We start from the raw sequence: 56,861 nt of genomic DNA, 5'->3' as shown, positions 1-56,861 counted from the left end.
CCCTGCACCGGCGGGGGAGGGGGCGCTCTTTTGTTTGGGGAAAAAGGGGCCGGGCGACGGGGTCACACCAGCTTTTCAAAGGGGACCTGGGCCACCTGAAAGCGCCGGCCGCTCAGGTACTGCAGCACCCCTTCGCCGGGGGGGAAGATGAAGGTCACCTCCCGGGAGTAGAGGGCCTGGTAGGATTGGTGGTAGCGGCGGTTGACCGGCTCCCGGCCGTATTTGCCGTCCCCCAGCAGGGGGTGGCCGGCGGCGGCGAACTGGGCGCGGATCTGGTGGGTGCGCCCGGTCACCAGCCGGGCCTCCACCAGGCTCAGCTCCCGGTTCGTCCGCAAGACCCGGTAGTGGGTCACCGCCTCCTTGGCCCCGGGGCGGGGGCTGTCGCCGACGTAGACCCGGCTCTTTTTGCTGTCCTTGAAGAGGTAGCCCGTGAGGGTCCCCTCCCGGCGGGGGAGGCGGCCCAGCACCACGCACCAGTAGGTCTTTTGCACCTGCCGCAGGCGGATGCGCTCCAGCATCTCCTCCAGGGCGGGCTGGTTTTTGGCGGCGATGACGATGCCCCCGGTCCAGCGGTCGATGCGGTTGCAGAGGGCGGGGGGAAAGGTCTCGCCGGGGCGGTACTCCCCCCGGTCGTAGAGGTAGCGCTGGATCTGGGCCTCCAGGGTGTTGACCCCCTCCTCCCGGTCGGGGAGGACCAGCAGCCCCGGGTATTTGTCGGCCAGGAGGATGTTTTCGTCCTCGTACACCACCTGGAACCGGGGCTTGACCCGCAGGTAGGCGTTTTCGGGGGAGGGGCGCTGAAAGAACTCGTCGTTGAGATAGCACTCCAGCCGGTCCCCCGCCTGCAACCGGTGTCCGGGCTGGGAGACCCGCTTCCCGTTGACCCGGACGCGGCCCTTGCGCAGAAACTTGTAGAGAAGGGGCTGGGGCAGGCCGTGGGTCAGCTCCCCCAGCAGGGCGTCCAACCGCCGCCCGTCCGCCGCCCTGTCCACTGTGAATTCCCTCAAAAAAACAACCTCCCCTCTGCCGCTTGGCGGGCAGGTTTGGCCCGCTGCGGCTGCGCTCCAATCATATCACAAAAACCCCTTTGGGAAAAGCCCGCTTCCCGGGGATTTGCCGTGCGCGCGGGGGCAAAATATGGTATAATAACCATCGAGTGGCGAGTGTGCCGGGGACGGCCGGGCAGCTGCACAAACGCGGTTTGCTTTCTGCCTTCTGGCCGCCCCCCTGTGCACCCGACGCTTGTGGGAGGGGGGCGGCGAATGCAGCCGTCGCCCGGTCGGCGGGCGGCTGTCCCCCAAGGTTGGGGCGCGCCGGACCCTGTCAGACGGTTCGCGCCCTGCTGGCGGGGCGCCCCGCCTTTTATCAGGGGGGTCGGCAGCGCTTTTCAGGGCCGGGGCAGCCCTCCGGGGAGGCGGTTTGTCGTCTGCCCCGTGTGGGAGGGCGTCGGTCATTCCCCGCAAATTCCGCCGGGGGAAAAGATCCGCCGCCGGGCGGTGGGCCGTCGGGCGAGTGGTTTGAGGGGGGCGGTTTTAGCCTATCCTCAAACGGCCCCCTTTTGGGGCGGCTCAGATCGCTTTTTTCGCCGCTGTGCACCCCGGCGGGAGAAAAACGATTTTTGGGATATGGCTTCCCCGCTCGCGGGGAGAGCTGTGGGAATATGTGAAGAGAGGGCGTTGGTTTTGGAAATTTTAGAACCCAGCAGATACGGAGAGTACGAGGCGTTTGTCAGCGCCCACAAAAACGGCGGCTTTACCCAGTCCATCCACTGGCCGCAGGTCAAGGCCGGTTGGGGCCACCGGGTGGTGGTCTCCCGCAATGCGGCGGGGGAGATCGTGGGGGGGATGCTCATCCTCACCAAAAAGGTGCCGGGGCTGAACCGCCACTTTCTCTATGCCCCCCGGGGCCCGGTGTTTGACTACGGCGACGAGGCCGTCTTTGCCGACTTGGTCGAAGGGGTCAAAGCGGTGGCCAAGTTGGAGCACGGCTTTGCCTTTAAGATGGACCCCATGGTGATGACCGGGGACACCGCCTTTGTGGAGATGGCCCGCAAATACGGCTTCACCTACACCGAGGACCAGACCGACGACGACACCATCCAGCGCCGCAGCAACTACATGCTGCCCCTGGCCGGGCGCACCAAGGAGGAGCTGCTGGCCAGCTTCCACCAGAAGTGGCGCTACAACATCCGCCTGGCCGGGCGCAAAGGGGTGGTCTGCAAGGTGGGCACCAAGGCAGACCTGCCCGACTTTATGAAGGTCTACCAGGTCACCGGCCAGCGCGACGGCTTCAACACCCGCCCCATGAGCTATTTCGAGCGGATGCTCGACGCCCTGGGCGAACAGGTGCGCCTCTACCTCTGCTACTACGAGGGGCAGCCCATCTCCGGCGCCATTACCACCAACTACGCGGGCAAGACCTGCTATGTCTACGGCGCGTCGGACAACGCCTTCCGCAATGTCATGCCCAACCACCTGATGCAATGGGAGATGATCCAGTGGGCGGTGGACACCGGCTGTGTGGTCTACGACTTTCAGGGCATCCCCCTGGACCTGTCGGGGAACGACCACATGCACGGGGTCTACCTCTTCAAAAAGGGCTTTAACGGCCAGGTGGTCACCTTTGCCGGGGAGTTCGATCTGGTCTTTACCCCCTGGGTGGAGAAATTCGTCGATTTTTCTGAAAAGGTGCAGGCCAGGATGCGCAAGCGCCGGGCCCGCAAAAAGGCAAAACAGGCCAAGGCCAACTAAAGGCCGAGAGGGGAGAGAGGACAGATGGGTTGGATCATTTTGTGGGCGGTGCTGGGGCTTTTGCTGCTGCTAATTGCCGCCATCCTGGTCAACACCCTGCGGGTGGGGATCAAGTCGGTGTCGCCCCAGGGGGCGCCCCTGCCGCCGGAGGAGCGGGTCGCGCACTACGCCGAGACCCTCTCTCGGATGCTGGCACAGGAGACGGTCACTGTGGCCCCCGGCGGGGACCTGTCAAAGATCTACGCCTTTCACCGGTTGCTGGAGGAGCTCTACCCCAACATCCACCGCCAGTTGGAGCGGGTGGAGCTGGACGGCGCCCTCCTCTTTCACTGGAGGGGGAGCGGCCGCTCCGACCGGCTGCCCCTGCTGCTCATGTCCCACATGGACGTGGTCCCCGCCGAAGGGGCGTGGAGCCACCCGCCCTTTGCCGGCGAGGTTGAGGAGGGGATCATCTGGGGCCGGGGCGCGGTGGACACCAAGGGCTCCCTCTGCGGCTTTATGAACGCGGTGGAGGAGCTGTTGGCCGAGGGGTACGTCCCCCCGCAGGACGTCTATCTGGCCTCCTCCTGCAACGAGGAGATCAACGGCCCCGGCGCCCCCGCCACGGTGGACTACCTGGCCGCCCAGGGGGTCAAGCTGGGCCTGGTGCTGGACGAGGGGGGCGCGGTGGCCGACAGCCCCCTGCCCGGCCTCGACTGCAAGTTCGCCATGATCGGTTTGATGGAGAAGGGGAACGCCCAGGTCAAGTTTGTGGCCAAGTCAAAGGGCGGCCACGCCTCCACGCCCCCCAGGGGCACCCCCCTGGCCCGGCTGGCGGGGATGGTGAACTACATAGAGAAGAAAAACCCCTTCTCGGTGCAGTTCACCCCGCCGGTGGAGGGGATGTTCCGGGAGATGGCCCCCTATATGAGCATGCCCCTGCGGCTGGTGCTGGCAAATCTCTGGCTCTTTAAGCCCCTGCTCAAGTCGGTCCTCCCCAAATTCAGCGCCCAGGCCGGGGCCATGCTCCAGACCACCTGCGCCTTTACCATGGCCGCGGGGAGCGAGGCGGCCAACGTCATCCCCCAGGAGGCGTCCATCACCGCCAACCTGCGCTTCATGTCCCACGAGCGCAAGGAGGCCACCATGCAGAAGCTGCGCGCCATCGGCGAGCGCTTTGACGTGGAGGTGCAGCTGGTCTCGGGGTGGGACTGCTCGGGCGTCTCCTCCGCCGACAGCTATGGCTACCAGGCGGTAAAGGCCTGCGTGCAGAAAACCTTCCCCGAGGCGGGGGTGGCCCCCTACATCATGTTGCAGGGGAGCGATTCCCGCCACTACGAGAGGATTTGCGACTGCGTGCTCCGCTTTGCCCCCCTCTCCATCGACAAACAGCAGCTGGGCAGCATCCACGGGGTGGACGAAAACCTCAGCGTGGAGGCGCTGGCCAAGGCGGTCCTCTTTTACAAGGAGCTGGTGCAGGGCTATTTCTCCGCCGCACCGGCAAAATCAGAGCACAGACAAGGATAACGTATGAAAAAAATAGCCAAGGTCCTGCTCAGCAGGATCGTCATCGTGGGGGTCTTGATCCTCCTGCAAGCGGCCTTTCTGGTGGTCGCCATCTGGCGCCTCAGCGAGGAGTTCGTCTACTTACAGCCCATTCTCATCGTCCTCAGCGGCCTCTGCGCCGTCTGGGTCATCTCCAAGGACGACAACCCGGCCTACAAGATCCCTTGGATCCTCATCGTCATGGCCCTGCCCATCTTCGGCGGGCTCTTCTACGTCTTTTTCGGCAACAACAAGGTGCCCCGAGCCCTGCGCGGCCGGGTCAGCGAGGTCTACGACAAGACCAAGGATGAGTTGATCGCCAACCGGGTGGTCACCGAGGAGATCGAGTCCATGAGCCGGCACACCGCCAAACAGTCCCTCTACATCAGCAACAACTCCTTCTACCCGGTCTACAAGAACACCGAGACCTGCTACCTCTCCCCGGGGGAGCGGATGTTTGAGAAGCTGGTGGAGGAGCTGGAAAAGGCCCAGCACTTCATCTTTATGGAGTACTTTATCGTTCAGGCCGGGGTGATGTGGGATACGGTGCTGGAGATCTTGGAGCGCAAGGCCGCCCAGGGGGTGGATGTGCGGATGCTCTACGACGACGTGGGCAGCCTGGTCACCCTTCCCAGCGGCTACTACAAGGAGCTGCGCCAGAAGGGGATCAAGTGTTACGCCTTCAACAAGTTCCGCCCTCGGCTGCAGATGCAGATGAACAACCGCGACCACCGCAAGATCACCGTCATCGACGGGTATGTGGGCTTCACCGGCGGCATCAATCTGGCCGACGAGTACATCAACGGCTACGAGAAGCACGGCCACTGGAAGGACGCCTCCATCATGCTCAAGGGGGAGGCGGTCTGGAACCTGACGGTGATGTTCCTGCAATTCTGGCAGTACGAGACCAAGAAGGGGGAGGAGTTCAGCCAGTTTCGCCCCGAGCGGTACATGCCCGCCCCCTGCGAGAGCGACGGCTACGTGCAGCCCTACGCCGACAGCCCCATGGACGACGAGATCGTGGGGGAGCAGGTCTACCTGAACATCATCAACAACGCCACCGAATACGTCTATATCAACACCCCCTACCTGATTGTCGACAACGAGGTGGTGACCGCCCTCAACCTGGCAGCCAAAAGCGGCATCGACGTGCGGATCGTCACCCCCCATGTGCCCGACAAGTGGTATGTGCACATGGTGACCCGCTCCTACTACAAACAACTGCTGGAGGCGGGGGTCAAAATCTACGAGTACACCCCCGGCTTCATCCACTCCAAGACCTTTGTCGCCGACGACAAGGTGGCGGTGGTGGGCACCACCAACCTGGACTTTCGCAGCCTCTACCTGCACTTTGAGTGTGGCGTCTGGATGTACCGCTCCAAGGCGGTGCTCCAGCTGAAAAAGGACTTTTTGCAGACCCTGGAGTGCTGCGAGCAGATGACCATGAAAAAGTACAATGCCATCCCCCTCTACAAGCGGATGTTCGCGGCGGTGCTGCGGGTGTTCTCCCCCCTGATGTAGGGGGATTTGAGGCGGGGCGGAGAAGAGAGGAGGGCGCGAGATGGAACTTCATCAGATAACCGGTCTGGGCCGGGTGGCGGAGGAAAAGCTGCGCCGCGCGGGGATCGAGACCCCGGAGCAGCTGCGGGCGGTCGGGGCCAAGGAGGCCCTGCTGCGGGTGCGGCTGCACGCCGACCCGGGGGCCTGCCTGCACCTGCTCTACGCCCTGGAAGGGGCCATCCGCGGCCTGCCGAAGAAGGAGCTGTCCCCCGACGTGAAGGCCGATTTAAAGGCCTTTTACAGCGGTTTGGAGAGCGGGCAAACAGCCGCGGCCGGCCGGGCCGCAGAGAGGGGAGAGGGAAAATGAACATCATCTCACTGACCGACATTCTCGACTGCAACCACCTGTTGGAGGAGCGGGGCCTGGCCTTTCGCGTCCACCTGCGGGACGCCTGCGGCAAACAGTCCTGCTGGATCGAACCGTTGGGGGAGTGCGCCTGTTCCGGCCGCTTTGAGGAGATGCGCCGGACGGTGGAGGCATTTTTCGCCGCCCGCCGCTTTCGCATCACCTACGGCGACGAGGAGAAGCTCACGTTCTGGGTCGATTGAATTTGAAAAACAAAAAGGGGAGAGGGACCGCCGGTGTCAGGCGGTCCCTCTCCTCTTTTTTTTTATACGATGAACCGGTAGTGCCCGGTGATGGTGCGGTGGGTGAGGGCGTCCTCCTCCTTTTGGGGCTGGCCGTCCTGGTGGATGATATAGGGCACCCCGTCCCGGTTGCGCTTGTCCGAGACGATGGCGATGTGGCTGGGGCTGAAGGTGACAATATCCCCCGGCTGCCAGTCGGCCACCTGGTAGGGGTCCAGGGTGAGGACGGCGCAGTGGCGGGAAAAGAAGACCGCCAGGTTTTTGACCCGCCGAAAGTCGATGTTCGCATCCTCCGCGCCGGGGTAGGCGTCCGGCTCCAGGGCAATGTCCGCATCCACCATCCCCTTTAGGTCGTACCCGGCGTGGGCCAGCGCCCGCCAGACCACGTCGGTGCAGGCGCCCCTGCCCGCCTCCGGATAGCCGCCCGCCGCATAGGAGTTGTCGTAGATGGGGTTTTCCTCCACCGCCTTTCGGGCCCCCTCGAGGATGTCGCTGAAATCGTCCACCCCGTTGCCGTTGCGGTCGGTTTCACTGTGCAGGGTCTCAATGCCAAAATCCGCCGCTGTGTAGCTGCGCTTGGGGAGGAGGGAGTAGTAATCCAGCGCCCCGAAAATCACCGCGAGGACCACCAGCACAGAGAGGGAGAACAGCACGGTCTGCTGCTTTCCCCACCGCCGGCGGGGGACCTGTGCGCCCCCTTCGGCCCCCGACTGCAGCTGTTTTTTCATCGTCCAGTCCCCCTTTCCCACCCATCGTCCGCCGCCCCCGCAGAAGGGGCCGGCCCAGTCGATGTTTTTTCTATTATAGCCCATCTCCCCGACAAAGAAAAGAGGGCCGCTCCCCCTTTCGGTGGGGGAGCGGCCCTCTCGGCAGGTCGTCAGTCGGCGGCCTGGCGCTCCTTGTAGTGGTGCGCCTGTTCGAGCATCATGTCCTTGACCTTCATCAGCCGGATCTGGGTGCTGCGCTCGTTCTCGTCCAGCTTCATGGTAATGTAGCGGATGTTCTCCTGGGTCTCGGGGATCATCACGTGCTCCAGGGCGTTGACCCGGCGGCGGGTCTTTTCGATTTCGGCCGCCATCAGCTGGCAGGCCTTTTCGCACTCGGCCAGTTGCAGCAGGTCGGGCAGCACGTCCGCCAAGCTCTTCACCGCCCCGTCCAGCTCGCTGGAGGTAAAGGCAAAGCCGTAGGAGTAGATGTCCCCCGGGTCGGAGGTCCGGGTCCGGTAGGAGAACTGGGGGACCTCCACGCTCATCACGTTGCGGGCCCCCGCGTCCAGGGTGACCTCCTGTTTGGGGGTCATCAGGGCGGCGGCCAGATACTCGTCCTCCATGGCGGCGCGGGCCATCACAAAGTTTTGGTTGGCGGCGCCGATGCCCCGCTCCACCTTTTCCCGCAGGGCCTTGTTCACCCGCACCAGCTCCAAAAACTGCCGCATCAGCTCGTCTCGCTTGTCCTTGAGCAGCTTGTGTCCCCGCACGGCGGTGGCCAACTTTTTCTTCTGCTTGGTCAGCTCCATCCGGGTGGGATTTACATGGGTAGATGCCAACGGTATTCCCCCTTTCTATGGGTTTTGGCGGGCTCAGTCGGCCGAGTAGTACTCGTCCAGGTATTCGTCCTTGATCCGCTTGAGCTCGCTCCGGGGGAGGATGCGCAGCAGCTTCCAGCCGATGTCCAGGGTCTCCTCAATGCTGCGGTCGGCGTGGTAGCCCTGGGAGACGTACTCCCGCTCAAACTCGTCGGCGAACTTGGCGTAGAGCTTGTCGATGTCGGTGAGGGCCGCCTCGCCCAGCACCACCATCAACTCCTTGGCCTCCTTGCCGCGGGCGTAGGCGGAGAAGAGCTGGTTCATGGTGTTGGCGTGGTCCGCCCGGGTCTTGCCCTCGCCAATGCCCTTGTCCTTGAGCCGGGAGAGGGAGGGGAGGACGTCGATGGGCGGGGTGACGTTTTTGCGGTAGAGTTCCCGGCTGAGGATGATCTGCCCCTCGGTGATGTAGCCGGTCAGGTCGGGGATGGGGTGGGTCTTGTCGTCCTCGGGCATGGTGAGGATGGGGATCATGGTGATGCTCCCGTTTTTCCCCTTCTGCCGCCCAGCGCGCTCGTAGAGGCTGGCCAGGTCGGTGTACATGTAGCCCGGGTAGCCGCGGCGGCCGGGGACCTCTTTGCGGGCCGCCGAGATCTCGCGCAGGGCGTCGGCGTAGTTGGTGATGTCGGTGAGGATGACCAGCACGTGCATCCCCTTGTCAAAGGCCAGGTACTCGGCGGCCGTGAGGGCCATGCGGGGGGTGGCGATCCGCTCGACGGCGGGGTCGTTGGCCAGGTTGACAAAGAGGACGGTCCGGTCGATGGCGCCGGTCTCCTTGAAGCTCTCGATAAAGAAGTTGGCCTCTTCAAAGGTGATGCCCATGGCGGCAAAGACCACGGCGAAGGGCTCGTCAGTGCCCCGGACCTTTGCCTGGCGGGCGATCTGGGCGGCCAGCTCGGCGTGGGGGAGGCCGGAGGCGGAGAAGATGGGCAGCTTCTGCCCGCGCACCAGGGTGTTGAGCCCGTCGATGGCGGAGATGCCGGTCTGAATGAACTCCTGCGGGTAGTTGCGGGCGGCGGGGTTCATGGGCAGGCCGTTGACGTCCAGCCGCTTTTCGGGCAGGATGTCGGGCCCCCCGTCCATGGGGCGGCCCAGGCCGTCAAAGACCCGGCTGAGCATGTCTTCCGACACCCCCAGCTCCATGGTGCGGCCCAAAAAGCGGACCTTCGAGCTGTCCAGATTGATGCCGGCGGAGTTTTCAAAGAGCTGGACCAGGGCGTTGCCGCCGTCGATCTCCAGCACCTTACAGCGCCGGGTCTCGCCGTTTTGCAGCTCGATCTCGCCCAGTTCGTTGTAGGTGACGTTCTCCACCCCGCGAACCAGCATCAGAGGACCGGCCACTTCCTGTATGGTGCGGTATTCCTTTGGCATATTACTCCTCCTCCTTCCGGTTCAGCAGGTCGGCGACCTCGCTCTGCAACTGGTGCAGGACGTTGTTGTACTCCCGCTCCATCTCCTCGTCGGGGGTGTACTTGAAGCGGCCGATCTGCTCGCGCACCGGCAGCTTGACCAGCGACTCCACCGAGGCGCCCTGGTTCAGAGCCTTGGTGGCCTCGTCGAAGTAGGCCAGCACCAGCCGCATCATGGCGCCCTGTTTCTGGGGCGGGGTGTAGGTGTCCACCTCGTGGAAGGCGTCCTGGTGGAGGAAGTCCTCGCGGATCGAGCGGGCCGCCTCCAGCTTCAGCCGGTCGGGGGCGGAGAGGGCGTCCATCCCCACCAGTTTGACGATCTCGTCGAGCTCGGCCTCCTCCTGCAGCAGCCGCATCAGCCGGTTGCGCAGGTCGGTCCAGTCCTCCTCCACATTGGCGGAAAACCACCTGCCGATGGTGTCGGCGTAGAGGGAGTAGGAGGTCAGCCAGTTGATGGCGGGGAAGTGGCGGGAGTAGGCCAGGTTGGAGTCCAGGCTCCAGAACACCTTGACGATGCGCAGGGTGGCCTGGCTCACCGGCTCGGAGATGTCGCCGCCCGGAGGGGAGACGGCCCCGATGACCGAGAGGGCGCCCTCGCGGCCGTCCTGGCCCAGGGAGATGACCCGCCCGGCGCGCTCGTAGAACTGGGCCAGACGGCTGCCCAGGTAGGCGGGGTAGCCCTCCTCGCCGGGCATCTCCTCCAGCCGGCCGGACATCTCGCGCAGGGCCTCGGCCCAGCGGGAGGTGGAGTCGGCCATCAGCGCCACCGAGTAGCCCATGTCGCGGAAGTACTCGGCAATGGTGATGCCGGTGTAGATGGACGCCTCGCGGGCGGCCACCGGCATGTCGGAGGTGTTGGCGATGAGGACGGTGCGCTCCATCAGGGAGTAGCCGGTCTTGGGGTCCTTCAGCTCGGGGAACTCGTTGAGCACGTCGGTCATCTCGTTGCCGCGCTCGCCGCAGCCGATGTAGACCACGATGTCCGCCTCCGACCACTTGGCCAGCTGGTGCTGCACCACCGTCTTGCCGCTGCCGAAGGGGCCGGGCACGGCGGCCACGCCGCCCTTGGCGATGGGGAAGAGGGTGTCGATGACCCGCTGCCCGGTGACCAGGGGCACGTCGGGGGAGAGTTTCTCCCGGTAGGGCCGCCCCACCCGGACCGGCCACTTCTGCATCAGGGTCAATTCGCGCTCGCCACCCTCGTCCAGGGCGACGGTGGCCACCGTATCTTCAATGGTGTACTCGCCCCCCTCGATTTTGGCGAGGGTGCCGGACACCCCCTGGGGGACCATGATCTTGTGCAGGACCACCGGGGTCTCCTGCACGGTGCCGATGATGTCGCCGGGGACGACCCTGTCCCCGACCTTGGCGCTGGGGACAAAATTCCACCTGTCGGCCCGCTTGAGGGAGGGGATGGACACCCCGCGCTGCAAGTTGTTGCCGGTGGCCTTCATGATGTCGTCCAGCGGGCGCTGGATGCCGTCGAAGATGCTGCCGATGAGGCCGGGCCCCAGCTCGACGCTCATGGGGGACCCGGTGGACTCCACCGGCTCGCCCGGCCCCAGGCCGGAGGTCTCCTCGTAGACCTGTATGGAAGCCAGGTCGCCGTGCATCTCGATGATCTCGCCGATGAGGTGTTGCTCGCTCACCCGCACCACGTCAAACATGTTGGCGTCGCGCATCCCCTCGGCAATGACCAGCGGGCCGGCCACCTTTTTGATGGTACCTGTGCTCATTTCTCTTCACCTGCTTTGCTCTCATTGGAATCGCCGCCAAACAGAATATCGCTGCCGACGGCCTGCTCGACCGATTTTTTGACCAGTGCCTCGCCGATCCCGGTGTTCCCGATCACGCCGGGAATGGGGATGATGGCGGGCAGCGGTGCCTCCCGATAGCGGTCCACCACCTCGGAAAGCGCCTCGAACAGGGCCTCGGTCATGTAGATGATGGCGTAGTTGCCACCGGCCAGCTCCTTGAGCTTTTTGCCGGCGGCGACGGGGTCGTCTATGGAATAGGTGTCCAGGCCCAGGGCGGCGAAGCCGTACACGCTGTCCCGGTCGCCCATGACCGCGATCTTATACATACATCTCACGCGCCCTTTCCCGGAGGAACTCCTCCGACAGGCCGTTTCGCTTGCCTGCCAGAATGATCCGCACCGTCTTGATCTCGTTTTCCCGCGCCAGGATGTAGGCGCAGAGGGGGCCGATGGTAAAGGGGTTGTGCAGTTGGGGGCGGATCTCCCGGATGATCAGGTTGTCGCACCACCGCTCAAAGGCGGAGGGGCTCTCCCGCAACTGCTCGATGGCGTCGGCATAGGGGGTGTACTGCAGGTACTCGCAGATGGCGTCGAGACCCTTGACGGCGGCGTCGGCCAGGGCCGAGACGTCCAGGCTGTCGCAGGGGGCCAGGGCGTCCTGCACAAAGCTCTTTTTCTTCTTCATCCCCGCGCAGCGCACGGCGGTCTTGATGTCGGCGGCCGCCACGGTGCGCTCGGCGTACCCGGCGATCAGCTCGTTGCCCGAGGCCTTGCCCGCCTTCAGGATGGCGCTCAGCGCCGCCCGATCCAGCAGGATGTCGCAGAGCTGGCCGTCGTGGGTGTGCAGCAGCACCCGAAAGGCCTTTTCCGCCGCCTGGCGCATCTCCTCGGGCAGGGGGGCGTAGTCGTGCTCCTCCACCGCCTTGACGATGACCTCCCGGGGGATGGAGCCGTTTTCCACGAACACCCCCTCGGCGCTGGCGCCGGTGCAGACCATCTTGATGGCCGTCTTCAGGTTGTGGTAGTCCGCCGGGTACAAAAACACGTCGAACACAGAGAGGTCGTCCACCAGTTCGCCCATCAGCTCCCAGGTCTTCTGCCGCTGGGCGCGCAGCACCTCTTCGTCGCTCTCCTCCGGCTTGCCCCAGCCCTTTTCCCCCAGCAGGCGGCGGCAGTCCTCGTGGGTCTTGCAGCCAATGAGCTGGTCGATAAACGGGCCGTTCAGGAGTTCAAGCTCCTTGGAGCGCAGCCGGGTCACGGCAAAGGTGTACAGGTTTTCAGACATGGTGACCCCTCCTTTTCGGTGCCCGACGGCACCGGTTACTCAAACAGCACCCCGCAGACGGCGTCCTGCAGCCGGTCCCTGGCGGCGGAGAAGAGCGCCGAGAAGGAGCAGTTCTCCTCGATGCCGCCGTAGACCAGCACAAAGCCGCCGTCGATGGGGCGGGTGCCGTCGGCCAGGGCGAGGGCGGCGCCGCTGCCCTCCAGCCGGGTCTTGAGGTCTTTGAGGAAGGCGGGGGGGACCCGCTCCCTGTCCCGGGTGTTGAGATAGAGCACCCCGCTCTCGCCGGGTTGGGCGTTTTTCTCGATCAATTCGGCCAGGAGGGAGAAGTACTCCTCCTCCGGGGCGTTGACCAGGGAGAGGCGGGCCTCTTCCAAAATTTCGGTGACCAGCTGCTGTTTGGCCTGCAAGAGGCGGGCCTTTTGGCGCAGCGCCGCGGCCGAGACCGCCCGCTCGTGCAGCTGGGCGACCTCTCTGCGGGAGTCCTCGGCGATCTTGGCGGCCCGCTTTTCGCCCTCGGCGCGGCCCTGCAATTCGATCTGGGCCGCCTCCTGCCGGGCGTCCTGCAACAGCTCTTCCACCCGGGCGCTGGACTCGCTCTGTATCTGCTGGATGATTTTTTCAAGTCCTGTCATAGACAAGCAACTCCTAACTCTTTGGAATCGGTCAGATGTTCAGGCCGCCGATGCCGAAGATCGAGAGGATGGAGATCAGCAGGGCCAGAATGGCGTAGGTCTCGACCATGGCGGGGAGGATGATGGCCTTGCCGAAGGTCTCGGGGCGCTTGCAGAACATGCCGATGCTGGCCACCGAGGCGCGGGCCTGGCGGATGGCGGAATACAGCCCCACAAAGCCCATGGGCAGGCAGGCGCAAAAGTAGAGCAGACCCTTGGCCAGGCTCATCTCGGCGCTGCCGCCCATGATGCCGATCTGGGTCAGGGTGATGAAGGCGATCAGCAGGCCGTAGATGCCCTGGGTGCCGGGGAGAAGCTGCAGGATCAGCACCTTGCCAAAGCGGCCCGGCTCCTCGGTGATAGCGCCCGCAGCGGCCTCACCGGCCATGCCGACGCCGATGGCCGAACCGATGCCGGCCAGCAGTGCGGCCAGCGCCGCGCCCAACAGTGCAAAAGCAATACCAAGAGAACTCATTTCATTTTTCCTCCTTGAATTTGAAGTATTTGGTGTGGGCCCCAAACGGGGAGAACCCGCGTCCGCCGCCCTCGTAAAACTTGCCGAAGAACTCGACAAACTGCAGGCGGTTGGTGTGCACGTAGGCGCCCAGCAGGTTGATGCCGATGTTCAGGGTGTGGCCGATCAAAAAGACCACGGTGAAGAGGATCGCGCCCCCCACGCCGCCGCCCAGCATGGTGCCCATCTTGTTGAACACCGTGGCGATGACGCCGGTGGCCAGTCCCAGGGCCAGCAGCCGGGAGTAGGAGAGGATGTCGCTGAGGTAGCTGGTGACCCCGTAGACCCCGTAGAGGCCCTTGAGCAGCCGCTTGAAGGGGTTGCGGGAATCCCGCCCAGAAAAGGCGATGATCCCCAGGGCGCCCAGCCCCGCCACAACGGCGGCCACCGTCCCCACGGTGGGGGAGAGGGTGAAGGAGAGGCCCATCATATTGGTGATCATCTCCATGGTCAGCAGGTAGACGACCGCGCCGCCCACCAACATATACCAAAAGACCACGTCGTAGACGGCGTCTTTGACCTTGCCCTCCCGGCAGAGCTGGTAAAACTTCATCCCCAGCCCAACGAAGAGGTGGATGATGCCCAGCAGGAAGGAGAAGACCAGCAGCCGCATGGGCTCGCTCACCGGCTCGAACCAGAGGGCCTTGAAGGTCAGGTCGCTGTGGAAGAAGGTGCTGGCGATGACCCCCACCGCGTCGCCGAAGAAGCCGCCGAAGAGCACCCCCCAGACGGTGGTGGAGATGCCGCAGTAGAGGAACATCTGCATCGACTTCTTCAGCCCCGACTCGATGTTTTTGCACTTGAGGAGCACAAAGGAGCAGGCGGCCACCATGATCAGCCCGTACCCCGCGTCCGACAGCATCATCCCGAAGAGGACGTAGTAGAAGATGGCCATCACCGAAGTGGGGTCCACCTCGCCCCGGCCGGGCAGGCTGTAGGAGGCGACGACCCCCTCCACCGGGGCGGCCAGGGGCCCGTTTTTCAGGGCGACGGGCACGTCCTCGTCCGGCGCGGGGTCAAAGAAGTCGAGGGCCACGTCGAAGTGGGCGGTGAGCTCCGACTCCAGGGCGGGGACGTCCCGGGCGGCGATGTAGCCGGTGAGCACAAAGGTGCGCTTGGACTGCATCAGCTTGCCGATGACCCCGTATTTCTCCTCCCGCATGACGTAGAAGTCCGACAGCAGTTTCAAATCCTGCCGGTGCTCGGCCAGGGAGTGGATCTCCGCCACGTCGGCGTCGATTTTAGCCTGCAACTTGTCGATCCGCTCTTCCAACAGCCGCTTTTTGTCCGCCGGGACCCGGTGGGTGACGTGGGCGGGCCGGGCAAAGCCCATCTCCCGCAGCGCGTCCTCGGCCTGCTGGGCCTCGCTCTTGGTGGCGGTCACAAAGAGGCAGGTCTGTTCCCGCGAGGCGCTGACGATCTCGATGTCCACTGCCGAGACGCTCTCGGCGCGGGACTTGAGCTCGGTGTAGATGCCCTCCAATGTCCACTCCCCGGGCAGGGCCCCCACAAAGGAGTCGGTGGCGTGGGTGCCGGGGTGGCGCATGGGCACATCCAGCCCCAGCCAGGGGGTCAGCTCCTCCACCTGGGCCTGCATGCGGGGGATCTCCGCCCGCTGTTCGGCCACCCGTTTGTCCAGCGCCTGCAGCCGGTAGGCGACTTTTAGGGTCTCGTCCTGCCGGTCCTGAAAGGCGGTGTACTCCTCCAAGGTCATTTCCTGGCGGCCCTCCAGCATCGACAGAAGCGGCTTTTGCTCGGGGGCGAACCGGGCCAGCACGTCCAGCGCCTGATTGGCGAGGGCGGCATTCTTTTGAAAAATGCTCCTGGCTTGGCTCATGTCGGCGTGGGTGAAGACCTCGTCCTCGCCGGTGTCCTGCACCTCCACCGCGCCCCGGCGCTGCAGCAGCTCCAAGATCGCCTTGCGGTTTTTCTTGAGGGCGCACAGCTGCAGCCGCTTCATAGGCAGTACGGCCATAGGCAAATGCCTCCTTTCTCGTGTTTCTTTTGAAAACGCCCTACAAAAGGGCCTGCTTCACCGCTTGTATCGCGGCAGGCCGCTTTTCCAGGGCGTCTTCGCGCAGTTTTTGCGCCTGCGCGTCGGCTTCTCTCTCCGCTCTCTGCAAAAGGTCGTCTTGATCGCGCTTGGCCTGGGCCAGCGCCTTGGCCGCCTCCAACTGGGCGCTCTGCGCCAACTCCACCGCGGCGCGGTCTGCGTTTTGGCGGGCGGTCTCCACCAGTTCTTTTGCGGCGCGGACCGCTTCCTTTTCCGCCCGCTCCGCCGCCAGTTCCGCCTGGCGGATCGCCTCCACTGTCTCTTGTGCCATTCTCTCACCACCTGACTGTATACTCTGCAAAAGGTATAAGCATTATTATAGCGCGTTTTGCCCACCTAATCAAATACATTATCACCATATTTCCCCTTTTTTACCCTCCCGGCCTCTCTTTTTTTAGGAAAAGGGGAGAGAAGGGGAATGACTGATGGTCAGTTGCGCAGTTGTCAGTATAAACGAAAAATGACCAAAAGTCAATGCTTGACTTCGGCCATTTTCGCGCCCCCCTGAAAAAGGGCTAAAAATCGGGTTTTGAGGGAGGGGAGTCCCCCTCCGGTCCGTCCCGGTAGTACTGGGCCTGGGCCTCCCAGAGGCGGGCGTACTGGCCGCCTTTTGCCAGCAGCTCCCGGTGAGGACCCCGCTCCACCAACTGCCCTCGGTCAAAGACGGCGATGTCCTGGCAGAAGCGGCAGCTGGAGAGCCGGTGGGAGATGTAGACGGCCGTCTTTTCGCTGGTCAGGGCGTCGAAGCGGCGGTAGATCTCCGCCTCCGAGAGGGGGTCGAGGGCGGCGGTGGGTTCGTCTAAAACAATGAAGGGGGCGTCTTTGTAGAGGGCTCTGGCGATGGCGATTTTCTGGGCCTCGCCCCCGGCGATCTCCACCCCGCTGTCGTCGAAGTTTTTGTAGAGGGGGGTCTCGATCCCCAGGGGGACCCGGTCGAGCCAGTCCCCCATCCCCGCATCCTCCAGACAGCGGCGCACCGCCTTTTTATCCCAGCGAACAGAGGCCGCCACGTTCTGCGCACAGGGGAAGGAGAAGAGCTTGAAGTCCTGAAAGACCACCGAGAAGAGGGAGAGGTACTCCCGGTAGTCGTATTTCTGAATGTCGATCCCGTTTAGGAGGATCCGCCCCTCGGTGGGGTCGTAGAGCCGGCAGAGCAGTTTGATAAAGGTGGTTTTGCCCGAGCCGTTGCGCCCCACCACCGCCAGCTTCTTGCCCACCTTGAGCCGGAGGGAGAGGTCTTTGATCGCCCACTGGTCGCTGCCGGGGTAGCGAAAGGAGACGTGTTCAAAGGCGATTTCGTACTCCCCGTCGTCCCGCTTTTCAACGGGGATGGTCCCCTTGTACATGCTCTGGGGGAAGTCGATGAAGTCGAAGTAGGGGCGCAGGTACTGGGTGTTCAGCCGCATATAGACCAAGGTGCCAAAGCCCAGGGAGACCGCGAAACAAAACTGGCCGATGCCGGCAGCGGTCTGCACCAGAGCGTCCACCGGCAGGAGCCCCGCCAGGGCCCGTGCCCCGGCCAGCAGGTAGACCGCGCCGGTGAGCAGCGCCGTGAGGGTGTCGATGGAGCCGAAGCACCACCCCTGCAGAGAGGAGAGGTTGGTCATGGCCCGGCCGAGGGTCTGGGCCATCTGGTCGATGGCCGACTGGATGAGGGGCTGTTCCCCGAACAGGCGGATGTCCTTTCCCACCTGGTAGTCCCCCGCCAGCTGGTTTAGATAGTAGTTGCCGAAGCGGTTGCTCCACATGCAGGTGGAGAACTGGCTGTACTGCCCCCGGTTGTAGCGCAGGTCGGCAAAGACGGTGTAGGCGCTCACCCCGACGAGCGCCAGCAGAAAGAGCGCCGGGAGGAGGGGGGAGGCGATGAGGGGGTGGGCGGCCGCCGCCCCTGCCGGCGAGGCCTGAAAGATGGGCAGCAGAAAGAAGACCGAGTAGAGCAGCAAAAAGAGGCAGCGCAGGGCGACCCCCACCTGGTAGGCCAGCTGGAAGAGGCCGCCGCCGTTGAAGCTGTAGCTGTCGTCGAGGAGCTGCTTTTTCAGGTGCAGCTGCGGGTTTTCCAACTGTTCGTAGTCGGCGGTGAGGACCGCCTGGTCAACTTCCCGGCGCTGGGCAAAGTTCAGGGCCTGAAAATGCAGATCGGCGGCCTCCCAGAGCGCGTCTTTGAGGATGCTGACGAGAAAGGTGAGCGATACCAGCAGACAGCCGAAGAGGAGCAGCCGCTCTCGATTTTGGTTTCCCAGCAGTTCTCCCAGCAGCCGGGCGGAAAAGTAGACCGGCACAAAGGGGGCCGCCGCAGTGACGGCAGAGAAGGCCGCTACCCAGAGCCAGAGCCAGCGGTCGAGCTTGACGATGTGCTTGACCCCCCGCCAGTTGACCGCCAGGTCCTGGCGCAGGGTGGTGCGGGTCTCGCTATCGGCAGTCTTCATCGGAAAACCCTCCTTCTCGGTTTTGGTAGTAGCGGCTCTGCACCCGGTACATCCGGGCGTAGGAGCCGCCCAGGGCCATCAGCTCCTCGTGGGTGCCGCTCTCGGCGATCCGCCCGCCCTCAAAGAAGAGGATGCGGTCGCAAAAGCGGGTGGAGGAGAGCCGGTGGGAGATGAAGAAAGAGGTCTTTCCCCGGGTCAGCTCCCCGTACTGCAGGTAGACCTGGCTCTCGGCGATGGGGTCGAGGGCGGCGGTGGGTTCATCCAAAACCAGGATAGGGGCGTCTTTGTAGAGGGCTTTGGCCAGCAGCAGTTTTTGCAGTTGGCCGCCCGAGAGCTCCACCCCGCCGTCGTTGACCGACTTGACCAGCTTGGTCTCCACCCCCTGGGGCAGGGCGGCCACCTCCTCCCAGAGACCGGCCCGTTCCAGGCAGCGGCGCGCCCGTGCGAGGTCCAGCTCCTCTCGCTTGCAGGCCGCCACATTTTCGGCGATGGTCAGGGGGAGGACCCGCACGTCTTGAAACACGGCGGTGAAGAGGGAAAAGCGCTCTTCCAGCGACCACCGGGCGGCGTCGGTCCCGCCGATCGTCACCCGCCCGGCGTCGGGGGGATAGAGGCCGCAGAGCAGCTTGGCAAAGGTGGTCTTGCCCGCGCCGTTGGCCCCGACGATGGCGATCTTCTCCCCGGCGCGCACGGTGAGATCGACGGTCTCCAAGGCCCTCTCCCCGCTGCCGGGGTAGGAGAAGGAGACCCCTTCAAAGGCGATGGGGCAGGGGAAGGCGGAGGGGAGGGGGGCCTGGCTCTCCTTGGGGGAGTGCTCCGGCATCTCCAGAAAGGCCCGCACGTCGCAGAGGTCCAAGGAGGCCAGCCGCAGCAGGGAGAAGCCGTCGACCAGTCCGCTCATCCAGGTGGAAAAGCCGCCGAAGACCCCGACAAAAAAGAGAAAGTCGCCGCCGCCGAGCGCGCCGCGCAGCACCAGGTGGATGAGGTAGCCGTAGGCGAAGGCGTCCTTGCCCAGCAGGAGCAGGGCGCTGCCGAAGGCGGCCCTAAAATCGCGCTTGTGGGTGCGCAGGTGCCAGGCCATCCGCAGGGCGGCCAGGTCCCGGTAGAGCTCGCCGAGCCAGATTTCCATCCCGTACAGCCGCACGTCCTTGCCGGCGGTGAAGTCGGTGGAGCGGTTGTCCAGGTACTGCAGCTTTTTGTCCAGCTCCACCCAGTCGTCCTTGTGGCGCTGCCGATAATTCTGGGCCCCCCGTGCCAGCAGGATGCTCCCCCCCGATGTCAGCAGCAGCGCCAACAGGAGCAGGGGGTGGAGGGCGGCGGTGAGACAGCCGTAGAGCAGCGCCCCCACGGCGCTGGAGAGAAAGAGGGCGATGGCTTCGGGCAGTCGTTGGATGGGGCCGCGGCTGTACCCGGTGGCATTGAAGGCCTTTTGCCAGATGCTCTGCCCGGCGGGGCTCTCCATGTTGGGATAGTCGGTCTGCAGCGCCTTTCTTGCCGCCAGGGTGTGAAAGTGCACCCGGTAGTTGTTGCTGCGCCAGGTGAGCTTGCAGGCAAAGATCCGCTCCCCCAGGGTGCACAGAGCCAGGGCCAGCGCCACCGGCAGACAGGCGAGCACCAGCGAGGAGACCGCCGCCCCACGGGACACCTGGTCCACCACCACCTTGGGCAGGGCGATGGTGAGGAGGGGGACGGCCACCAAAAAGAGGCTGTCCGCCAGGGCGCAGGCGAGCATGTTGCGGTCGCATTCCCGCAGTCTGGCGAGGGCATAGCGGAGGTTTTGCGGCAGGGAATAGGCGGGTTTGGGCGATTTCATGGGGCGCCCCTCCTTTATAGACAAAAAATGTGGGAGGGCCCAAAGAGGGCCTTTGCGAGAAAAGGATACCACGGGCGGCACAGGGGGGAACAAAAAAGCGCGCGAACGGCTCGTTTTCGCGCGCAGACGGTTTTTTAGTTCAGAGGGGGAGGAAGATCTCGGTGGCAAAGACCCCCGGCTCGTCCTGCCGGTTGACAAGGCCGCCGTACTGGGCCACCAGGGCGTCCACCCGGCGCAGGCCAAAGCCGTGCCCCTCGCCCTTGGCGCTGCGGTAGCGGCCGCCCTTCCGGCCAGCCCGCCCGGCCACCGCGTTTTGCACCAAGATGTAGAGCTGCTCCTTCACCCGCCCGACATAGATGCGCAGGAACCGCTCCTCCTTGTCGGGGAGCTGGCGGCAGCTCTCCAGGGCGTTGTCCAACAGGTTGCCGATGATGACGCAGAGGTCCACGTCCGCCACGGTGAGGGAGGGAGGCACCGACGCCTTGGCCCGGATGGCCACCTCCCCCTTCTCGGCCAGCGAGAGCTTGGAGTTGAGGATGGCGTCGAGCATCAGGTTGCCGGTCTTTAAGATGGTGTCCACCGACTGAAGATCGCTCTCCAATTGGTCCAGATAGCCCTCGGCCTCCCCGCAGCGGCCCAGGGCCAATAGCCCCTTGAGGGTTTGCAGGTGGTTGTGGTAGTCGTGCCGCCACTCCCGCATCTGGGTGTAGATGTTCTGCACCTCGGCGCAGTGGGTCTCCAGCAGTTCATTTTGGTACCCGGCCAGCCGCCGCTCGGAGCGGCGGGCAGCCAGGCGGTAGAGCAGCCGGCCGCCGGCTGCCAGCAGCAGGGCGCACAGGGCGATCAGGCCGGCGAGAAGAAAGGGGTTCACAGCAGCATCCCTCCGTTGCAGCGAGCAAAGGCCCGCCCCAGTTGGGGCCCCATCCGCCGGCTGACGGGCAGGCGGGTGCCGTCGTCCAAAACCAGTTCCTCCCGCCCCAGGCGGGCGATGGCGCGCAGCGACACCAGACAGGAGCGGTGGCAGCGAAAAAAGAGGTCGGGGGACAGGGTCTTCTCCACCTTTTCCAGCGGGAGGGGGAGGGCGAAGTCCCCCCGCAGGGTGTGCAGCAGGGTCTGGCGGTCGCCGGCCTGGGCGCAGAATATCTCCCGCTGCAGCAGGCGGCGCTCCTCCCCCTCGACCCGGATCACCAAAGTCGGCTCCGGCAGCCGCCGGGCCGCCCGGTCCAGCAGGGCGAAAAACCGCTCCTCCGACACCGGCTTGACCAGGTAGTGCAGGGCCTCCAACTCGTAGCCCTCCCCCAGGTGTTCGTCGAGCCCGGTGACAAAGGCGATGGGCAGGGTCTCCCCTTCGCCCCGCAGCCGCCGGGCCAGATCGAGCCCGCTCTCCCCCGGCAGCTGGATGTCCAGCAGGAGGAGATCGGCGCCTGCATCCCCCTGCCGGGCAAACCAAAAGCTCTCGGCGGTGGGGTAGCAGTCGACCTGCAGCGCCTGCCCCCGCCCGGTGGCCCAGCGCCGCGCCAGGGCCGTCAGGTACTGGGCCTGGGCCTCTTCGTCCTCACAGATGGCAATGCGCACGGCGACGCCCTCCCTTCGCAAATACAGGTTATTATCAAGTATACCACAGGGGGGCGGTGAGGGGAAAGGGGCCCTCTCTCGACCGAGTTTTGACAGGGGGATGGAAAACGCCGCGCAAATTCGCTATAATGGTACCAATAGCCCCACGGGGCGACACGAGAAAAAGCAGCAGGAGGAAGAGCATGCAACAGGACAAGACCACCATCATCGGCATTGCGGGGGGCACCGGTTCGGGCAAGACCACCCTGGCCTACAAGCTGAAAGAGGCCTTTTGCGATGAAGATGTGATCATCATGTGCCACGACCACTACTACAAGGCCCACGACGACATGACCTACGAGGAGCGCACCAAGCTCAACTATGACCACCCCAACGCCTTTGAGACCGAGCTGCTCGTCGCGCACTTGAAGCAGCTCAAGGAGGGCAAGCCCGTGATGCGGCCGGTCTACTCCTTTGTGGAGCACAACCGCACCGGCGAACAGGTGCAGGTCAACCCGGCCAAGGTCATCATCCTCGAGGGGATCATGATCTTTGAGGACAAGACCCTGCGGGACATGATGGACATGAAGGTCTTTGTCGACACCGACGCCGACGTGCGCATCCTCCGCCGGCTGGTGCGCGACGTCAAGGAGCGGGGCCGCGACCTGGACTCGGTGGTCAACCAGTACCTGACCACCGTCAAGCCGATGCACGACCAGTTTGTCGAGCCCAACAAGAAGTACGCCGACGTCATCGTCCCCGAAGGGGGCACAACCAGGTGGCCCTGCACATGCTCATCGACAGGATGCGGGCCATCATCGCCCAGAAGGGGTGAATCAGACCGACCGTACACCCGTTTGCCGTAAAAAGGAGTGTGTTTTGCAATGCGCCATCCCCTGTTGGAACGCGCCTGGGAACTCCAGGACCAGATGGTGGCCGACCGCCGCTATCTGCACCAAAACCCCGAGCTGGGCTTTGAACTGCCCCTCACTACTGCCTACGTGAAAAAGCGCCTCGCCGAGATGGGGTACGAGGTGGAGGACATCTGCCCCAGCGGCTTTGTGGCCATGGCCGGCAAAAAGACCGATGGCAAGGTGCTGCTGGTGCGCGCCGACATGGACGCCCTGCCCATGGCCGAGGAGACCGACGAGCCCTTCAAGTCCCAAAATGGGGCCATGCACTCCTGCGGGCACGACATCCACACCGCCACCCTGCTGGGGGCCGCCCAGCTGCTCAAAGAGCACGAGGACGAGCTGGAGGGCCGAGTCAAACTCTGCTTCCAGCCCGCCGAAGAGCCCATCAAGGGCGCGGTGGAGATGATCGAGAAGGGGGTGCTGGAAAACCCCCACGTGGACGCGGTCTTCGGCACCCACACCTCCATCCCCATGAAGGCCGGGGCCGTCCGGCTGCTGGAGGGGCCGATCCTCGCCTCCAGCGACATCTTCAAGGTCACCATCCACGGCGAGGGCAGCCACGGCTCGATGCCCGAGACCGGGGTGGACCCGGTGAATGTGGCGGCCCACGTCGTCATCGCCCTGCAGTCCATCATCGCCCGCGAGGTCTCGGCCCTGCAGCCGGTGGTGTTGACCTTCGGCAGCATCCAGGCGGGGCAGGCGCCCAACATCGTCCCCTCCGACTGCGTGCTGCAGGGGACCCTGCGCGCCTTTGACCCCGAGGTGCGGAAATTTGCCAAGGGGCGGATGGAGGAGATCATCCACAGCACCGCCGCCACCTTCCGCGCCACCGCCGAGATCAGCTACGAATCCGAGACGCCCCCCACTGTAAACGACCCTGCCTTTACAAGGGAGATGCAGGGGTACATGAGAGAGGTGGTAGGGGAGGACTGCATCACCGAGGGGCCCCGCATCATGGGCTCGGACGACTTCGCCTACTTCACCGAGCAGCGCCCGGGGGCCATGTTCCACTGTGGCATGGGCACCCGGGAAGAGGGCCATCTCTTCGGGCTGCACAACCCCAAAGCCCTCTTTGACGAGCGCTCCCTGCCGGCGGTGGCGGCGGTCTACGCCAACTGCTGCATCCAGTGGCTCAAACACAACAAGTAGCGGGGGGGAGATCGCCCATGGAACAGGAAGTGGACTACAAGGCCGAGTTTATCTCGCTCTTCACCCAGCACGTCTCCCGCCCTGGCAGCGAAAAGCTGCTGGCCTGGCTGGAGAACACCGACTTTTTCACTGCCCCGGCCAGCACCCGCTACCACTGCGCCTGTGAGGGCGGGCTGGTGCGCCACTCCATCAGCGTCTTTCACACCATGGTGGAGCAGCACTTTCAGGAGGGGGAGGACAACCTGGAGAGCTTTGCCATCTGCGGGCTCCTCCACGACCTCTGCAAGGCCCAGTTTTACAAGGTGGGCAGCCGCAACGTCAAAAATGAGGAGACCGGCCAGTGGGAGAAGGTCCCCTTCTACCAGGTGGAGGACTCCTTTCCCTACGGCCACGGCGAGAAGTCGGTCTTTCTCATCGAGCGGTTCATGCGCCTCAAGACCAGCGAGGCCATGGCCATCCGCTGGCACATGGGGGGCTTTGACGACTCGGTGCGGGGCGGCAGCTTTGCCATGAGCAACGCCTTTCGGATGTACCCGCTGGCGGTGAAGCTCCACCTGGCCGATCTGGAGTCCACCTACCTGCGGGAGAGGGGCACCTCCGACGTGCCCAACCGCTGATTTCCCGGGAAAACCGCCCGGCCCTTGACAGGAGGAGAGACGATGCTGCCCTTTCGCGCCGCCATCTTTGACATGGACGGCACCCTCACCCAGTCCACCCACATCTGGGACGGGGTGACCGACCGCTATATCGAGCAGCTGGGCCACCCCCTGCCCGAGCACTACTACCAGCGCATCCAGGGGCGCACCTATGAACAGGCCATGGCCTGGCTCATCGCCCTTTACGGCCTCAACAAGACGCCGGGGCAGATGGTCTTTGAGCAGTACCAGATGATCAGAAACCGCTACTGCGCCGTCCCCCTCAAGCCGGGGGTCCTGCCCTTTCTCCAGTACCTGAAGGGGGAGGGGATCCCCTGTGCGGTGGCCACCCTGGCCGACCCGCGGGTGGCAAAGGAGGTGCTGGGCGCCCACGGGCTGCTGCCCTACTTTGCGGCGGTGGTCAGCGCGGTGGAGCTGGACGACAAGCCCAAGAGCGACCCCGCCGTCTTTTTGGAGGCGGCAACCCGGCTGCAGACCCCGGCGGGGGACTGCGCGGTCTTTGAGGACAGCCTGCTGGCCGTTGAGACGGCGAAGGGAGCCGGGTTTCGGACGGCGGCCATCGCCGACGGCAAAAACGCAGCCCAGTGGGACCGCCTGTGCGCCCTGGCCGACTGGGCCCTGCACGACTACCGGGAGCTGATCCCCGCCGCCGAGTAGGCGGGCCAAAGGAAGAGACATTTGTTGCGCCCTCTTTTTCCAAAAGGGGAGAGGGCGGTGGAAAAAAGGGCCGAGGGGCCGCCGGAAGGGCGGCACTTCGGCCCCTTTTTGGCACGATGTTGCAAAATGGAGCGGAGTTGTGCAGCTCTGAGCAGAAAAACGTCAAAAATCGGCAGCTTTCCCGCTTCCCCCTTTACCCCTGCGGGAATGGGTGTATAATGAAAATGTGAACAAAAGCGAAATGTTGTAAAGTGGGTGTGAACGTGCAGCTATTTCGATGTGAGAAGTTGATGCGGGGCGTGGAGCAGGAGGGGGAGGTCCCCGACGAACGGACCGTCTTAAAGACGACGCTGAATATTGCCTGGCCCTCCATTTTGGAGTCTTTCCTCATCAGTCTGGTGGGGATGGTGGACACGGTGATGGTCAGCTCGCTGGGCTCCTACGCCATTGCGGCGGTGGGGCTCACCACCCAACCGAAATTCATCGCCCTGGCGGTCTTTATGTCGCTGAACGTGGCCATTTCGGCCATTGTGGCCCGCCGCCGGGGGGAGGGGGACCGGGACAGCGCCAACCGGGTGCTGGTGCAGGCCCTGATCATCTCGGTGGCGCTGACGGTCGTCATCTCGGTGGTGACGGTGATTTGGGCCGACCCCATCATCCGCCTGTGCGGCTCGGCCCCCGACACCCACGACGCGGCGGTGGGCTACCTGCGCATCATCCAGGGAGGAATGATCTTCAACGTCCTCTCCATGGTCATCAATGCCGCCCAGCGGGGCTGCGGCAACACCAAGATCGCCATGCGCACCAACCTGGTCTCCAACGGGGTGAACATCGTCCTCAACTACCTCCTCATCGGGGGGAACCTGGGCTTCCCCAAGCTGGGGGTACAGGGGGCGGCCATCGCCACGGTGGCCGGCACCATCTGTGCCTGCGTCATGAGTTTTATCTCGGTGATGCACCCCGGCCAGTTCCTCAGCATTCAGGACTTCTTCAGCCTCAAGTTTGACCGGCGCAACCTCTCGGCCATCGTCAACATCGGCTCCAGCACCCTAGCCGAGCAGGTGTTTCTGCGCATCGGCTTTCTGGTCTACGCGGTGCTGGTGGCCAAATTGGGCACCACCGCCTTTGCCGCCCACCAGATCGGGATGAACATCATGAACATCTCCTTCTCCTTTGGCGACGGGCTCTCGGTGGCGGCCATCGCCCTGGTGGGGCGCAGCCTGGGCGAAAACCGGCGGGACATGGCCAAGATCTACGGCGGCGTCTGCCAGCGGATGGGGGTCCTTTTCTCGGCTGCCATCTCGGTGGTCTGCATCGCCCTGGGCACCCCCATCTTCATGCTCTTTTCGCGGGAGGAGGAGATCCTCCGCTACGGCGAGATGATCATGGTCATCATGGCCGTCATCACCTTTATGCAGGTGGCCCAGGTGGTCTTTTCCGGCTGCCTGCGGGGGGCGGGGGACACCAAGTTCACCGCCGTGGTCTCCCTCATCAGCGTCACCTTCATCCGCCCGGGGCTGGGCTACCTCTTCTGCTACCCCCTGAACATGGGCCTTTTCGGCGCCTGGCTGGGGCTGGCGGTGGACCAGTTGGCCCGGTTCCTGTTGACCTACATGCGCTTTCACAGCGGCAAGTGGATGCACTTTAAAATCTGACCGGTCCCCCTGTAAAGTGAGAAAAGCGGCCCTCCCGGCGAGGGTCGCTTTTTTGTGGGCGGGGAGCCCCCGGCAGGCAGGGGAGGACCGCCTGTGCGCAGGTGGGGGGGCCCCTTTCCCGGCGGAGGGACTCTGCCCGCCTCCTGCCAACCGGCAAAGCGGCGGCCGTCGGGGGGTGTCCGCGCGCTGCCGCCCTGTTCCCCCCAAAAAAGCCCCCCGCCCATCCTTTGGGCGGGGGGCTCTCTCTTCTTTAGATGAGGGGGGCCCTTACAGGGCCAGGCGGTAGATGGCGGCGATGTCCTCCTCGTTCAGGTGGGCAAAGTGGCCGGCATAGGGGCGGCCGTCCAGGGCGCGCCGGGCCATCTCGGGGATGCGGTCGGCGGGGATCTTCAAGTCGGCAAAGGAGGTGGGCATCCCCAGGGAGCGGAAGAAGGCCTCCAGCCGGTGAATGCCCTCCAGGGCGATCGCCTCGGGCTGGTCAAAGGCCAGATCCACATCCATCACCCGCACGGCGAACTGCACAAAGCGGGGGAGGTTTTGCTTGTAGACGTACTTCATCCAGGCGGGGGTGATGACGGTGAGCCCCGCGCCGTGGGTCACGTCGTAGAGGGCCGAGAGTTCGTGCTCGATGTCGTGGCAGGCCCAGTCCTCCTCCCGGCCCATCCCCAGCAGGTCGTTGTGGGCCACGTTGCCCACAAACATCACCTCGGCCCGGTAGTCGTAGTTGTCCGGCTCGGCCAGGACGCGGGGGGCAGTCACCAGCATGGTGCGCAGGGCCCCCTCCAGCAGCCGGTCGGTGAAGTCTACCTGCTCGGTCTGGGTGAAGTAGCGCTCCATCAGGTGGGACATGATGTCGCAGCAGCCCGCCGCCGTCTGGTAGGCGGGGAGGGTGTAGGTGGTCTCGGGATCGAGGATGGCGAATTTGGGGAGGATGTGGGGGGAGGAGCACATCCGCTTCTGGCTGCCCTCATCCTTGGTGATGATGCAGGCCTTGCTGGATTCCGAGCCGGAGGCGGGGATGGTCAGCACCACCCCGATGGGCAGGGCCTTTTCCACCTGGGCCTTGCCGGTGAAGCAGTCCCACACGTCGCCGTCCATGCAGGCGCCGGCGGCAATGGCCTTGGAGGAGTCGATGGCGCTGCCCCCGCCGATGGCCAGCACAAAGTCCAACCGGTTCTCCCGGCAGAGGCGGATGCCCTCTTTCACGGTGGAGAGGCGGGGGTTTGGGACCACCCCGTCGTACTCGACAAACTCGATGCCGGCGGCGCTCAGAGAGGCCTCGATGCGCTCGAGAAGCCCGTTTTTGCGCAGGTAGTCGCCGCCGAAGTGGACCAGGGCGCGGCTGCCGTACTCTCTGGCGACGGCGCCGACCTCGTCCTCCCGGCCCTTGCCGAAGAGGATGCGGGTGGGGTTGTGAAATGTAAAGTTCTGCATGGTTTGCGTCACCTGTTCTTTCTCGCTCTCGGGAGAGAGGCGTTTTGTCGCTGTTCTTTCCCTCCCATTATACGGCGGGGGACGCGGTTCGTAAATGAACGCTTTGCATCAATTTCCCGGGAAAATGTCCGTCCCCCTTTATGATTTGAGGGCAGTTGCAGGGTTTTGCAAGGCATTTTGGGCCGGTTTGACAGCTCCCCCTATTTTTCCGCCGAAGGGGGGACGAACCGCTGGGTCTTCTTGCGGCCGGGGCCCCGCACCGTATAGCCAAAGCTGCCCAACTTTTCCCCCTGGGCAAAGTACTCGCCGTGGGTGTAGTGGATGAGTTCGGCCCGGTCGAGACAGAGTTTCCCGCTTCCGTCCAGAAGGGACTCCTCCACGTCCACCGCCACGATTTCGGCCAGAAACATGTGGTGGCTGCCCAACTCCAGCACCTGGGTGACCCGGCACTCCAGGTTCACCGGGCTCTCGGCCACCAGGGGGGCGGCGATCTTGCTGGCCGGGGCGCGGGTGAGCCCGGCGGCGGCAAATTTGTCCCCGTCCCTGCCGGAGCGGACGCCGCACCAGTCGCAGGCGCGCAGCAGGGGGCGGTTCACCAGGTTGATGGCGAACTCGCCCCTCTCGCGGATCAGGGGGTAGGAGTGGCGCTCCGGCCGCACCGAGATGTAGGTCATGGCCGGCTTGGTGCAGACGGTGCCGGTCCAGGCGACGGTGAGGAGGTTGGAGCGCTCCCCCTCGCCGCAGCTGACCAGCACCGCCGGCACCGGCGCCAGCAGCGCCCCCGGTTTCCAACACTGTTTTGCCATAAAAAATGCCTCCTGTCTCTCTTCTCTTGCCCCACCAGGATAGCACAATTGGGGCAAAATTCCCAGTCCGGGGCGGGCATTTGGTTGCAAGGGGCGGGGGAAAGGGGTAAACTAAGGGCAGATGGGGGCGGCAGCCCCGCTGCTTGAATAGAGGAGGGAGTGCCGATGGAAGAACAGGGATTGGGCGAACAGATCTTGCAAGTCTGTGCAGAGGTGCGGCGGCTGGCGCGGCCGGAGAAGGTGATCCTCTTCAACCGCAAGCTGACGCTGTCGGGCAAGACCGCCAGCTTCAAGCTGGTGGTGGTGGCCGACACCGCGGACAAGCGGCGGCTGGAGAAGGAGCTCTACCTGGCCATCGACAGCCCGGTGCCCTTTGATGTGGTCCTCTACACCCCCGGGGAGTGGGCGCAGCTGGCCGGGGAGCGGGGCTCTTTTGCCGCCAAGGTGCGGCGGATGGGGAAGGTGCTCTATGAGGCGTAGACACAACACCGGAGACAGCCGCCGCTACTACGACTGGATGGACAGGGCCGAGGAGGACATGGAGACGGTGGAGCTGCTGCGGCGGGAAGACCGCTGCTATTTCAGCTGTGCCTTCCACTGCCAGCAGGCCATCGAAAAGGCCCTAAAGGCCTATATCCTGGTCAAGACCGGGAACCTGGTGGACGGGCACAACCTCTCCTGGCTCTGCAAGCAGGCCGTCAAGCACGATGAAGAATTTACACAGTGGCTGGACGAGAGCGCGGCCCTCAACCACTGCTATATTGAGACCCGGTACCCCACCGACGTCCCCTACGAGATGGGGCGGGGCCAGGTGCGGCGGTTTGCCGCCATGGCGCGGGAGATGTTCACCTTTATCTGCGAGCAGGTGGAGGAGGAGCTGGACGCCAGCGAGCAGCCCTCCGCCGGGCCGGAGGCAGCCGGGGAGTAGCCGCCCTGAAAGGCGCGGGGCAGAGAGAGGGCCCCGCGCCTTTTTGCACCCGTTTGGGGGTGCAACCGGCGGGGAGATGTGCTATACTAAACAACAGTTCTTTTTTGAAAAGGGTGGAGGGATCGGTTTTGGAGATGGCGATTTTGCTGGTATTGGCCGCGGTGTTGGCCCTGCAGGCGGCGGTGCTGATCGTGCTGCTGCGGCGCAGGGGGGATGCCGGTGGGGAGGAGCTGAAGGAGGCCCTGCGGCAGGAGGCCCAGGCCGCCCGGGCGGACACCCTGCAGACGGTGCAGGCCTCGGTCACCGGGCTGGGGGAGGTGCTGGCCCAGTCCCAGCGGCAGTTCACCGCCGTCCTCAACGAGCGGCTGGGGGACCTGAACACCCAACTGACTCTGCGGCAGGAGAGCTTGCAGCAGTCGGTGGACCGCTCGGTGCGGGGCACCGACGCCCGGATGGCCGAGTTCACCCGCCAGAGCGCCGAGCAGATGGAGCAGATGCGCGCCACCCTGCAAAACCGGGTCAGCGCCATGCAGGAGGACAATGCCCGCCAGCTGGACCGGATCCGCCTGACGGTGGACGAAAAGCTGCAAAAGACCCTGGACGAGCGGCTGGGCCAGTCCTTCAAGGTGGTCAGCGAGCGGTTGGAGCAGGTCTACAAGGGCCTGGGGGAGATGCAGACGCTGGCCGTTGGGGTGGGGGATCTGAAAAAGGTCCTCTCCAATGTCAAGACCCGGGGCATCCTGGGCGAGATCCAGCTGGGGGCCATCCTGGAGCAGATCCTCGCCCCCGAGCAGTACGGCCAGAACGTCTGCACCAAGCCGGGGAGCAAGAACGTGGTGGAGTTTGCCGTCAAACTGCCGGGGGACGGGGAGGAGCCGGTCTGGCTGCCCGTTGACGCCAAGTTCCCGGCCGACGCCTACGCCCAACTGATGGACGCCTACGACCGGGGCGACCCCGCCGAGATCGAGCAGCTGGGCACCGCTTTGGAGCGGCGGGTCAAGCAGTTTGCCAAGGACATCCGCGACAAGTACATCGCCCCGCCCCACACCACCGATTTCGGCATCCTCTTCCTGCCGGTGGAGGGGCTCTACGCCGAGGTGGTCCGCCGGGGGCTGGTGGAGACGCTGCAAAACGAGTACAAGATCAGCCTGGCCGGGCCCACCACCATGGCGGCCATGCTCAACAGCCTGCAGATGGGCTTTCGCACCCTGGCCATCCAAAAGCGATCGGGCGAGGTGTGGCAGGTGCTGGGGGCGGTCAAGACCGAGTTCGGCAAGTTTGAAGGGGCCCTCTCAGCCGCCCAGCAGCGGCTGGAACAGGCGGGCAGCGAGCTTGACCGGCTGGTGGGGGTGCGCACCCGCCAGATCCAGCGCCGCCTAAAAGAGGTGAGCCAGCTGCCCGAGGAAGAGGCGGGCGAGGTGCTGGGCCTGCCCGAGGTGTAGGGGCGCAGAGAGACACCCCCGGAGCATAGACTGGCTCCGGGGGTGTTTTGAAGATGGAATACAAGGGCTTTGCCGCGATGCTGGAACTGTCGGCCGCGGCTTATGGCGACAACCTGCCGGTGAAAAAGGGGCGGGAAGTGCGCTTTATCGACAGCGGGAAGACGGGCATCCAGCTCTATATGGAGTGCGTGGGAAAGACGGTCTACATCGCCTTTCGGGGAACCGATTCGGCCAGGGACTGGGCCACCGATTTTCGCTTTTGCAAAAAGAAGATCCCCTACGACAACACCGCTTCCAAAATTCGGGTGCACGGGGGCTTCATCGACATGTACAAAAACCCCGAAGTGCGCGACGCCATCCGCTATTTTCTCCCCAAAGAGGCGGAGAAGGTGCGGGTCACCGGCCACTCCTACGGGGCGGCGCTGGCGGTTTTGTGCGCGGTGGACCTGCAGTACAACTTTCCCGAGAAGGACTTTGAGGTGGTTCTCTTCGGCTGTCCGCGGGTGGGCAACCGGGCCTTTGCCCAGTCCTTCAACCGGCGGGTGTTCAAGACCTTTCGGGTGGAAAACGGCAACGACATCGTCACCAAGGTGCCCTTTGCCTGGATGGGGTTTCGCCACGTGGGCATCCGGGTCGCCGTCGGCCCCCCGCGGCTGCCGGGCGCCGTCTCCTTTGAGGCCCACCGGCCGCAAAACTACTATCGGGGGCTGCTCCGCTCCCAGGGGCTGTGACGGCTTGCTAGCGCAAAAATCCCTTCATGGTCTCGATGTTTTGCTGCTCGGTCTCCAGCAGTTTTTGGGCCAGGGCGCGCACCTCGTCGCTGGCGCAGGTGTACTCCTTGAGCCGCTTGGTCATGTCTACCACCCCCATGGTGCTGCCCTGAATGAGCATCTCGGCGATGTGGGAGGGGGAGTTGTCGGCCAGGGTCTTGAGCTCTAGCATCATATAGGCCGAGAACTTGGCCATGGCGCCGGTCTTTTCCAGCTCCACCCCGGCCAGCTGTTTGGCCTCGGCGAAGATCTTGTGGTATTCTTCCTTCTGGGTGAGGAGGGCGACCTTGAAGTGGTCGTCCTCGGCGATCCCCACCAGCCGGTCGAGGGTGGAGAGCCCCATTTCGGTGTTTTTGTAGATGAAGTCGAGCAGTTCGGTGTTCTGGTCCATGATTCGTTTTCCCCCTATTTTGGTTTTGCAGTTAGTGTGGGCGCAAAGAGACAAATTATTTGTGAAAATGAAAAAAAGGGGGTTGATTTTTTGGAAACCCATGGGTATAATAAATGAGCGCCCTGCGATATGCGGAAAGATGGCTGAGCTGGTCGAAGGCGCACGACTGGAAATCGTGTAGGCGGTGATACCGTCTCGAGGGTTCGAATCCCTCTCTTTCCGCCACGGGAAGCAACCGACTTGGTTGCTTCTTTTTTTGCGCCTTTTTGAAAAAAGTGGGCTTTTCAGTGGCGGGCGTGGAGCCTTCTCGACCGACACCTGCTCGGCGGGGGGAGAGCTGCCCTGCCGTGACTTGGGGTGCCCGGCCCCCCCCTTATTTCTTGACAGGAAAAGCGTCCAAAGATACAATGGAGGCGAATCGTTTGAAAGGGTGATTTTTCATGCGCGTACTGTTCAAAACTTGTCGCATAGCAAAGGCTATTGCGATGGATGTCGTCTCTCTTTAATTCGTTGGAGTAGTTTTTGCTATGCCTTATTTGGAATTTGAGAAAATGCCAATTGAGGAGAGCAAAATGGGTTATCAATCTGCAACGGAGCGACTGCCCGCTGATCTGGTGAGGGAAATACAGAAATATGTTGACGGTGAATACCTCTACATCCCCAGCCGCAAGAGAAAGTCTTGGGGAAGCAAAAGTGGGGCGCGCGAATTCTTTGCGAAAAGGGACCTCGAAATTTGCCGAGAGTACCAAAAAGGCGTTCCCATAGAGGCGCTGTCGGACAAATATGGCCTTTCGTTAAAGGGCATAGAGCGGATCCTCACCTCACAGAGAAAGCGGGACGTGTAAAAATAGGGGACTGCAGGCGTTCTGCGGCCCCCTATTTTTTGTGTATAACAAATTTGTAGGTTGTAAAGGGGATGCCGGATTTTCTATAATAAAAACAGATACCAAACCGAAAAGGAGTTTCTATGGTTAACATTTCGACCGAAGTGGCCACCCGGCTGATAGAGGAGCAGTTCCCCCAATGGGCCCATCTGGAAATCAGGCCGGTTGCACAGAGCGGACACGACAACAGGACATTTCACTTGGGCGAGCAGATGACCATCCGCCTGCCAAGCGGCCAAGAGTACGTCCCGCAAATCGAAAAAGAGGGAAAGTGGCTCCCATTTTTGGCGTCAAATCTGTCCCTCCCGATCTCGCGGCCCCTTGCGCAGGGAAAGGCCACGGGGTACTATCCGTTTCCCTGGTCGGTCAATGTATATGTGGAGGGCGGACCCTTGAGCGGATGTGCCGTTTCCGAGAAGGTGTGGATCGCCACCCAGCTCTCGGCCTTTCTGAAAGAGCTGCAGGGCGTCTGTCACGAGGGGAGGGCCCGCTGCGGGGGCACACAACTTTTTTAGGGGTGCAAACCCGGCTGTTTACAGCCGCCAGGTCGCGTCCTCCCTGCGCGATTTAGAATTTGTTCTGCCGGTCCGCAGCATTCAGGAGATATGGAGAGAGGCTGTTGCGACAGAGTGGAATACCGCTCCTGTGTGGCTTCACGGCGACGTTGCGCCGGGCAACCTTTTGGTAAAAGACGGCGACCTCTGCGGCGTTATTGACTTTGGCATCATGGGGGTTGGCGATCCCGCCTGCGACTACGCCATGGCGTGGACATATTTTGATGGCAGCAGCAGAAGGGCCTTTTTGCAGGGCCTGGACACCGGCACGATCGCTCGGGCAAGGGGATGGGCGCTGTGGAAAGCGCTGGTGACCTATCGCGCGCCGGAGCCCCTGGTGGCCGGCAACGCCAGGCACACGATAAATGCAATTTTGAGGGAGTACAGCGAAGAGTGAGGAGGATGCAACATGGAAAATACCCCTGTTTTGGAGACGGAGCGCCTGATTTTGAGAAAGTTTACAGAGGAGGATATGGAGGCGCTCTACCTGCTTTTAAAAGACGAGGAGGTCAATACCTTTTTGCCTTGGTTCCCCGCCAAAAGCATGGCGGACGCAAGGGCTTTTTACGAAGAGAGGTATGCGGCCAACTATGAAAAGCCCCGGGCCTACGCCTATGCCATCTGCTCGAAGGGAGACAACTTTCCAATCGGCTACATCAAGGTGGATATGGACGAAAGCCACGATTTTGGCTATGCTCTGCGGAAGGAGTTCTGGCATCAAGGCATTGTGACCGAGGCGGGAAAAGCCCTTGTAGAACAGGTAAGAAAAGACGGGCTTCCCTATATCACAGCAACCCACGACGTCAACAATCCCCGCAGTGGAGGGGTGATGAAGCAGGTGGGGATGAAGTACTGCTATTCCTATGAAGAGCAGTGGCAGCCCAAAGATATTCCCGTCGTTTTTCGGCTGTACCAGCTAAATCTTGACGGAGACGACAGCCGTGTCTTTAAAAAATACTGGAACCAGTACGAAAAGCACTTCGTGGAAGAGGACGTCTAGCGCCATTGAAGCCCCAAAATTGAAAATAGAGCGACAAACGGATAAATGCCGTGGTTCGGATTGCTCTTTGCAAGGGCGTTTTGCGCCGGTGTGTGGGGAAGAAGCAACCGCCTTGGGGTTGCTTCTTTTTTTGCGGCAGCAGGGGCGGGCGCCGGGCTCCTTTCCCGAGGGGGCTGAGGGGAGGGGCGTCCTATCGGCCCCCTGCTCCCATCTTGCAGGTCAAATCCTTTCGGCAGAAAAGGGAAAACAGAAAAGGCGGATGAAGATCAGCCGCCTTTTCTGTTTGCTGGTTTGTCTAAAATTCGGTTTCCACCTGTAAAGAGCTCTCGGGCAGCCCCATGTAAATGCGACAGAGGACGTCGGAGGTCTCGTCGTAGAAATAGATCCAGTCGCAGATGACCTCAAAGGAGCCGATCCCCTGCAAGCGGGGGATCTCCTCCACCGTCTCCCAGCGCAGCCGGTAGACCCTTTTCTCCGAGTTGGCCACGTCCATAAAATAGACCCATTGGCTGTCATAGGCGATGAAGAGGGGGGCGGTCGAGTGGTTGACGGTGAGGTGCATCCGGCTGCCGCCGAAGGGGGCCCAGTAGATGCCGTTGTCCGCGTAGTAGACGCCCTCCGGGGTGACCAGGTGGGAGCCGTTGCGCTCGCTGGGCAGGGAGATGGGGGCGGACAGTTCCCCCGCGTCGGGGGAGAGGAGGGTGACGGTCAGGGAGAGGGGGTCTTTTGGGTCCACCCACTCCCGGTAGGCGACGCCGGCAGCGCCGTCGAGGATACCGGTGTAAAAGTGGGGGTAGGCGGTCCCCTCCTCGGCGGGCACCCGCTCTTCCAGGGTCGGGGTGAGGGGATTTTGCAGCCGGTAGAGCAGCCGGTCGCCGCCGTCCGGGGTGGTGACATAGAGGGCGTTTTTGAGGAGGGAGACATCCCCCGCTTCGATCCCCAGGGGGTGGACGGCGCGGGTCTGTAGATCCAGGGCGAAGAGGGCGCCGTCTTGCAGGTAGTAGAGGTATTTCTGGTAGCGGATGAGGTACTGCGCCCGGGAGGACAGGGGGAGGATCAACTCGCCGCTGGCTGTTCCCCTGCCGATTTGGTAGATGCCCCGTCTGCCTGCGGCGTAGATGTAATTTTTGTCTCCGGCGGTGAGACGGCCCTGGTCCCTGCAGTCCATGTCGATGCCCAGGTCGGCCGCGCTGACAGGGGAGGAGAGGGGGGCGTCGTCTTGGGAGAAGGCGGCGCAGCCGCCCAACAAAAGGGAGGCGGCCGCCAGGCAGGCGATCAGGCGCAGGGTGGGAACGCGCTGTCTTTGCAAGGTGGTTTCGCCCCCTTTTCTGCTCAAATTTCTAAAAAAACAGGTTCATCAGAATGTCTTTTAAAGACAGTATACAAAAAAAGTGCCCCCCTGACAATCCCACCGCGAAGACGGATCGCCGAGAGCGCACAAAACGCCCCCTCAAAAGAGGGGGCGCTGCCGGCTTTTCAGAGAGGGCGGCTACTGGGGAAAGGCGAGGTCTTCCAGGGCCTGGGCGTCCAGGCGAAAGACCGTCCAGTCGTCCAGCGGGCGGGCGCCCATCTTTTTGTAAAAGGCGATGGAGGGGGCGTTCCAGTCCAGGCAGAACCACTCCATCCGGCCGCAGTCCTCCTCCCGCGCCAGGTTGGCCAGGTATTGCAGCAGGAGCTTGCCCAGCCCCAGCCCGCGGTGGGCCGGGCGGACGAACAGGTCCTCCAGATAGAGGCCGGGCTTGCCGACAAAGGTGGAGAAGTTGTAGAAGTAGAGGGCAAACCCCACCGGCTCCCCCTCCAGCTCGCCGATGACGCAGCGGGCGGCCCCCCGCCCAAAGAGGGAGTGGCGCAGGGTCTCGACGGTGGCTTCCACCAAGTCGCCCATCTTCTCGTACTCGGCCAGCTCCTTGATAAAGGAGAGGATGAGCGGGCAGTCCTCTTCCCGCGTGGGGCGGATGACAAATTCGCCTCCCGGGGTGACAAAGCGATTTTTCACAGCGGATCTCCTTTCTCTCGCAGTCTGTTTTCCTTCTTTTTCAAACGCCCTCTATTATGCCCCATCCCCCCTTTTTTTGCAACCTTCAGAAAAGAGGGGAAAAAGGGGTTGACAAAGTATACTATGTACAATATAGTATTATGTGTAAGGAGGGATGAGCCATCGACGTACAGATGAAAAAGGGGCTGCTGGAGGCATGTGTCCTCACCGCCCTGAAAAAAGAGGACTCATACGGGTACAAAATCATAGGCGATCTCTCAGAATATATAGAGATATCGGAGTCGACTCTCTATCCGATCCTCAAGCGCCTGGAGGGAAACGGTTGTCTCACCACCTATTCCCAGGCACACAACGGCCGCCTGCGCAAATACTACAAGATCACCGAAGAGGGGGTCCGCCGCCTGGGCGAGTTCGCCGGGGACTGGCCGCAGCTGAAGAGGATATACTGCTATATTTTGGGGGAGGATGCACTGTGAGACGGGACGAATTTATGAACGCCCTGCGCCAGAAGATCGCGCCGCTGTCAGAGGGCGAGCGGGACATGGCCATGGACTACTACAATGAGATGATCGCCGACAAGCTGGAGGCGGGGATGGACGAGGAAGAGGTCATCGCCCAGTTTGGCCCGGTGGAGGAGATCGCCGACAAACTGATTGCCGAGAGCGAGGGCGGCGCCAAGAAGGAGCCCGCCGCGCCCCCGCCGCAGACGCATCCGACCGGCGACCCGCGGCCGCAGATGGGGGGACAAGCGCCTTTCACCGCCCCCCGTCCGCCCTACGGCGCCCCCCCAGCGGGGAACTACGGCGCACCGCCCTACGGCCAGCCCTACGCGCCCCCGCCGCCCCGCCAGAAAGAGGACAGCCAGGTGCTGAAGATCGTGCTGCTGGCGGTGACCAGCCCCATCTGGGCGAGTTTGGCGCTGGCGGTCGGCATGGTCGTCCTGGCCCTGCTCTTCGCCGGGTGGGTGATGGTGCTCTCCCTGTTTGTCATGTCCTTCGCCTTTTTGGCGGCGGGATTCATCTACTTGGTGCCCTCCTTTGCGCTGTTGGCGCAAAACACCGTGATCGGGGCCTTCCAAATCGGGATCTGCCTGCTGTTTGCGGGGTTTGCCATCCTCTCCTTCCTGGGGGGATGGGGGCTGGCAAAGGCCATGATGAAGGGCTGCAGCGCCCTCTTTGGCTGGCTGGGCAGCATTGGAAAAAAGAGAAAGGGGGCTGCTGTCAATGAAGCACATTAGGGGTTGGCTGATCGCCGCCGCGGCGCTCTGTGTCGCCGGGGCCCTGCTGGCGGGCGGCGCCTTTGCCATGGTCGGCTTCGACGTCTGGCAGTTGGACGCCACCAACGACGAAATCGAGGAGAAGAGTTACAGTGCCCCGGCCGCGGGGGTGGAGGAGATCCGCCTGGAACTGGGCAACCGGCGGGTGGAGATCCTCCCTGCCGAGGGGACGGAGATCGCCCTCGAGTACACCGAGACCAAGTACTGCAAGTTTGAAATAACCAACGAGAACGGGGTGCTGCGGGTGCGCAGCGTCAACACCGAGCGGCACTACAACTGGCTGCGTCGGGTCTGGTCGGGAATGTTCAGCGGCTTGAACGAGGCCCGCACCCGCTGTGTCCTGCGGGTGCCGCAGGACTACCAGAAACTGCTCTCGGTGCGCACCACCAACGGCAAGATCAGCTGTAACGGGATGGAGCGGTTGGCGGGCCTGTCGCTGGACACCTCCAATGCCGCCATCGAGGTGGAGAGCTGCACCCTGCCCCAGTTGAAGGCCAGCACCACCAACGCCCGCATCGAGTTGGAGGACCTGTCGGTGGAGGGGACGACCACCCTCTCGACCACCAACGGCTCGCTGCACCTCACCCAGGTCAAGGCGGGCCGGCTGGAGATGAAGACCACCAACTCCTCCATCGACCTGGACAGCGTCACCGCCAGCGGTGAACTGGAGGCAGAGACCAGAAACGGCACCATCAAAGGGCGGGCCCTGGACGTGGGGAACACCCTCTGGCTCAAGACCACCAACGGCTCCCTCACCCTGGAGGATTCCCAGGCGGGGGTGGCCACGGTGGAGACCACCAACGCCGCCGTGCGGCTCGAGCGCATCGCTTGTAGAAAGACCTTTACCGCCACCTCCAAAAACGGCCGGGTCGAGTTTGAGCGGATGGAAGCCACCACCGCCAACTTCAAGACCACCAACGCCTCCATCAAGGGCAGCTTTGTGGGCAGCCAGGGCGACTACAACTACCGCTGCACCACCACCAACGGCAAGTCCAACCTGGGCGAGAGCGGCGGGACGGGCGCGCAGAAGCAGTTTTACTGCACCACCACCAACGGGAACATCGACATCTCCTTCACCCAGTCCTGAACCTGTTTTTCTCTCTGAACATGTAAAAAGCGGCGCCGCTTTTTTTGCCGGTGGGGCTCAGCGGATGTCCAGCTGTTTTTTCTTGAGGACCTCGTTTGTCTTTTTGGAGGTGAGGGTGTAGAGGACCGAGCAGGCGGGGACGCCGATGATGACCCCGGGGATGCCGGCGATGCCGCCGCCGACGATGAGGGCCGCCATCACCCAAAAACCGGTGAGGCCGATGGAGGAGCCCACGATGCGGGGGTAGATGAGGCTGCCCTCCAACTGCTGCAGGCAGACGATGAAGATGACGAACCACAGGGCCTTGATGGGGTTTTCAATGAGGATGAGGAAGGCGCTGGGGATGGCCCCCAGATAGGCGCCCAGGATGGGGATGAGGGCGGTGACCCCCACGATGACGCTGATGAGGGGGGCGTAGGGGAAGCGGAAGATGCTCATCCCCAAAAAGCAGAGGCCGCCGAGGACAAAGGCCTCGGTGAGCTGGCCGGTGAAGTAGCCGTTGAAGGTGTTGTTGGTGAGTGCGGCCACGTCGTGCACCTTGCGGAAGATGTTCTCGGGGAGGAGGGCGGCGGTGAGTTTTTTCACCCCGCGCACCATCTTCTCCTTGTTGAAGAGCATGTACAGGGCGAAGACGAGGCCCATGAAGACGTTGATGAGGCTGGAGGCAAAGCCCACCACCCCGCCGATGAGTTTGGGCACAAAGTCGGTGAGGAAGTTGAGCAGCCACTGCAGGGCGTCGTTGAAATAGGTGGTGAGTTTGGTGGCCACCTCGGCGGGCAGCTCGACGTTTTGCGAGATGTCGGTCACCCACTTTTGCACCTCGTTCATGTAGCCGGGCATCTGCCGGCCCAGCAGCATCACGCTGTCGGTGAGCTGGGGGCCCACATAGCGGACGATGACGGTGAAGAGGAGGATCACCACCAGCAGCGTCAGCAGGATGGAGATGGTGCGGCGCAGGGAGGGCAGTTCCTTGCGGATGAGGAAGCGGTTGACCAGCCCCCGCTCGATGGCCCGCATGGGGATGTTGAGGATAAAGGCGATGAAAAAGCCGATGACGATGGGGGAGAGGAGCCCCATCATCCCGTCCGCCAGGTTGAAGATACGGCCGATGTTTTGCAGCAAAAAGAAGAGCAGAATGCCGTAGGTGATGGGCCAGACCCACCGCTTGAAGTTGAAGTCTTGCGTCGGTTTCAAAAAATCACATCCTTATAAATTCCAATTATAGTATACCCGGAAAAAAGATGGAAGGTTTTCTGCGAATTTTCATAATCTTCACAACCGGAACTTGAAGCAAAGAGACAAAAATGGTATGATGGAACACGAATGGACAAATTAGGAGGAACACCTTTGAAGACCCAAACAAACCCGCCCTCCCCCCGCTTTTCCAGCGCGGGGATCGAGGCCGCCAGACAGCAGTGCCTCGCCCTCTACGGGGCCCGGCGGCCCCTGGCCCACATCCACTCCTACGGCTGCCAGCAGAATGTCAGCGACGGGGAGAAGATCAAGGGGATGCTCGCCGAGATCGGCTACGACTTCACCGAGCGCCGGGAGGAGGCCGACCTGGTCATCTACAACACCTGCGCCGTGCGGGAGCACGCCGAGCAAAAGCTCTACGGCAACGTGGGGGCCCTCAAGGGCTACAAGGCCAAAAACCCCGGCATGGTCATCGGCCTGTGCGGCTGCATGATGCAGCAAAAGCCGGTGCAGGAGCGCATCCGCCGCAGCTATCCCTTTGTGGATCTGATCTTTGGCACCCACGCCCTGCAAAATTTCCCCCAAAACCTCTGCGAGGTGCTGCGGGGGCGGCAGGGCAGCCCCGCCCGGGTCTTTGACGCCGAGGAGGGGGAGAACGTGATCGTCGAGGGGATGCCGGTGCGCCGGGACGGGTCGGTCAAGGCCTGGGTCCCCATCATGTACGGCTGCGACAACTTCTGCTCCTACTGCGTGGTGCCCCTGGTGCGCGGCCGCGAGGTCAGCCGCCGCCCCGAGGACGTGGTGGCCGAGGTGCGCGGCCTGGTGGAGGCCGGGTACAAAGAGATCACCCTGCTGGGGCAAAACGTCAACAGCTACGGCAAGGGGCTGGACGAGCCCTGCGACTTTGCCGACCTGCTCGCGCGCATCTGCCGCATCCCCGGCGACTTCTGGGTGCGGTTCATGACCTCCCACCCCAAGGACATCACCCACAAGCTCCTGGACCTCATCGCCAGGGAGGAGAAGCTCTGCAGCCACATCCACCTGCCGGTGCAGTCGGGCAGCGACCGGGTGCTGCGGGAGATGAACCGCCACTATGACCGGGCGGGCTATCTGGAAAAGATCGCCTACGCCAAGGCGGTCATCCCCGGCGTCACCTTTACCAGCGACATCATTGTCGGCTTTCCCGGCGAGAGCGAAGAGGAGTTTTTGCAGACGGTGGATCTGGTGCGGGAGGTGGGCTACGCCAGCCTCTTCATCTTCATCTTTTCCCCCCGGCCGGGCACCCGCGCCGCGGGGATGGAAGACCCCGTCCCCGCGGCCGAGAAGAGCCGCTGGTTTGCCCAGCTGCAAGAGGTACAGCGCGCCATCGGCAGCGCCCGCTTTGCGGGACTGGTGGGCCAGACCCTGCGGGTGCTGGTGGACGGCCCCGGCAAACAGCCCGGGCAGATGACCGGGCGGGACGAGCACGGGACCGTGGTCGTCTTTGCCGGGGAGGAGGGCCTTGGCGGACAGTTTGTCCAGGTCAAGATCACCGAGGCGCAAAACTGGGCGGTGGCGGGCGAGCTGGTTTAGCCCTCTGCCCCGACTCCAAAAGAGAAAACGAACGATTTGTCCCCCCGAAGCCTGCCAAAGGGTGCGGGGGAGAATGGGGAGGATTTGAAAATGGATATTATCGCACAGGCCAGAGAACTGGCCAAGGAAATTCAGAAGGACGAGCGCTACCTGGCCCTGCAGTTGGCCCAGCAGCAAAACGACGAGGACAAGGAGCTGGGGGCTGCCATCGGCAAGTTCAACCTGGTGCGGATGAACCTCAACGCCGAGATGAGCAAGAGCGAGAAGGACAAAGCCCGCATCGACCAGCTCAACGCCGAGATGCGCACCCTCTACACCGAAATCATGAAAAACCCCCACATGCTGGCCTTCAGCGCCGCCAAGGACGAGGTGGACAAGCTGGCCAACCAGATCACCAACATCTTGATGATGGCCATCAACGGCGAGGACCCCGACGAGATCGACGTGAGCGCCGCCGGCTGTGGCGGCAACTGCTCCTCCTGCTCCGGCTGCGGGCAGTAAGCGGGGCGCGGCGGGCGGCCTCTCCCCGGCGGGAGAGACCGCGCCGCCCCTTTTTCTTTCGCACACTTTGATTGGATGGAGAGGTAAAAAATGGCACCACTGTCACCGATGATGCAGCAGTACATGGACATCAAGGAGCAGCACAAGGACGAGATCCTCTTTTTTCGCCTGGGCGACTTCTACGAGATGTTCTTTGACGACGCCATCAAGGTCTCCAAAGAGCTGGAACTGACCCTCACCGGCCGCGACTGCGGCCAGGAGGAGCGCGCCCCCATGTGCGGCGTGCCCTACCACAGCTGCGAGGCCTATATTCAGCGGCTGCTGAAAAAGGGGTACAACGTGGCCGTCTGCGAGCAGATGAGCGAGCCCACCAAGGGCCCCAATCTGGTGGAGCGGGAGGTCATTCGCATCTACACCCCCGGCACCCTGCTGGAGGGCGGGATGCTGGAAGAGGGGAAGAACAACTACCTCTGCGCCGTGGCCACCGGGAAAAACCGCTGCGGGGTCTGCTTTGCCGACGTCTCCACCGGCGAGTGTCTGGTGACCGAACTGCGGGGGCGGGATGTCCGCCAGAAGCTGGTGGACCAGCTGGGAAAATTCTCCCCCAGCGAGATCCTCCTCTGCCAAAACTCCCTCCAACTGAAATACCACCTGGAGGCCGTGAAGGAGGCCATCGGCTGCCGGGCGGTCAAGCTGGTGGGCGACCAGTTCGGCAGAGAGGAGAACGAGGCCCGCATCCTCGCCCAGTTTGACGCCATCGCCCTCTCCGACTTGCAGCTCGAGGACAGGGAAGAGTGCGTCCTGGCCCTCTCCATCCTGCTGCACTACCTGGACCACACCCAGCAAAAAGGGGTCTCCCGCATCCGGGAGCTGGACTTTTACCGCTGTGAGCAGTACATGAACCTGGACATCAACACCCGCCGCAACCTGGAACTCACCGAGACCATGCGCCGGGGGGAGAAGAAGGGCAGCCTGCTCTGGGTGCTCGACCGCACCCACACCGCCATGGGCAAGCGCCTCATCCGCAGCTACCTGGAACAGCCGCTGCAAAACATCGTCCACATCGAAAAGCGGCTGGACGCGGTGGAGGAGCTGGTGGACCAGCCCTCGGCGCGCGCCGACATCGCCGAGCACCTCTCCCACATCGCCGATGTGGAGCGGCTGATGTCCCGCATCGTCTACGGCAGTGCCTCCCCCAAAGAGGTAAAGGCGCTCTCCTTTACAGCACAGCAACTCCCCCCTGTCCGGGACCTGCTGGCCGAACGGCACAGCAGCGCCCTGGTGGAGTGCCACCTGCAAATCAGCGAACTGCCCGAAATCAAGGAGCTGGTGGACCGGGCCATCGAGGACGACCCGCCGGTGACCCTCAAGGACGGCCGGGTCATCAAGCGGGGCTACAACGCCGAGGTGGACGAGCTGCGGGACCTAATTGAAAACAGCAAGGACATCCTCATGCAGATGGAGGCCCGCCTGAAAGAGGAGACCGGCATCCGCAATCTGAAAATCGGCTTCAACAAGGTGTTCGGCTACTTCATCGAGGTCAGCAAGTCCCAGACCGAACTGGTGCCGGACGGCTTTATCCGCAAGCAGACCCTGGTCAACTGCGAGCGCTATATCACCCAGGAGCTCAAGGAGTTGGAAAACCGCATCCTGGGCGCAAACGACAGCATCATCGCCCTGGAGCGCACCCTCTACGACGGCGTCTGCAAGGAGATCGCCGCCCGCATCGAGGAGGTGGAGACCACCGCCAAGGCCCTGGCCCGGCTGGACGTCTTCTGCTCCTTTGCCGAGGTGTCCGCCCGCAACGGCTACTGCCGGCCCCAGATGACCGGCGGCAGCCGCATCCAAATCAAGGACGGCCGCCACCCGGTGGTGGAACAGCTGCAAAAAGACGTGCCCTTTGTCCCCAACGACACCCTGCTCGACGGGCGGGAAAACCTGGTGGCCATCATCACCGGCCCCAACATGGCCGGCAAGTCCACCTACATGCGGCAGGTGGCCCTCATCACCCTCATGGCCCAGGTGGGCTGCTTTGTCCCCGCCTCGGCGGCGGAGATCGGCGTCGTGGACGCGGTCTTCACCCGGGTAGGCGCCTCCGACGACCTGTCGGCGGGCAAGTCCACCTTTATGGTGGAGATGAGCGAGGTGGCCTACATACTGGACAACGCCACCAAACAGAGCCTCTTGATCCTGGACGAAATCGGCCGCGGCACCTCCACCTTTGACGGGATGAGCATCGCCCGGGCGGTGATCGAGTACATCGCCGACCCCAAAAAGCTGGGGGCCAAGACCCTCTTTGCCACCCACTACCACGAACTCACCGAGGTAGAGAATGCCCTGCCCAACGTGAAAAACTACAACATCGCCGTGAAGAAGCGGGGGGACGACATCACCTTCCTGCGGCGGATCATCCCTGGCGGGGCCGACGAGAGCTACGGCATCGAGGTGGCCAAGCTGGCAGGGGTGACCGGCGCGGTGGTGGAGCGGGCCAAGGAGATCTTGGCTTCGCTGGAGGCGCAGGCCCCCCAGGCCGCAGCTCCGGCCGCCCCGCGGGAGGAGGCGGTGCCCGACCTCTTCTCCTCGGCGGTGGAGAGCGCCCTGGTGCAGAAGGTCCGGAAAATCGACCCCAACGCCTATACCCCCATCGAGGCCCTCAACTTCCTGTACGAGCTGGTCAAGATCGCCAGGGAGTAGGGGCCGCCGGGAAGAGAATTTTGAAGAGAAGAGGAGGGAGGGCCTGTGGGCCAGAAGATCAACCTGTTGCAGGGCCACGTGGCAGAGCTCATCGCCGCCGGGGAGGTGGTGGAGCGCCCGTCGTCCATTGTCAAAGAGCTCATCGAAAACGCCATTGACGCCGGGGCAAACGCCATCACGGTGGAAATCGGGGAGGGGGGCATCCGCCTCATCCGCATCACCGACAACGGCGGCGGCATCGGCAGGGAGGATGTGCCCACCGCCTTCCTCCGCCACGCCACCAGCAAGATCGCCTGCGAGGAGGATCTGAGCCACATCGGCACCCTGGGCTTCCGGGGCGAGGCGTTGGCCGCCATCGCCGCGGTCTGCCGGGTGGAACTCTTGACCCGCACCCCCGACAGCCAACTGGGCACCCGCTACTGCATCGAGGGCGGGGTGGGGGGCGAGTGCGAAGACGCCGGCTGCCCCCAGGGCACCACCATCATCGCCCGAGACATCTTCTACAACACCCCGGCGCGGATGAAGTTTTTAAAGAAGAACGTCACCGAGGGCAACGCGGTGGAGTCGGTGGTGCAGAAGACCGCCCTCTCCCACCCGCAGATCTCCTTCCGCTTTATCCGCGATGGGGTGGACAAGCTGCACACCCCCGGCACCGGCCGGCTGAAGGACGCCGTCCGCGAACTCTTCGGCAGGTCGGTGGCCGACAACCTCATCGAGGTGAGCCACGAGGCCCCGCCCTACCGGGTGAGCGGCTACATCTCCAAGCCCCAGTACGCCAAGTCCAACCGCACCCTGCAGCACTTCTACGTCAACGGCCGGTTTGTCAAGACCAAGACCGGGATGGCCGCCCTGGAACAGGGCTATAAAAATGTGCTGATGGCGGGCAAATTCCCCGCCTGCTTCCTCTTTATCGAGATGCCGAACGAGCTGGTGGACGTCAACGTCCACCCGGCCAAGATCGAGGTGCGCTTCGCCGCTGAAAACGACGTCTTCCGCGCCGTCTACACCGCCGCCAAGAGTGCCATCCTCAACTTTTCCGACCAGACGGCGGCCCTTTCGCCGGCCCAGGCCAAGGCAGCGGCGGAACAGCCGCTGCCGCTGGAGAAGGGGCCCGGCGGCTGGCGCCCTGCGGCCCCCTCCACCGGGGGGAGCGCCGTGCGGGGCACGGGGGAGTTGCACAGCCCCACCGCCGCCCCCCGCACCCCGGACGGCCGCTACGGCATTGGGGTGAGCGGCGCTGCCGCCGACCTGCTGCGCCGCAGCGCCACCCTGCGCGCCGCAGCACAGAGGGAGCGCCCCGAATCGGCCGCGGAGAGGCCTGTGCTCAAAGCGGTCTCACAGCAGCCCTCCCGCCCGAGCGGCGTTTTCTCTGCCGGGGCGGATTGCCGACCCGGATCCGCCCCTCATCAGGCGGCGTCGCCCCGCCCCGCCGTCCCCAGCGCCCCCGCCGAACCCGCGGCGGAGGAGGACGGGCAGCTGCAGTGGGCGGCCCCCTCGGCGGGCGGGGTCGAAGGAGAGGTGCCCACCGTGGTGGGGGAGCTCTTTCACACCTACATCCTCGCCTGCACCGAGGACCGCTTCTTCCTCGTGGACAAGCACGCCGCCCACGAGCGCATCCTCTTTGAGCGGCTCAAGCGGGAGTACCGGCAGATCGCCCGCCAGATCCTCTTAGAGCCGGTGGCCGTGACTCTGGCGCCGGAGGAGATCAGCGCCGTGCTCGAGCACCGGGAACTGCTGCAAAACGCCGGCTTCATCGCCGAGGAGCTGGGGGTCAGCGCCATGGTGGTGCGGGAGATCCCCTCCTTCCTCCAAAACTGCGACATCGCCGGCATCTTTGAGGAGGTGGCCTCCAACCTGGCTAAGGGCGAGCAGGAGGTCAGCGCCTCCCACATCGACTGGCTCTTCAACTCCATCGCCTGCCGGGCGGCCATCAAGGGGGGGAACCGCTCCACCCAGTACGAGCTGCAGCAGCTGATGGAGGACATCTACCGCTACGACATCGTCAAGTACTGCCCCCACGGCAGGCCGATCGTCATCGAGCAGACCAAGAAGGACATCGAGAAATTATTTGGAAGGCTGTGATTTGAGTTGGAGAAGCCGCTGAAGATTTTGGCCGTGGTGGGGCCGACGGCGTCGGGCAAATCGGCGCTGGCGGTCAAACTGGCCAAAGCCCTCGACGGGGAGATCGTCTCTGCCGATTCCATGCAGATATACACCGGGATGGACATCGCCACCGCCAAGCCCACCCCGGAGGAGATGGAGGGGGTGCCCCACCACCTCATCGACTTTGTCCCCCCCACCCGCCGTTACAGCGTGGCCGACTATGTGGTGGACGCCAAGCGGATCATCGCCGGCATCGCCGAGCGGGGCCGCCTGCCCATCGTGGCCGGGGGGACCGGCCTCTATGTGGACGCCCTGGTGGGCAACCTCTGCTTTGACGACGCGGGGGTGGACGAGGAGGTGCGGGCCCGGCTGCAAAAGGAACTGGCCTGCCGGGGGCCGGAGGAGATGTACCGCAAGCTGGCCGCCCTGGACCCGGAGCTGGCTGAAAAGCTCCACCAGAACAACACCGGCCGGGTGCTGAGGGCCCTGGAGACCATGGAGGTCACCGGCCAGAAGATGAGCGAACTGCAAAGGCGGGCTGCCGCCGCGCCCAAGCTCTACGACGCCTGCTACCTGGGTATCGAGTACAGCGACCGGGAACTGCTCTACAACCGCATCAACCGGCGGGTGGACCGTATGGTGGAGCAGGGCCTCATCTCCGAGGCGCTGGCCTTTTACACCGAGCGGCGGGAGTACCAGACGGCCCAACAGGCCATTGGCTACAAGGAGTTGGCCGACTATTTCGAGGGCAACTGCACCCTGGAAGAGGGGCTGGAGAATCTGAAAAAGCGCACCCGCAACTACGCCAAACGGCAGCTGACCTGGTTTCGGCGAAACCGGTCCATCCACTGGATTGACGCGGGGGAGCAGACCACCGACGAAGAGATATTTCAGCGGGCGCTGGAGATCGCCCGCCGCCACCTGGGGGACTGACCGGGGGAGAAAGGGAGGGGCAACGTATTGAAAAAGGTGCTCAAATGGCTGGGAATCGCCGGCCTCTGTCTGCTGCTCATCCTCTACGTGGGGGTGCAGGCCTTTCAGATCTACTTCAACCGCAACAAGACCGAGGTGGCCGTCAGCTATGTGATGAGCTCGTCCGCCACCACCAAGGGGCTGGCCATTCGGGATGCACAGGTCCTCCGCGCCAGCCAGGAGGGCTACTTCAACTACTCCCTCACCGACGGCTCCAAGGTCTCGGGGGGGGAGCTGATCTCCGAGGTCTACGCCAGCGAGAGCGATTCGGCCCTGGTGAGCAAGGTGCGCGCCCTGCAAAAGGAGCTAGACATGCTCAAGGAGTCCAGCACCCTCTCCACCTCGGTGACCGACCCCTCGGCCCTGGGCACCCAGATCGGCAAGACCATCGCCCAGATGGAGGGGGAGTTCCAAAGCGGTAGCTACGCCAAGAGCGCCGACTACAAAAACCAGCTGCTGGCCCAAATCAGCCGCCGGCAGGCGGCCACCGGCCAGGCGGTCGACTACACCGCCCAGATGAGCGCCTTGCAGGGCCAGATCGACAGCCTCAACGGCCAGTTGGGGGGCAAGGTCTCCTACGAGTACGCCCCCGCCTCCGGCTATTTTTCCAGTGCGGTGGACGGGTACGAAGAGGTGCTCACCCCCCAGGCCCTGGAGGGGATGACCGCCGCCCAGGTACAGGATATTCTCGACGGCAAGAGCCAGCCGGCTGCCGTGGAGGGCAACCCCCTGGGAAAGTTGGTCAAGGACTTTGACTGGTACGTGGCCTGCGTCCTCCCCGACGAAAAGCTGCGCTGGGTCAAGGAGGGGGCCACCCTCTACGTGGAGTTCCTGGGCGCCTACAACGAGGAGGTGCCGGTGGTGGTGGAGCGCATCACCTCCGGCGAGGGGGGAAAGAGCCTGGTGGTGCTGCGCTGCGACTACATCACCAAGGACTTGGTCAACCTGCGCATCCAGAACATCCGCCTGAGCAACAAGCAGCTCAGCGGCCTGCGGGTGCCCGCCCGGGCCCTGCGGGTGGAAAACGGGGTCAAGGGCGTCTACGTGAAGGACGGCGGCACCGTTCGCTTCAAGCAGGTCAACGTGTTGGTGGAAGAGGGGGACTACCTGCTGGTAGAGCAGGTCGCCACCCCTGAGGAGACGGTCAAAAACGAGGAGACAGGGGAGGAGACCACCGTCCGCTACCTGGAGCTCTACGACGAAGTGTTTGTGGAAGGGAAGGACCTTTACGATGGAAAATATCTCTGATGCCGCGCGCATCCTGCGGGACATTCGCGGCCGCATCGACCGAGCGGCCCAGGCCGCCGGGCGCAGCGGCGGCGAGGTGGCGCTGATGGCCGTCACCAAGACGGTGCCGGCCGAGCGGGTCAACCAGTTCATCGACAGCGGTGTCTCCCTCATCGGCGAAAACCGGGTGCAGGAGTTTTTGGACAAGTACGACAGCTACCACAAAGAGGGGCTGAAAATCGCCTTTATCGGCCACCTGCAGCGCAACAAGGTCAAGTACATCGCCGACAAGGTGGACCGCATCGAGAGCGTGGACTCCCTGGCCCTGGCCGAGGAGATCGGCCGCCGCTGCGCCGCCATCGGCCGGCGGATGGACATCCTGCTGGAGGTCAACATCGGCGGCGAGGCCAGCAAGTCCGGCTTTGCCAAAGAGGAGCTGGAAGGGGTCCTGCCCCAAATCGCCGCCCTGCCGGGGGTGCGCATCGCCGGGCTGATGGCCATCCCCCCCGCCGCCGAGGGAGAGGGCGCCGCCCCCTATTTTCGGGAGATGGAGAAACTATTTATTGACATAAAGCACAAAAAATTAGATAATGTCTTTATGGAAACTCTTTCGCTGGGCATGTCCGGCGATTTTGAAACAGCCGTCTCCTGCGGGAGCACCCAGGTGCGCCTGGGCAGCATCCTCTTTGGAGAGCGGCAATCGCAAGTTTAGGAGGAAACAGGACAATGGGTTTGGTCGACAAGTTTAAAGACTTCATGGGGATGGACTCCGACGAAGAGGGATATGAGGAAGATTTTGAGGGCACCGGCGAGGTGGATTTCCTGAGCGGTACCCCCTCTGCCAAGAAACAGGAGGAGACGACGGTCGTGGGATACGATGAAGTGGCGTCCAAGCGCAACAAGGTAGTAAACATCAACACCACCGCCCAGCTGCAGGTGGTGTTGGTCAAACCCGAGAAATTTGAAGACGCCTCCGCCGTGGCCGACCACCTCAACGCCAAGCGGACGGTGGTCCTCAACCTGGAGGGGACCAACAAAGACATCTCCCGCCGGCTAGTGGACTTTCTCAGCGGGGTGGCCTACGCCAACAACGGCCAGATCCAGCGGGTCGCCAACAGCACCTTCATCATCACCCCCTACAACGTGGACCTGGTGGGCGATTTGATGGACGAGCTGGAAAACAACGGCATCTTCTTCTAAAGAGGTGCGCGCTGTTTTGCCCGCAGACGAGGGCGAACGCCTCTTTCTGCGGGGCGTGGAAGAAATGATGGAGAGCTGCTACAGCCGCAGCGCCTGTAAGAGCACCTACTTTCTCGACGAGCGGCAGCGGCTGCTCTGCGCCCCCATGCTCGTCGCCCACACCGAGGTGGAGCACCGCTTTTTCGGCGGCCACCCTGAATGCCGCCGGGCGGTGCTGGCAATCAGCGGCGGCCCGCCCATCGGGGAGGGGTGCTTTCCCATCCGACCCTTGCGCTTTCTCTACCGCAAACAGGATGTACTCACCCACCGGGACTTTTTGGGCGCCCTTCTCTCGCTGGAGATCGAGCGCCGGCTGGTGGGGGACATCTTTGTGGGCGAGGGCGAAGCGGTGGCCTTTCTGCACCAAAACGCCGCCCCCCTGGCACTGGAAATCAAAAAGGTGGGGCGCGTCGGGGTGCGCGTGGAAGAGGGGGGCCTGGACCGGGTGCCCCCCCAGCGCTTTGAGGAGATCGGGGGGACGGTGGCCTCCCTGCGGCTGGACGGGGTGCTCGGCGTTCTGTTGCGCCAGAGCCGGGGCCGCTGTACCCAGCTGGTGCAGGCCGGCCAGGTGCAGCTCAACCACCGGGAGGTGCTCTCCCCCTCCGAACCGCTGGAAGAGGGGGATGTCCTCTCTGTCCGCGAGGCGGGGAGATTTGTATTGACCGCCGTGGGCGGGCCCACCAAAAAGGGCCGCCTCGGCATCACCGCACAGAAGTATTTGTAGGAGGATAGAGGATGCTGACACTGGAGCAAATCAAGAACGCGACCTTTGAGCGCTCGGGGATGAAGGGCTACAAGGCCGACTCGGTGGACGATTTCATCGACGAGGTCATTGCCACCGTCGAGAAGTTGGAGGCGGAGAAGGCGGATCTGGAGCAGAAGCTGGAGCTGCTGGCCGACAAGTTGGAGGACTACCGCAAGGACGAGGACAGCCTGCGGGCGGCCCTGCTGGGCGCCCAGAAGCTGGGGGCCTCGGTGGTTGCCGAGGCGCGCCAGAAGGCCGACATCATCATGCGCGACGCCACCATCAAGTCCGAGAGCATGCTCTCCAAGTCAGAGGACAAGATCCATTTCTACCAGGACGAACTGGCGCGGATGAAGGCCGAGGTCTCCTCCTTCAAGGGGGCGCTGCTCTCCCTCTACCGCAACCACATCGAGGTCATCTCCCAGATCCCGGCGGAAGAGCCCGCCGTGGAGGAGGGCCCCGCCGAAGCGCCTGCGGAAGAGGCGCTGCCCGAGCAGCAGCCCGCCGCTCCCGAAGCCGCTGCCGCCCCGGCAGAGGAAGAGGGCTTTTCGGTCAAGGCAGGGGAGATCAACCCCGAACTCTTTGACACCGGTTTTGATTTGAATTTCGAGATGGGGGAGCGGGGCGTCTCTGAGAAGTAAGAGCGCCTGTCCCCCCGCTTGTAGCGCGGACAACTATTTTTGGCAGAGGGGCAGCTGGGAGAGATCGCCTGCGGGCGCCCGTTCTTCCGGCGGCCCCTTTTGCCGGCTCAGACGACACACAGGAGGAGTAGACCCCATGGGAATGTTGACGATATTGGCCACCTGCCTGGCGCTGGTGGCGGCGGACCAACTGCTGAAGATGGCGGCGGTCATCTTTTTACAGCAGTCTGGCCCGATCGAGGTGATCCCCAATGTGCTGGGGCTCACCTATGTGGAGAACCGGGGCGCTGCCTTCGGGATGATGGAGGGGAGCACCACCCTCCTCATCGCCGTCACCACGGTGATTTTGGTCTTTGGCTGTTTTGTGCTCACCAAAAACATCCTGCAAAACAGGGTGCTCAACGGCTGCGTGCTGGTGGTGATGGCGGGCGGCCTGGGAAATTTGATCGACCGCATCTTCCGGGGCTGCGTCATCGACTACCTGCAGTTTCAGTTCATCGACTTCCCGGTCTTCAACTTTGCCGACTGCCTGGTGGTCTGCGGCATTGTAGTGATGGTGGTGGACATCCTCTTCTTTGACAAGACATTTTTCCCCCAGAAAAAGGAGAAAAAGACCGCTGCGGTGACTGAAGTGCCGGCCCAAGAGGTGGCCACCGCCCCCGTCCGCCCGGCCGAGCCCATTGACGCCGACGCCGAACTGGTATTCCCCCTGGCCGCCGAGGCGCAAGGGGAAGTGGAGCCCACCGTCAGCGCCGAAGAAGCCGACTTGACGGCAGAGGAATCCACACCCGCGGCAGAAGAGGGGGCAGCCGCCCTGCAGGAAAAAGAGAGTGTCCCCGAGCTGGAAAAGCCCATTGAGACAGAAGGGGAGTCCGCCGCGCCCACCGGGGCCGCGCAGGAGCCTTCTGCCGGTCTGGCGGAGGCCCCGCAGGAAGAGGCCGCTCTGTCCGATGAAGGGGAGACGGGCGGCGGCGAGACACCGCCCAAAGAGGAGCGCGTCTGAGGGAGAACGGCATGGAGTTTTTGTACACGGTACAGGCGGCGGATCTGGGGGAACGGGTGGACCTGCTCCTCAGCCGCCGGTCTGGGCTCTCCCGCTCCCAGGTGAAACGGGCCCTGGAAACGGGGCAGGTCGATTGCAACGGCAGGCCTCTCTCCAAAAAGCAGAAGCTGCAGGAGGGAGACCTGCTTGTTTTGCGCCGGCAGGAGGAGGTGCCCTTCACCCTTCGCCCCAACCCCATCCCGCTGGAGATCCTCTATGAGGACGACTGCCTGGCGGTGGTCAACAAACCCAAGGGGATGGTGGTCCACCCCGGGGCCGGGCGGGAGGAGGACAGTCTGGCCTCCGCCCTGCTGGCCCGCTACGGGTGGGAAGGGCTCTCTGACATGGGGGGGCCCCTTCGCCCCGGCATCCTCCACCGGCTGGACCGGGACACCAGCGGTCTGCTGCTGGTGGCAAAGACCAACAGGGCCCACCAGATCCTGGCCGAGCAGATTCGGGCGCACAGTTTTCTGCGCCGCTACGAGGCGGTGCTGCACGGGGGGATCAAAGGACCCCATCTGGTGCTGGAAAACCAAATCGGCCGACACCCTGTCGAGCGCAAGAAGATGGCGGTGGTGGCCCAGGGCGGGCGGACGGCCCGGACCGAACTCTGGGTGCAGGGGAGATACGGCCCCTACACCTATGTAAAGCTAGAGCTCTTTACAGGTAGGACCCACCAGATCCGGGTGCAGACGGCCCAGATCGGCCACCCGGTCTGCGGCGACCCCCTCTACGGCCCCAAGCACCCGGAAAAGGGGCTGCAGGGCCAGTGTCTGCACGCCCGCACCATCGGCTTTCTCCACCCGGAGAGCGGCCGCTATCTGGAATTTACCAGCGACCTGCCCCCCTATTTCACCGCCTTTTTGCAGGCCCTGACAACCCGCTACGGAGGTATTTATGAGTAAGCAGATCAGCGATTTTTTGGTGGTTTCCGACATGGATGGGACCCTGCTGCGGGCGGGCATCGGCCTGCCCCAGCAAAATGTCGATGCAGTCCGCGCCTTTTCCGAGGCGGGGGGCCACTTTACCGTCGCCACCGGCCGGCACAAGGACTCGGCCCGGCGCTACCTCGACCGCATCCAGCTCTCGGCCCCGGCCATCCTCTGCAACGGGGCCCTCATCTACGACTACCAGAGCGGCCGCGCCATCCGTGAGCGCTGTCTGCCCCACGCCCTGGGGGTGGAGCTGGTGCGGGCCGCCTGCGCCGCCTTCCCCGATCTGGGGGCGGAGATCATGTGCCCGGATACAATTTATGTCGCGAAAAATAACCACTTTGCCCATAGACATACCAGCACAGATAGATTAGAATATATAGTGACGGATGTGGACAGCGTCCCCCAAGCGTGGTATAAAGTCCTCTTTTGTATCGACCCGGCGGAGATGGCGCGGTTGGAGGCCTTTCTCCGATCCCAGCATCACCCGGGCGTCTACTTTGTCAAGACGGCCCCCCAGTTTTTAGAGGTGATGGCCGACGGGGTCAACAAGGGGGAGGCGCTCCACTTTCTGGCCGATCATCTGGGCTTGCCCCAGGACGCCACCGCCGCCATCGGCGACTATTACAACGACCTCGAGCTGCTGCGGGCCGCACACTTCTCTGCCACCCTGGCAGACGCGCCGCAGGACATCAAGGTGCACGCCGACATGGTCTGCGCCAGCTGCCTAGAGGGGGGCGTCGCCGAGTTCTTGGGTTACCTGCGGCAAAATTGCGGCCGCCTGTAGACCCGCTTTCTCTCAAATGCCATCGCCGCGTCAAACCGGCGTTTGCAGCTGGGCCCGGCTGGGCCCAGAATACGGGGAGAACTCTCCCTAGTGATAAAATACTTAGGAGGTACCGTTATGGACCAGGCAACAAAAAAGCAACTTGCCGCGCAGGCTTGCAAAGTCCGCATGGGCGCTGTTGAGGCCGTTTACAACGCAAAATCGGGTCATCCGGGTGGCTCTCTCTCCATCGCCGACACGATGACTTATCTGTATTTCAAGGAGATGAACATCGACCCGAAAGACCCGAAGAAGGCCGATCGGGACCGCCTGGTGCTGTCCAAGGGCCACACCGCTCCGGCGCTGTACGCCACGTTGTCTGAGCGCGGGTACTTCCCCCACGAAGAGCTGCTGAAGCTGCGCAAGCCCCACGCCATGCTGCAGGGCCACCCCGACATGAAGGGGACCCCCGGCGTGGACATGTCCTCCGGCTCCCTGGGCCAGGGGCTCTCGGTCGCCTGCGGCATGGCCCTGTCGGCCAAGCTCTCCGGCGAGAGCTACCGGGTGTACGCCATCTGCGGCGACGGCGAGATCCAGGAGGGCCAGATCTGGGAGGCCGCCATGTTTGCCGGCGCCAAAGGGCTGACCAACCTCACCGTGGTGGTGGACAACAACAACCTGCAGATCGACGGCACCGTGGAAGAGGTCTGCTCCCCCTATCCCATCGGCGCGAAGTTCGCCGCCTTCAACTGGCATGTCATCGAGATCGACGGCCACGACTTCGACCAGATCGAGGCGGCCTTCAAAGAGGCCAGAGAGGTGACCGACAAACCGGTCGCCATCATCCAGAAGAGCGTAAAGGGCAAAGGCGTCTCCTTCATGGAGAACAACGTGTCTTGGCACGGCGCTGCCCCCAACGCAGAGCAGTTTGAGATTGCAATGAACGAGCTGAAGGCGACTTTGGCGGAAGTGGAGGCGTAGGAAGATGGCAGATGTAGTGAAAAAGGCAACTCGTGAGAGCTACGGCGAGGCGCTGCGCGACCTGGCCGAGAAATACCCCGAGGTAGTGGTCCTGGACGCCGACCTGGCGGCCGCGACCAAGACCGGCACCTTTAAAAAGGCCTACCCCGAGCGCTTTATCGACTGCGGCATCGCCGAGGCCAACATGGTGGGCATCGCCGCCGGCCTAGCCACCACCGGCAAGATCCCCTTTGCCAGCACCTTTGCCATGTTCGCCGCCGGCCGGGCCTACGAACAGGTCCGCAATGCCGTTGGCTACCCCCACCTGAACGTGAAGATCGGCGCCACCCATGCCGGCATCACCGTGGGCGAGGACGGCGCCACCCACCAGTGCAACGAGGACATCGCCCTGATGCGCACCATCCCCGGCATGGTGGTCATCAACCCCGCCGACGACGTGGAGGCCAAGGCCGCTGTGGAGGCCGCCATCAACTACTACGGCCCGGTCTACCTGCGCTTTGGGCGCCTGGCCGTGCCGGTGGTCAACACCGACCCCAACTACAAGTTTGAGCTGGGCAAGGGCGTGCAGTTGAGAGACGGCAGCGACCTGACCATCGTTGCCACCGGCCTGGAAGTGTCCGAGGCCCTGCAGGCCGCCGATATGCTGGCCGCCGAGGGGATCAGCGCCCGGGTCATCAACATCCACACCATCAAGCCCATCGATCGCGACATCATCGCCAAGGCCGCCTGTGAGACCGGCTGCATCGTCACCGCCGAGGAGCACAGCGTCATCGGCGGTCTGGGCTCCGCCGTGGCCGAGGTGGTCACCGAGGAGTGCCCGGTGCCGGTGGTGAAACTGGGCATCTACGACCGCTTTGGCATGTCCGGCCCCGCCGCCGAGCTGCTCGACATCTTCGAGCTGCGCGCCAAAGACATCGTCGTCAAGGCCAAAGAGGCCCTTGCAAAAAAGAAATAGGGACATCCCCATTCGGCCGAGAGGGCGGGGCGCACTGCGCGCCCAGCCCTCTCTTTTTGTTCAAGAAAACCCCCGGCTGTGCCGGGGGTTCAGAAAAGCTTTAGCGATGCAAAAAAAGAGAAACTCCTTTTGATACAATTCTTTAGGAAAGTATCAGATTCAGAGCAAGAAAAATAGCAGTTCTGAGTAAAATTGAACTGCTCTGAATGTGAT

At 63.4% G+C, this 56,861-nt stretch carries 55 protein-coding genes, 1 tRNA gene and 2 pseudogenes; 37 read left to right on the top strand and 21 right to left on the bottom strand.

Annotated elements, in window-relative coordinates:
• Positions 1–62: 62 nt before the first annotated feature.
• The gene (locus tag GT748_RS11770) at positions 63–1,007 is read right to left on the bottom strand and encodes an RluA family pseudouridine synthase (protein ID WP_021658273.1); all 945 of its coding nucleotides are present in this window, start codon (positions 1,005–1,007) and stop codon (positions 63–65) included.
• A gap of 675 nt (positions 1,008–1,682) precedes the next feature.
• Between GT748_RS11770 and GT748_RS11765 the strand changes: the two genes are divergently transcribed.
• Genes GT748_RS11765 through GT748_RS11745 form a run of 5 tightly spaced genes read left to right on the top strand, consistent with a single transcriptional unit; the run spans position 1,683 to position 6,383 of the window.
• Complete coding sequence (locus GT748_RS11765) at positions 1,683–2,750, top strand: lipid II:glycine glycyltransferase FemX (protein ID WP_044991878.1); 1,068 nt, start codon at positions 1,683–1,685, stop codon at positions 2,748–2,750.
• Positions 2,751–2,774: 24 nt separating this feature from the next.
• A complete protein-coding gene (locus GT748_RS11760; protein WP_021658270.1) occupies positions 2,775–4,256 on the top strand; it encodes a M20/M25/M40 family metallo-hydrolase in 1,482 nt (493 codons plus the stop codon).
• A 3-nt stretch (positions 4,257–4,259) separates the two neighbouring features.
• The gene (gene cls, locus GT748_RS11755) at positions 4,260–5,795 is read left to right on the top strand and encodes a cardiolipin synthase (RefSeq protein ID WP_161213297.1); all 1,536 of its coding nucleotides are present in this window, start codon (positions 4,260–4,262) and stop codon (positions 5,793–5,795) included.
• Between the two features lie 40 nt (positions 5,796–5,835).
• The gene (locus GT748_RS11750) at positions 5,836–6,141 is read left to right on the top strand and encodes a TfoX/Sxy family DNA transformation protein (protein WP_021658268.1); all 306 of its coding nucleotides are present in this window, start codon (positions 5,836–5,838) and stop codon (positions 6,139–6,141) included.
• Complete coding sequence (locus tag GT748_RS11745) at positions 6,138–6,383, top strand: RDAC family protein (RefSeq protein ID WP_021658267.1); 246 nt, start codon at positions 6,138–6,140, stop codon at positions 6,381–6,383. The genes GT748_RS11750 and GT748_RS11745 overlap by 4 nt, the downstream gene beginning before the upstream one ends.
• Before the next feature lie 62 nt (positions 6,384–6,445).
• Here GT748_RS11745 and GT748_RS11740 read toward each other — a convergent pair whose 3' ends face one another.
• The 14 genes from GT748_RS11740 to GT748_RS11675 all read right to left on the bottom strand — a co-directional run bounded on the left by GT748_RS11740 (position 6,446) and on the right by GT748_RS11675 (position 21,506).
• On the bottom strand, positions 6,446–7,150 hold the full coding sequence (locus tag GT748_RS11740) for a DUF1287 domain-containing protein (protein WP_073260936.1): 705 nt from the start codon (positions 7,148–7,150) through the stop codon (positions 6,446–6,448).
• Between the two features lie 149 nt (positions 7,151–7,299).
• A complete protein-coding gene (locus tag GT748_RS11735) occupies positions 7,300–7,968 on the bottom strand; it encodes a V-type ATP synthase subunit D (RefSeq protein ID WP_044991875.1) in 669 nt (222 codons plus the stop codon).
• A gap of 33 nt (positions 7,969–8,001) precedes the next feature.
• Positions 8,002–9,375 (bottom strand): V-type ATP synthase subunit B, encoded by a 1,374-nt coding sequence (locus tag GT748_RS11730; RefSeq protein WP_021658264.1) that lies wholly within the window; start codon positions 9,373–9,375, stop codon positions 8,002–8,004.
• 1 nt (position 9,376) lies between these two features.
• The gene (locus GT748_RS11725) at positions 9,377–11,149 is read right to left on the bottom strand and encodes a V-type ATP synthase subunit A (RefSeq protein ID WP_073260938.1); all 1,773 of its coding nucleotides are present in this window, start codon (positions 11,147–11,149) and stop codon (positions 9,377–9,379) included.
• On the bottom strand, positions 11,146–11,496 hold the full coding sequence (locus GT748_RS11720) for a V-type ATP synthase subunit F (protein WP_021658261.1): 351 nt from the start codon (positions 11,494–11,496) through the stop codon (positions 11,146–11,148). Before GT748_RS11720 ends, GT748_RS11725 begins: the two co-directional genes overlap by 4 nt.
• The gene (locus tag GT748_RS11715; RefSeq protein ID WP_021658260.1) at positions 11,489–12,454 is read right to left on the bottom strand and encodes a V0D/AC39 family V-type ATPase subunit; all 966 of its coding nucleotides are present in this window, start codon (positions 12,452–12,454) and stop codon (positions 11,489–11,491) included. The genes GT748_RS11720 and GT748_RS11715 overlap by 8 nt, the downstream gene beginning before the upstream one ends.
• Before the next feature lie 35 nt (positions 12,455–12,489).
• Complete coding sequence (locus GT748_RS11710) at positions 12,490–13,086, bottom strand: V-type ATP synthase subunit E (protein ID WP_021658259.1); 597 nt, start codon at positions 13,084–13,086, stop codon at positions 12,490–12,492.
• A gap of 31 nt (positions 13,087–13,117) precedes the next feature.
• Positions 13,118–13,600, bottom strand: coding sequence for a V-type ATP synthase subunit K (locus GT748_RS11705; RefSeq protein WP_021658258.1), 483 nt, complete (start codon positions 13,598–13,600; stop codon positions 13,118–13,120).
• 1 nt (position 13,601) lies between these two features.
• Positions 13,602–15,614, bottom strand: a complete 2,013-nt coding sequence (locus GT748_RS11700; protein ID WP_021658257.1) for a V-type ATP synthase subunit I — start codon at positions 15,612–15,614, stop codon at positions 13,602–13,604.
• Positions 15,615–15,654: 40 nt separating this feature from the next.
• Positions 15,655–15,963 (bottom strand): hypothetical protein, encoded by a 309-nt coding sequence (locus GT748_RS11695; RefSeq protein WP_021658256.1) that lies wholly within the window; start codon positions 15,961–15,963, stop codon positions 15,655–15,657.
• Positions 15,964–16,207: 244 nt separating this feature from the next.
• On the bottom strand, positions 16,208–18,118 hold the full coding sequence (locus GT748_RS11690) for an ABC transporter ATP-binding protein (protein WP_161222350.1): 1,911 nt from the start codon (positions 18,116–18,118) through the stop codon (positions 16,208–16,210).
• Complete coding sequence (locus GT748_RS11685; RefSeq protein ID WP_021658253.1) at positions 18,102–19,931, bottom strand: ABC transporter ATP-binding protein; 1,830 nt, start codon at positions 19,929–19,931, stop codon at positions 18,102–18,104. Before GT748_RS11685 ends, GT748_RS11690 begins: the two co-directional genes overlap by 17 nt.
• Positions 19,932–20,070: 139 nt before the next feature.
• Positions 20,071–20,802: a sensor histidine kinase gene (locus tag GT748_RS11680; RefSeq protein WP_368034541.1), complete on the bottom strand. Its 732-nt coding sequence runs from the start codon at positions 20,800–20,802 to the stop codon at positions 20,071–20,073.
• Positions 20,799–21,506, bottom strand: coding sequence for a LytR/AlgR family response regulator transcription factor (locus tag GT748_RS11675; protein WP_044991871.1), 708 nt, complete (start codon positions 21,504–21,506; stop codon positions 20,799–20,801). The genes GT748_RS11680 and GT748_RS11675 overlap by 4 nt, the downstream gene beginning before the upstream one ends.
• A 182-nt stretch (positions 21,507–21,688) precedes the next feature.
• Here GT748_RS11675 and udk point away from each other — a divergent pair.
• From udk to GT748_RS11650, 5 genes and pseudogenes are all read left to right on the top strand, one after another.
• A pseudogene (gene udk / locus GT748_RS11670) lies at positions 21,689–22,320 on the top strand (uridine kinase).
• A gap of 49 nt (positions 22,321–22,369) precedes the next feature.
• On the top strand, positions 22,370–23,548 hold the full coding sequence (locus GT748_RS11665; protein WP_021658249.1) for a M20 metallopeptidase family protein: 1,179 nt from the start codon (positions 22,370–22,372) through the stop codon (positions 23,546–23,548).
• Between the two features lie 17 nt (positions 23,549–23,565).
• On the top strand, positions 23,566–24,165 hold the full coding sequence (locus GT748_RS11660) for an HD domain-containing protein (RefSeq protein WP_021658248.1): 600 nt from the start codon (positions 23,566–23,568) through the stop codon (positions 24,163–24,165).
• Positions 24,166–24,207: 42 nt separating this feature from the next.
• Positions 24,208–24,861 (top strand): HAD family hydrolase, encoded by a 654-nt coding sequence (locus tag GT748_RS11655; protein ID WP_021658247.1) that lies wholly within the window; start codon positions 24,208–24,210, stop codon positions 24,859–24,861.
• 263 nt (positions 24,862–25,124) lie between these two features.
• Complete coding sequence (locus GT748_RS11650) at positions 25,125–26,516, top strand: MATE family efflux transporter (protein WP_244273522.1); 1,392 nt, start codon at positions 25,125–25,127, stop codon at positions 26,514–26,516.
• Between the two features lie 267 nt (positions 26,517–26,783).
• On the opposite strand, the gene GT748_RS11645 is transcribed toward GT748_RS11650, so the two are convergent.
• Entirely contained in the window at positions 26,784–27,950 is a 1,167-nt protein-coding gene (locus GT748_RS11645; RefSeq protein WP_021658244.1) for an iron-containing alcohol dehydrogenase, read from the bottom strand.
• Between the two features lie 200 nt (positions 27,951–28,150).
• A complete protein-coding gene (locus tag GT748_RS11640) occupies positions 28,151–28,756 on the bottom strand; it encodes a flavin reductase family protein (protein ID WP_021658242.1) in 606 nt (201 codons plus the stop codon).
• A 165-nt stretch (positions 28,757–28,921) separates the two neighbouring features.
• On the opposite strand from GT748_RS11640, the gene GT748_RS11635 reads away from it, so the two are divergent.
• The 4 genes from GT748_RS11635 (at position 28,922) to GT748_RS11620 (ending at position 31,857) form a co-directional block, all read left to right on the top strand.
• Complete coding sequence (locus GT748_RS11635; protein WP_021658241.1) at positions 28,922–29,236, top strand: hypothetical protein; 315 nt, start codon at positions 28,922–28,924, stop codon at positions 29,234–29,236.
• Positions 29,226–29,684: a HEPN domain-containing protein gene (locus GT748_RS11630; RefSeq protein WP_021658240.1), complete on the top strand. Its 459-nt coding sequence runs from the start codon at positions 29,226–29,228 to the stop codon at positions 29,682–29,684. The genes GT748_RS11635 and GT748_RS11630 overlap by 11 nt, the downstream gene beginning before the upstream one ends.
• Positions 29,685–29,818: 134 nt before the next feature.
• Entirely contained in the window at positions 29,819–31,126 is a 1,308-nt protein-coding gene (rmuC, locus tag GT748_RS11625) for a DNA recombination protein RmuC (RefSeq protein WP_021658239.1), read from the top strand.
• A gap of 53 nt (positions 31,127–31,179) precedes the next feature.
• Entirely contained in the window at positions 31,180–31,857 is a 678-nt protein-coding gene (locus GT748_RS11620; RefSeq protein ID WP_021658238.1) for a lipase family protein, read from the top strand.
• Positions 31,858–31,864: 7 nt separating this feature from the next.
• Here the strand turns inward: GT748_RS11620 and GT748_RS11615 are convergent, their stop codons facing one another.
• Positions 31,865–32,287: a hypothetical protein gene (locus GT748_RS11615; protein ID WP_021658237.1), complete on the bottom strand. Its 423-nt coding sequence runs from the start codon at positions 32,285–32,287 to the stop codon at positions 31,865–31,867.
• A gap of 133 nt (positions 32,288–32,420) precedes the next feature.
• Between GT748_RS11615 and GT748_RS11610 the strand changes: the two genes are divergently transcribed.
• The 5 genes and pseudogenes from GT748_RS11610 to GT748_RS11595 all read left to right on the top strand — a co-directional run bounded on the left by GT748_RS11610 (position 32,421) and on the right by GT748_RS11595 (position 34,725).
• Positions 32,421–32,512: transfer RNA gene (locus GT748_RS11610), tRNA-Ser, on the top strand.
• Positions 32,513–32,814: 302 nt separating this feature from the next.
• A complete protein-coding gene (locus tag GT748_RS11605; RefSeq protein WP_021658236.1) occupies positions 32,815–33,132 on the top strand; it encodes a CD3324 family protein in 318 nt (105 codons plus the stop codon).
• 122 nt (positions 33,133–33,254) lie between these two features.
• On the top strand, positions 33,255–33,686 hold the full coding sequence (locus GT748_RS15825) for a phosphotransferase (protein ID WP_021658235.1): 432 nt from the start codon (positions 33,255–33,257) through the stop codon (positions 33,684–33,686).
• A gap of 34 nt (positions 33,687–33,720) precedes the next feature.
• Positions 33,721–34,122 (top strand): annotated as a pseudogene (locus tag GT748_RS15820) (phosphotransferase); the annotation flags it as partial.
• A 12-nt stretch (positions 34,123–34,134) separates the two neighbouring features.
• Positions 34,135–34,725: a GNAT family N-acetyltransferase gene (locus tag GT748_RS11595; RefSeq protein ID WP_021658233.1), complete on the top strand. Its 591-nt coding sequence runs from the start codon at positions 34,135–34,137 to the stop codon at positions 34,723–34,725.
• 295 nt (positions 34,726–35,020) lie between these two features.
• Here GT748_RS11595 and GT748_RS11590 read toward each other — a convergent pair whose 3' ends face one another.
• Positions 35,021–36,034, bottom strand: a complete 1,014-nt coding sequence (locus tag GT748_RS11590; RefSeq protein WP_161213299.1) for a hypothetical protein — start codon at positions 36,032–36,034, stop codon at positions 35,021–35,023.
• Positions 36,035–36,214: 180 nt separating this feature from the next.
• A complete protein-coding gene (locus GT748_RS11585) occupies positions 36,215–36,721 on the bottom strand; it encodes a GNAT family N-acetyltransferase (RefSeq protein ID WP_021658230.1) in 507 nt (168 codons plus the stop codon).
• Positions 36,722–36,882: 161 nt separating this feature from the next.
• On the opposite strand from GT748_RS11585, the gene GT748_RS11580 reads away from it, so the two are divergent.
• The 3 genes from GT748_RS11580 to GT748_RS11570 are packed head-to-tail and all read left to right on the top strand — an operon-like array spanning position 36,883 to position 39,084.
• Entirely contained in the window at positions 36,883–37,197 is a 315-nt protein-coding gene (locus tag GT748_RS11580; RefSeq protein WP_044991868.1) for a PadR family transcriptional regulator, read from the top strand.
• Positions 37,194–37,958: a DUF1700 domain-containing protein gene (locus tag GT748_RS11575; RefSeq protein WP_143161543.1), complete on the top strand. Its 765-nt coding sequence runs from the start codon at positions 37,194–37,196 to the stop codon at positions 37,956–37,958. The genes GT748_RS11580 and GT748_RS11575 overlap by 4 nt, the downstream gene beginning before the upstream one ends.
• A complete protein-coding gene (locus GT748_RS11570) occupies positions 37,945–39,084 on the top strand; it encodes a DUF4097 family beta strand repeat-containing protein (RefSeq protein ID WP_021658647.1) in 1,140 nt (379 codons plus the stop codon). Before GT748_RS11575 ends, GT748_RS11570 begins: the two co-directional genes overlap by 14 nt.
• Positions 39,085–39,141: 57 nt before the next feature.
• Here the strand turns inward: GT748_RS11570 and GT748_RS11565 are convergent, their stop codons facing one another.
• Positions 39,142–40,278: an AI-2E family transporter gene (locus GT748_RS11565; protein ID WP_021658646.1), complete on the bottom strand. Its 1,137-nt coding sequence runs from the start codon at positions 40,276–40,278 to the stop codon at positions 39,142–39,144.
• 153 nt (positions 40,279–40,431) lie between these two features.
• Here GT748_RS11565 and miaB point away from each other — a divergent pair, with 153 nt between their 5' ends.
• The 15 genes from miaB (at position 40,432) to GT748_RS11490 (ending at position 56,648) form a co-directional block, all read left to right on the top strand.
• Positions 40,432–41,850 carry a tRNA (N6-isopentenyl adenosine(37)-C2)-methylthiotransferase MiaB gene (miaB, locus tag GT748_RS11560; protein WP_243147936.1) on the top strand — a complete coding sequence of 473 codons (1,419 nt, stop codon included), beginning with the start codon at positions 40,432–40,434 and terminating at the stop codon, positions 41,848–41,850.
• A gap of 90 nt (positions 41,851–41,940) precedes the next feature.
• Complete coding sequence (locus tag GT748_RS11555) at positions 41,941–42,351, top strand: YlbF family regulator (RefSeq protein ID WP_021658643.1); 411 nt, start codon at positions 41,941–41,943, stop codon at positions 42,349–42,351.
• 90 nt (positions 42,352–42,441) lie between these two features.
• Positions 42,442–45,045, top strand: a complete 2,604-nt coding sequence (gene mutS, locus GT748_RS11550; protein WP_044992087.1) for a DNA mismatch repair protein MutS — start codon at positions 42,442–42,444, stop codon at positions 45,043–45,045.
• Positions 45,046–45,090: 45 nt separating this feature from the next.
• Complete coding sequence (mutL, locus tag GT748_RS11545) at positions 45,091–47,127, top strand: DNA mismatch repair endonuclease MutL (RefSeq protein ID WP_083546602.1); 2,037 nt, start codon at positions 45,091–45,093, stop codon at positions 47,125–47,127.
• Positions 47,128–47,133: 6 nt separating this feature from the next.
• Entirely contained in the window at positions 47,134–48,081 is a 948-nt protein-coding gene (gene miaA, locus GT748_RS11540; RefSeq protein ID WP_021659277.1) for a tRNA (adenosine(37)-N6)-dimethylallyltransferase MiaA, read from the top strand.
• Between the two features lie 36 nt (positions 48,082–48,117).
• On the top strand, positions 48,118–49,368 hold the full coding sequence (locus GT748_RS11535) for an HlyD family efflux transporter periplasmic adaptor subunit (RefSeq protein WP_244273525.1): 1,251 nt from the start codon (positions 48,118–48,120) through the stop codon (positions 49,366–49,368).
• Positions 49,352–50,059, top strand: coding sequence for a YggS family pyridoxal phosphate-dependent enzyme (locus tag GT748_RS11530; RefSeq protein ID WP_021659275.1), 708 nt, complete (start codon positions 49,352–49,354; stop codon positions 50,057–50,059). Before GT748_RS11535 ends, GT748_RS11530 begins: the two co-directional genes overlap by 17 nt.
• A gap of 14 nt (positions 50,060–50,073) precedes the next feature.
• Positions 50,074–50,547, top strand: a complete 474-nt coding sequence (locus tag GT748_RS11525; RefSeq protein ID WP_021659274.1) for a cell division protein SepF — start codon at positions 50,074–50,076, stop codon at positions 50,545–50,547.
• A gap of 16 nt (positions 50,548–50,563) precedes the next feature.
• Positions 50,564–51,310, top strand: coding sequence for a YlmH/Sll1252 family protein (locus tag GT748_RS11520; protein WP_052537634.1), 747 nt, complete (start codon positions 50,564–50,566; stop codon positions 51,308–51,310).
• An 11-nt stretch (positions 51,311–51,321) separates the two neighbouring features.
• Complete coding sequence (locus GT748_RS11515) at positions 51,322–51,972, top strand: DivIVA domain-containing protein (protein WP_021659272.1); 651 nt, start codon at positions 51,322–51,324, stop codon at positions 51,970–51,972.
• 136 nt (positions 51,973–52,108) lie between these two features.
• Positions 52,109–52,975, top strand: coding sequence for a signal peptidase II (gene lspA, locus GT748_RS11510; RefSeq protein WP_021659271.1), 867 nt, complete (start codon positions 52,109–52,111; stop codon positions 52,973–52,975).
• Positions 52,976–52,986: 11 nt separating this feature from the next.
• Positions 52,987–53,919, top strand: a complete 933-nt coding sequence (locus tag GT748_RS11505) for an RluA family pseudouridine synthase (RefSeq protein WP_021659270.1) — start codon at positions 52,987–52,989, stop codon at positions 53,917–53,919.
• Positions 53,912–54,733, top strand: coding sequence for a Cof-type HAD-IIB family hydrolase (locus GT748_RS11500; RefSeq protein ID WP_161213300.1), 822 nt, complete (start codon positions 53,912–53,914; stop codon positions 54,731–54,733). The genes GT748_RS11505 and GT748_RS11500 overlap by 8 nt, the downstream gene beginning before the upstream one ends.
• Positions 54,734–54,850: 117 nt before the next feature.
• Positions 54,851–55,693: a transketolase gene (locus GT748_RS11495; protein ID WP_021659268.1), complete on the top strand. Its 843-nt coding sequence runs from the start codon at positions 54,851–54,853 to the stop codon at positions 55,691–55,693.
• Between the two features lie 4 nt (positions 55,694–55,697).
• A complete protein-coding gene (locus GT748_RS11490; RefSeq protein WP_021659267.1) occupies positions 55,698–56,648 on the top strand; it encodes a transketolase family protein in 951 nt (316 codons plus the stop codon).
• Positions 56,649–56,861 lie beyond the last annotated feature (213 nt).

Origin of the sequence: Bittarella massiliensis (ex Durand et al. 2017) (assembly GCF_009876955.1) — a bacterium.
GTDB classification, from domain to species: Bacteria; Bacillota; Clostridia; order Oscillospirales; family Ruminococcaceae; genus Bittarella; species Bittarella massiliensis.
Note: the sequence above shows the minus strand (reverse complement) of the source record. Positions and strands in the feature narration are given on the sequence as shown.

Coding starts and splice junctions, on each gene's coding strand:
- GT748_RS11710 (WP_021658259.1), bottom strand. CDS start 13,086: ATGACAGGACTTGAAAAAATCATCCAGCAGATACAGAGCGAGTCCAGC.
- GT748_RS11570 (WP_021658647.1), top strand. CDS start 37,945: ATGAAGCACATTAGGGGTTGGCTGATCGCCGCCGCGGCGCTCTGTGTC.
- GT748_RS11695 (WP_021658256.1), bottom strand. CDS start 15,963: ATGGCACAAGAGACAGTGGAGGCGATCCGCCAGGCGGAACTGGCGGCG.
- GT748_RS11750 (WP_021658268.1), top strand. CDS start 5,836: ATGGAACTTCATCAGATAACCGGTCTGGGCCGGGTGGCGGAGGAAAAG.
- GT748_RS11505 (WP_021659270.1), top strand. CDS start 52,987: ATGGAGTTTTTGTACACGGTACAGGCGGCGGATCTGGGGGAACGGGTG.
- GT748_RS11660 (WP_021658248.1), top strand. CDS start 23,566: ATGGAACAGGAAGTGGACTACAAGGCCGAGTTTATCTCGCTCTTCACC.
- GT748_RS11620 (WP_021658238.1), top strand. CDS start 31,180: ATGGAATACAAGGGCTTTGCCGCGATGCTGGAACTGTCGGCCGCGGCT.
- GT748_RS11615 (WP_021658237.1), bottom strand. CDS start 32,287: ATGGACCAGAACACCGAACTGCTCGACTTCATCTACAAAAACACCGAA.
- cls (WP_161213297.1), top strand. CDS start 4,260: ATGAAAAAAATAGCCAAGGTCCTGCTCAGCAGGATCGTCATCGTGGGG.
- GT748_RS11730 (WP_021658264.1), bottom strand. CDS start 9,375: ATGCCAAAGGAATACCGCACCATACAGGAAGTGGCCGGTCCTCTGATG.
- GT748_RS11685 (WP_021658253.1), bottom strand. CDS start 19,931: ATGAAATCGCCCAAACCCGCCTATTCCCTGCCGCAAAACCTCCGCTAT.
- GT748_RS11700 (WP_021658257.1), bottom strand. CDS start 15,614: ATGGCCGTACTGCCTATGAAGCGGCTGCAGCTGTGCGCCCTCAAGAAA.
- GT748_RS11515 (WP_021659272.1), top strand. CDS start 51,322: ATGCTGACACTGGAGCAAATCAAGAACGCGACCTTTGAGCGCTCGGGG.
- GT748_RS11490 (WP_021659267.1), top strand. CDS start 55,698: ATGGCAGATGTAGTGAAAAAGGCAACTCGTGAGAGCTACGGCGAGGCG.
- GT748_RS11715 (WP_021658260.1), bottom strand. CDS start 12,454: ATGTCTGAAAACCTGTACACCTTTGCCGTGACCCGGCTGCGCTCCAAG.
- GT748_RS11705 (WP_021658258.1), bottom strand. CDS start 13,600: ATGAGTTCTCTTGGTATTGCTTTTGCACTGTTGGGCGCGGCGCTGGCC.
- GT748_RS11655 (WP_021658247.1), top strand. CDS start 24,208: ATGCTGCCCTTTCGCGCCGCCATCTTTGACATGGACGGCACCCTCACC.
- GT748_RS11720 (WP_021658261.1), bottom strand. CDS start 11,496: ATGTATAAGATCGCGGTCATGGGCGACCGGGACAGCGTGTACGGCTTC.
- GT748_RS11605 (WP_021658236.1), top strand. CDS start 32,815: ATGCCTTATTTGGAATTTGAGAAAATGCCAATTGAGGAGAGCAAAATG.
- rmuC (WP_021658239.1), top strand. CDS start 29,819: ATGGCGATTTTGCTGGTATTGGCCGCGGTGTTGGCCCTGCAGGCGGCG.
- GT748_RS11740 (WP_073260936.1), bottom strand. CDS start 7,150: ATGAAAAAACAGCTGCAGTCGGGGGCCGAAGGGGGCGCACAGGTCCCC.
- GT748_RS11640 (WP_021658242.1), bottom strand. CDS start 28,756: ATGGCAAAACAGTGTTGGAAACCGGGGGCGCTGCTGGCGCCGGTGCCG.
- GT748_RS11630 (WP_021658240.1), top strand. CDS start 29,226: ATGAGGCGTAGACACAACACCGGAGACAGCCGCCGCTACTACGACTGG.
- GT748_RS11745 (WP_021658267.1), top strand. CDS start 6,138: ATGAACATCATCTCACTGACCGACATTCTCGACTGCAACCACCTGTTG.
- GT748_RS11725 (WP_073260938.1), bottom strand. CDS start 11,149: ATGAGCACAGGTACCATCAAAAAGGTGGCCGGCCCGCTGGTCATTGCC.
- GT748_RS11525 (WP_021659274.1), top strand. CDS start 50,074: ATGGGTTTGGTCGACAAGTTTAAAGACTTCATGGGGATGGACTCCGAC.
- GT748_RS11635 (WP_021658241.1), top strand. CDS start 28,922: ATGGAAGAACAGGGATTGGGCGAACAGATCTTGCAAGTCTGTGCAGAG.
- GT748_RS11760 (WP_021658270.1), top strand. CDS start 2,775: ATGGGTTGGATCATTTTGTGGGCGGTGCTGGGGCTTTTGCTGCTGCTA.
- lspA (WP_021659271.1), top strand. CDS start 52,109: ATGGGAATGTTGACGATATTGGCCACCTGCCTGGCGCTGGTGGCGGCG.
- mutS (WP_044992087.1), top strand. CDS start 42,442: ATGGCACCACTGTCACCGATGATGCAGCAGTACATGGACATCAAGGAG.
- GT748_RS11555 (WP_021658643.1), top strand. CDS start 41,941: ATGGATATTATCGCACAGGCCAGAGAACTGGCCAAGGAAATTCAGAAG.
- GT748_RS11530 (WP_021659275.1), top strand. CDS start 49,352: ATGGAAAATATCTCTGATGCCGCGCGCATCCTGCGGGACATTCGCGGC.
- GT748_RS11495 (WP_021659268.1), top strand. CDS start 54,851: ATGGACCAGGCAACAAAAAAGCAACTTGCCGCGCAGGCTTGCAAAGTC.
- GT748_RS11645 (WP_021658244.1), bottom strand. CDS start 27,950: ATGCAGAACTTTACATTTCACAACCCCACCCGCATCCTCTTCGGCAAG.
- GT748_RS11665 (WP_021658249.1), top strand. CDS start 22,370: ATGCGCCATCCCCTGTTGGAACGCGCCTGGGAACTCCAGGACCAGATG.
- GT748_RS11690 (WP_161222350.1), bottom strand. CDS start 18,118: ATGAAGACTGCCGATAGCGAGACCCGCACCACCCTGCGCCAGGACCTG.
- GT748_RS11595 (WP_021658233.1), top strand. CDS start 34,135: ATGGAAAATACCCCTGTTTTGGAGACGGAGCGCCTGATTTTGAGAAAG.
- GT748_RS15825 (WP_021658235.1), top strand. CDS start 33,255: ATGGTTAACATTTCGACCGAAGTGGCCACCCGGCTGATAGAGGAGCAG.
- GT748_RS11500 (WP_161213300.1), top strand. CDS start 53,912: ATGAGTAAGCAGATCAGCGATTTTTTGGTGGTTTCCGACATGGATGGG.